Annotated in this window: 53 protein-coding genes and 4 pseudogenes (2 of these 57 cut by a window edge); 9 read left to right on the top strand and 48 right to left on the bottom strand. The window is 38.3% G+C overall.

Going from position 1 to position 57,671, the window contains the following annotated elements:
- A protein-coding gene (locus J7E66_RS23540; protein WP_215004305.1) for a glycoside hydrolase family 3 protein crosses the window boundary here: on the top strand, window positions 1-1,664 show its 3' portion. It extends 550 nt beyond the left edge of the window; 1,664 of the gene's 2,214 nt are visible here — the last part of the coding sequence; its start codon lies beyond the left edge, outside the window; its stop codon occupies window positions 1,662-1,664.
- A gap of 406 nt (window positions 1,665-2,070) precedes the next feature.
- Window positions 2,071-2,565 carry a hypothetical protein gene (locus J7E66_RS23545; RefSeq protein WP_215004307.1) on the top strand — a complete coding sequence of 165 codons (495 nt, stop codon included), beginning with the start codon at window positions 2,071-2,073 and terminating at the stop codon, window positions 2,563-2,565.
- A 132-nt stretch (window positions 2,566-2,697) separates the two neighbouring features.
- On the opposite strand, the pseudogene J7E66_RS32965 reads toward J7E66_RS23545, so the two are convergent.
- The 17 genes and pseudogenes from J7E66_RS32965 to J7E66_RS23620 form a co-directional block, all read right to left on the bottom strand.
- Window positions 2,698-2,835 (bottom strand): annotated as a pseudogene (locus J7E66_RS32965) (NAD(P)-dependent alcohol dehydrogenase); the annotation flags it as partial.
- Between the two features lie 278 nt (window positions 2,836-3,113).
- Complete coding sequence (locus J7E66_RS23550) at window positions 3,114-4,583, bottom strand: sodium:solute symporter family protein (RefSeq protein ID WP_215004309.1); 1,470 nt, start codon at window positions 4,581-4,583, stop codon at window positions 3,114-3,116.
- Window positions 4,580-4,783, bottom strand: a complete 204-nt coding sequence (locus J7E66_RS23555) for a DUF3311 domain-containing protein (protein WP_215004311.1) — start codon at window positions 4,781-4,783, stop codon at window positions 4,580-4,582. Before J7E66_RS23555 ends, J7E66_RS23550 begins: the two co-directional genes overlap by 4 nt.
- Window positions 4,784-5,035: 252 nt before the next feature.
- Window positions 5,036-6,049 carry a pirin family protein gene (locus J7E66_RS23560; protein ID WP_215004313.1) on the bottom strand — a complete coding sequence of 338 codons (1,014 nt, stop codon included), beginning with the start codon at window positions 6,047-6,049 and terminating at the stop codon, window positions 5,036-5,038.
- 192 nt (window positions 6,050-6,241) lie between these two features.
- The gene (locus J7E66_RS23565; protein ID WP_215004315.1) at window positions 6,242-7,219 is read right to left on the bottom strand and encodes a ring-cleaving dioxygenase; all 978 of its coding nucleotides are present in this window, start codon (window positions 7,217-7,219) and stop codon (window positions 6,242-6,244) included.
- Between the two features lie 18 nt (window positions 7,220-7,237).
- Window positions 7,238-8,206: a ring-cleaving dioxygenase gene (locus J7E66_RS23570; protein ID WP_215004317.1), complete on the bottom strand. Its 969-nt coding sequence runs from the start codon at window positions 8,204-8,206 to the stop codon at window positions 7,238-7,240.
- 96 nt (window positions 8,207-8,302) lie between these two features.
- A complete protein-coding gene (locus J7E66_RS23575; protein WP_215004319.1) occupies window positions 8,303-8,701 on the bottom strand; it encodes a DoxX family protein in 399 nt (132 codons plus the stop codon).
- A gap of 64 nt (window positions 8,702-8,765) precedes the next feature.
- Window positions 8,766-8,888, bottom strand: a complete 123-nt coding sequence (locus J7E66_RS32405) for a hypothetical protein (RefSeq protein WP_285289252.1) — start codon at window positions 8,886-8,888, stop codon at window positions 8,766-8,768.
- Window positions 8,889-9,056: 168 nt separating this feature from the next.
- Entirely contained in the window at window positions 9,057-10,394 is a 1,338-nt protein-coding gene (locus tag J7E66_RS23580) for a glucose-6-phosphate isomerase (RefSeq protein ID WP_215004321.1), read from the bottom strand.
- Between the two features lie 98 nt (window positions 10,395-10,492).
- Window positions 10,493-11,152, bottom strand: coding sequence for a fructose-6-phosphate aldolase (gene fsa, locus J7E66_RS23585; protein ID WP_215004323.1), 660 nt, complete (start codon window positions 11,150-11,152; stop codon window positions 10,493-10,495).
- Window positions 11,153-11,185: 33 nt separating this feature from the next.
- A complete protein-coding gene (gene gnd / locus J7E66_RS23590) occupies window positions 11,186-12,079 on the bottom strand; it encodes a phosphogluconate dehydrogenase (NAD(+)-dependent, decarboxylating) (RefSeq protein ID WP_215004325.1) in 894 nt (297 codons plus the stop codon).
- Between the two features lie 109 nt (window positions 12,080-12,188).
- Window positions 12,189-12,489, bottom strand: a pseudogene (locus J7E66_RS23595) (transketolase); the annotation flags it as partial.
- Between the two features lie 22 nt (window positions 12,490-12,511).
- A pseudogene (gene zwf / locus J7E66_RS23600) lies at window positions 12,512-14,013 on the bottom strand (glucose-6-phosphate dehydrogenase).
- Between the two features lie 40 nt (window positions 14,014-14,053).
- Window positions 14,054-14,722, bottom strand: a complete 669-nt coding sequence (gene rpiA, locus J7E66_RS23605) for a ribose-5-phosphate isomerase RpiA (RefSeq protein ID WP_215004327.1) — start codon at window positions 14,720-14,722, stop codon at window positions 14,054-14,056.
- A 41-nt stretch (window positions 14,723-14,763) separates the two neighbouring features.
- A complete protein-coding gene (locus J7E66_RS23610) occupies window positions 14,764-14,898 on the bottom strand; it encodes a BA3454 family stress response protein (RefSeq protein ID WP_215004329.1) in 135 nt (44 codons plus the stop codon).
- Window positions 14,899-15,243: 345 nt separating this feature from the next.
- Window positions 15,244-16,062: a DUF4405 domain-containing protein gene (locus tag J7E66_RS23615; protein ID WP_215004331.1), complete on the bottom strand. Its 819-nt coding sequence runs from the start codon at window positions 16,060-16,062 to the stop codon at window positions 15,244-15,246.
- A 186-nt stretch (window positions 16,063-16,248) separates the two neighbouring features.
- On the bottom strand, window positions 16,249-17,682 hold the full coding sequence (locus J7E66_RS23620; protein WP_215004333.1) for an MDR family MFS transporter: 1,434 nt from the start codon (window positions 17,680-17,682) through the stop codon (window positions 16,249-16,251).
- A gap of 265 nt (window positions 17,683-17,947) precedes the next feature.
- On the opposite strand from J7E66_RS23620, the gene J7E66_RS23625 reads away from it, so the two are divergent.
- Window positions 17,948-18,199: a DUF2533 family protein gene (locus J7E66_RS23625; RefSeq protein WP_215004335.1), complete on the top strand. Its 252-nt coding sequence runs from the start codon at window positions 17,948-17,950 to the stop codon at window positions 18,197-18,199.
- Between the two features lie 58 nt (window positions 18,200-18,257).
- Here the strand turns inward: J7E66_RS23625 and J7E66_RS23630 are convergent, their stop codons facing one another.
- The 3 genes from J7E66_RS23630 to J7E66_RS23640 form a co-directional block, all read right to left on the bottom strand.
- Complete coding sequence (locus J7E66_RS23630; protein WP_215004337.1) at window positions 18,258-18,749, bottom strand: endolytic transglycosylase MltG; 492 nt, start codon at window positions 18,747-18,749, stop codon at window positions 18,258-18,260.
- Window positions 18,739-19,122 (bottom strand): hypothetical protein, encoded by a 384-nt coding sequence (locus J7E66_RS23635; protein WP_251033106.1) that lies wholly within the window; start codon window positions 19,120-19,122, stop codon window positions 18,739-18,741. The genes J7E66_RS23630 and J7E66_RS23635 overlap by 11 nt, the downstream gene beginning before the upstream one ends.
- Before the next feature lie 202 nt (window positions 19,123-19,324).
- Window positions 19,325-20,128, bottom strand: a complete 804-nt coding sequence (locus J7E66_RS23640; protein ID WP_215004339.1) for an RDD family protein — start codon at window positions 20,126-20,128, stop codon at window positions 19,325-19,327.
- A gap of 115 nt (window positions 20,129-20,243) precedes the next feature.
- On the opposite strand from J7E66_RS23640, the gene J7E66_RS23645 reads away from it, so the two are divergent.
- On the top strand, window positions 20,244-21,215 hold the full coding sequence (locus J7E66_RS23645) for a stage II sporulation protein M (RefSeq protein WP_215004341.1): 972 nt from the start codon (window positions 20,244-20,246) through the stop codon (window positions 21,213-21,215).
- Here J7E66_RS23645 and J7E66_RS23650 read toward each other — a convergent pair.
- The 5 genes from J7E66_RS23650 to J7E66_RS23670 are packed head-to-tail and all read right to left on the bottom strand — an operon-like array spanning window position 21,196 to window position 26,131.
- Entirely contained in the window at window positions 21,196-22,554 is a 1,359-nt protein-coding gene (locus J7E66_RS23650) for a DUF58 domain-containing protein (protein ID WP_215004343.1), read from the bottom strand. The two genes, J7E66_RS23645 and J7E66_RS23650, sit on opposite strands and share 20 nt — an antisense overlap.
- The gene (locus J7E66_RS23655; RefSeq protein WP_215004345.1) at window positions 22,505-23,434 is read right to left on the bottom strand and encodes an AAA family ATPase; all 930 of its coding nucleotides are present in this window, start codon (window positions 23,432-23,434) and stop codon (window positions 22,505-22,507) included. Before J7E66_RS23655 ends, J7E66_RS23650 begins: the two co-directional genes overlap by 50 nt.
- On the bottom strand, window positions 23,431-24,552 hold the full coding sequence (locus tag J7E66_RS23660) for a DUF4350 domain-containing protein (protein ID WP_215004348.1): 1,122 nt from the start codon (window positions 24,550-24,552) through the stop codon (window positions 23,431-23,433). Before J7E66_RS23660 ends, J7E66_RS23655 begins: the two co-directional genes overlap by 4 nt.
- Window positions 24,549-25,187, bottom strand: a complete 639-nt coding sequence (locus tag J7E66_RS23665) for a DUF4129 domain-containing protein (protein WP_215004350.1) — start codon at window positions 25,185-25,187, stop codon at window positions 24,549-24,551. Before J7E66_RS23665 ends, J7E66_RS23660 begins: the two co-directional genes overlap by 4 nt.
- Before the next feature lie 26 nt (window positions 25,188-25,213).
- The gene (locus tag J7E66_RS23670; RefSeq protein WP_215004352.1) at window positions 25,214-26,131 is read right to left on the bottom strand and encodes a hypothetical protein; all 918 of its coding nucleotides are present in this window, start codon (window positions 26,129-26,131) and stop codon (window positions 25,214-25,216) included.
- A 235-nt stretch (window positions 26,132-26,366) separates the two neighbouring features.
- On the opposite strand from J7E66_RS23670, the gene J7E66_RS23675 reads away from it, so the two are divergent.
- Window positions 26,367-27,911: a glycosyltransferase family 2 protein gene (locus J7E66_RS23675; RefSeq protein WP_215004354.1), complete on the top strand. Its 1,545-nt coding sequence runs from the start codon at window positions 26,367-26,369 to the stop codon at window positions 27,909-27,911.
- 104 nt (window positions 27,912-28,015) lie between these two features.
- On the opposite strand, the gene pepF is transcribed toward J7E66_RS23675, so the two are convergent.
- A complete protein-coding gene (gene pepF, locus J7E66_RS23680; protein ID WP_215004356.1) occupies window positions 28,016-29,803 on the bottom strand; it encodes an oligoendopeptidase F in 1,788 nt (595 codons plus the stop codon).
- 151 nt (window positions 29,804-29,954) lie between these two features.
- A complete protein-coding gene (trhO, locus tag J7E66_RS23685) occupies window positions 29,955-30,914 on the bottom strand; it encodes an oxygen-dependent tRNA uridine(34) hydroxylase TrhO (protein ID WP_215004358.1) in 960 nt (319 codons plus the stop codon).
- A 204-nt stretch (window positions 30,915-31,118) separates the two neighbouring features.
- Here trhO and J7E66_RS23690 point away from each other — a divergent pair, with 204 nt between their 5' ends.
- Both J7E66_RS23690 and J7E66_RS23695 read left to right on the top strand, forming a co-directional pair.
- Window positions 31,119-32,291 carry a glycoside hydrolase family 18 protein gene (locus J7E66_RS23690; RefSeq protein ID WP_215004360.1) on the top strand — a complete coding sequence of 391 codons (1,173 nt, stop codon included), beginning with the start codon at window positions 31,119-31,121 and terminating at the stop codon, window positions 32,289-32,291.
- A gap of 1,061 nt (window positions 32,292-33,352) precedes the next feature.
- Complete coding sequence (locus J7E66_RS23695) at window positions 33,353-33,715, top strand: hypothetical protein (RefSeq protein WP_215004362.1); 363 nt, start codon at window positions 33,353-33,355, stop codon at window positions 33,713-33,715.
- Window positions 33,716-33,792: 77 nt separating this feature from the next.
- Here the strand turns inward: J7E66_RS23695 and J7E66_RS23700 are convergent, their stop codons facing one another.
- The 6 genes from J7E66_RS23700 to J7E66_RS23725 all read right to left on the bottom strand — a co-directional run bounded on the left by J7E66_RS23700 (window position 33,793) and on the right by J7E66_RS23725 (window position 37,361).
- Window positions 33,793-34,575 (bottom strand): dioxygenase family protein, encoded by a 783-nt coding sequence (locus tag J7E66_RS23700; RefSeq protein WP_215004364.1) that lies wholly within the window; start codon window positions 34,573-34,575, stop codon window positions 33,793-33,795.
- A 15-nt stretch (window positions 34,576-34,590) separates the two neighbouring features.
- Window positions 34,591-35,028 carry a DoxX family protein gene (locus J7E66_RS23705; protein ID WP_215004366.1) on the bottom strand — a complete coding sequence of 146 codons (438 nt, stop codon included), beginning with the start codon at window positions 35,026-35,028 and terminating at the stop codon, window positions 34,591-34,593.
- Between the two features lie 24 nt (window positions 35,029-35,052).
- Entirely contained in the window at window positions 35,053-35,706 is a 654-nt protein-coding gene (locus J7E66_RS23710; RefSeq protein ID WP_251033107.1) for an alpha/beta hydrolase, read from the bottom strand.
- A 181-nt stretch (window positions 35,707-35,887) separates the two neighbouring features.
- Window positions 35,888-36,673 (bottom strand): alpha/beta fold hydrolase, encoded by a 786-nt coding sequence (locus J7E66_RS23715; protein ID WP_215004370.1) that lies wholly within the window; start codon window positions 36,671-36,673, stop codon window positions 35,888-35,890.
- 22 nt (window positions 36,674-36,695) lie between these two features.
- Window positions 36,696-36,944, bottom strand: a complete 249-nt coding sequence (locus tag J7E66_RS23720; protein WP_214732686.1) for a hypothetical protein — start codon at window positions 36,942-36,944, stop codon at window positions 36,696-36,698.
- Between the two features lie 135 nt (window positions 36,945-37,079).
- Window positions 37,080-37,361 carry a DUF1292 domain-containing protein gene (locus J7E66_RS23725; RefSeq protein WP_215004372.1) on the bottom strand — a complete coding sequence of 94 codons (282 nt, stop codon included), beginning with the start codon at window positions 37,359-37,361 and terminating at the stop codon, window positions 37,080-37,082.
- Between the two features lie 148 nt (window positions 37,362-37,509).
- On the opposite strand from J7E66_RS23725, the gene J7E66_RS23730 reads away from it, so the two are divergent.
- Window positions 37,510-37,809 (top strand): hypothetical protein, encoded by a 300-nt coding sequence (locus J7E66_RS23730; protein ID WP_215004374.1) that lies wholly within the window; start codon window positions 37,510-37,512, stop codon window positions 37,807-37,809.
- A gap of 118 nt (window positions 37,810-37,927) precedes the next feature.
- Here J7E66_RS23730 and J7E66_RS23735 read toward each other — a convergent pair whose 3' ends face one another.
- From J7E66_RS23735 to J7E66_RS23785, 11 genes are all read right to left on the bottom strand, one after another.
- Window positions 37,928-38,839, bottom strand: coding sequence for an LCP family protein (locus J7E66_RS23735; RefSeq protein ID WP_215004376.1), 912 nt, complete (start codon window positions 38,837-38,839; stop codon window positions 37,928-37,930).
- Between the two features lie 364 nt (window positions 38,840-39,203).
- Entirely contained in the window at window positions 39,204-40,577 is a 1,374-nt protein-coding gene (locus J7E66_RS23740) for a nucleoside recognition domain-containing protein (protein WP_215004379.1), read from the bottom strand.
- The gene (locus tag J7E66_RS23745; RefSeq protein ID WP_215004381.1) at window positions 40,552-41,271 is read right to left on the bottom strand and encodes a FeoB small GTPase domain-containing protein; all 720 of its coding nucleotides are present in this window, start codon (window positions 41,269-41,271) and stop codon (window positions 40,552-40,554) included. The genes J7E66_RS23740 and J7E66_RS23745 overlap by 26 nt, the downstream gene beginning before the upstream one ends.
- Window positions 41,264-41,515 carry a FeoA family protein gene (locus J7E66_RS23750; protein ID WP_215004383.1) on the bottom strand — a complete coding sequence of 84 codons (252 nt, stop codon included), beginning with the start codon at window positions 41,513-41,515 and terminating at the stop codon, window positions 41,264-41,266. The genes J7E66_RS23745 and J7E66_RS23750 overlap by 8 nt, the downstream gene beginning before the upstream one ends.
- A gap of 173 nt (window positions 41,516-41,688) precedes the next feature.
- Window positions 41,689-43,995: an ATP-dependent DNA helicase gene (locus J7E66_RS23755; protein ID WP_215004385.1), complete on the bottom strand. Its 2,307-nt coding sequence runs from the start codon at window positions 43,993-43,995 to the stop codon at window positions 41,689-41,691.
- A 161-nt stretch (window positions 43,996-44,156) separates the two neighbouring features.
- Window positions 44,157-45,398 carry a glutamate-5-semialdehyde dehydrogenase gene (locus J7E66_RS23760; protein WP_215004387.1) on the bottom strand — a complete coding sequence of 414 codons (1,242 nt, stop codon included), beginning with the start codon at window positions 45,396-45,398 and terminating at the stop codon, window positions 44,157-44,159.
- 6 nt (window positions 45,399-45,404) lie between these two features.
- Entirely contained in the window at window positions 45,405-46,517 is a 1,113-nt protein-coding gene (gene proB / locus J7E66_RS23765; protein WP_215004390.1) for a glutamate 5-kinase, read from the bottom strand.
- A gap of 347 nt (window positions 46,518-46,864) precedes the next feature.
- Window positions 46,865-47,470: an alpha/beta hydrolase gene (locus J7E66_RS23770; protein ID WP_215004392.1), complete on the bottom strand. Its 606-nt coding sequence runs from the start codon at window positions 47,468-47,470 to the stop codon at window positions 46,865-46,867.
- 191 nt (window positions 47,471-47,661) lie between these two features.
- Window positions 47,662-48,510: a DUF3307 domain-containing protein gene (locus J7E66_RS23775; RefSeq protein WP_215004394.1), complete on the bottom strand. Its 849-nt coding sequence runs from the start codon at window positions 48,508-48,510 to the stop codon at window positions 47,662-47,664.
- A gap of 26 nt (window positions 48,511-48,536) precedes the next feature.
- Window positions 48,537-49,334, bottom strand: coding sequence for a hypothetical protein (locus J7E66_RS23780; protein WP_215004396.1), 798 nt, complete (start codon window positions 49,332-49,334; stop codon window positions 48,537-48,539).
- 160 nt (window positions 49,335-49,494) lie between these two features.
- The gene (locus J7E66_RS23785) at window positions 49,495-51,738 is read right to left on the bottom strand and encodes an AAA domain-containing protein (protein WP_215004398.1); all 2,244 of its coding nucleotides are present in this window, start codon (window positions 51,736-51,738) and stop codon (window positions 49,495-49,497) included.
- Window positions 51,739-51,846: 108 nt separating this feature from the next.
- Between J7E66_RS23785 and J7E66_RS23790 the strand changes: the two genes are divergently transcribed.
- Complete coding sequence (locus J7E66_RS23790) at window positions 51,847-52,734, top strand: hypothetical protein (RefSeq protein WP_215004399.1); 888 nt, start codon at window positions 51,847-51,849, stop codon at window positions 52,732-52,734.
- Window positions 52,735-52,806: 72 nt separating this feature from the next.
- Here the strand turns inward: J7E66_RS23790 and J7E66_RS23795 are convergent.
- The 4 genes and pseudogenes from J7E66_RS23795 to J7E66_RS23810 all read right to left on the bottom strand — a co-directional run.
- Window positions 52,807-54,047 (bottom strand): annotated as a pseudogene (locus J7E66_RS23795) (IS3 family transposase).
- A 106-nt stretch (window positions 54,048-54,153) separates the two neighbouring features.
- Window positions 54,154-55,509 (bottom strand): aspartate aminotransferase family protein, encoded by a 1,356-nt coding sequence (locus J7E66_RS23800; protein WP_215004401.1) that lies wholly within the window; start codon window positions 55,507-55,509, stop codon window positions 54,154-54,156.
- Between the two features lie 60 nt (window positions 55,510-55,569).
- On the bottom strand, window positions 55,570-57,036 hold the full coding sequence (locus J7E66_RS23805; protein ID WP_215004403.1) for a CoA-acylating methylmalonate-semialdehyde dehydrogenase: 1,467 nt from the start codon (window positions 57,034-57,036) through the stop codon (window positions 55,570-55,572).
- Between the two features lie 157 nt (window positions 57,037-57,193).
- Window positions 57,194-57,671: the 3' portion of a PucR family transcriptional regulator gene (locus J7E66_RS23810; protein WP_215004451.1), read on the bottom strand. 1,151 nt of this gene lie beyond the right edge of the window; only the last 478 of its 1,629 coding nucleotides appear in the window; its start codon lies off the right edge, out of view; its stop codon occupies window positions 57,194-57,196.

A 57,671-nucleotide genomic window follows, 5' to 3' on the forward strand; every position in this document is an offset into this window, starting at 1 on the left:
AACTTGGTGAGGCATCAAGATTAGGGATCCCGGTTGTTGTTACTTCGAACCCACGGAACCATGCCTCCACAGATTACACTAATATTGCTGCGAGTGAGGGACAACATTCTTTTTGGCCGGGACCATTAGGTTTTGCAGCAGCTGGTGACACGGAAGCTGTAAATGAATTCTCTGAAATCGCTGCGAAGGAATGGAGAGCTGCCGGAATTCGCAAAGTCTATGGGTATACGGCAGATATCGCTACAGACCCACTATGGGCAAGAATTGAAGATACATTCGGTGAGGATCCTAAAGTTGCTTCAGAGATGATATATAACGTTATCAAAGGATTCCAAGGTGAGAAACTTGGTAAAGACAGTGTTGCAATAACCGTAAAGCATTTCCCTGGTGGCGGAGCACGTGATAATGGTTTGGACCCTCATTTTGTGGAAGGTAAATTCAATCCATATCCGACTGAAGGAAGTCTGCTTAAGTATCACATTCCTCCTTTCGAGTCAGCTATCGCAGCGGATGTATCGTCTATTATGCCTTATTACGCCTATCCAAGCAATGATAGTGCAGATCAAGGATTACCATGGTACAGTGAAGATCAGCAATTTGAAGAAGTTGGCTTTGCATTAAACAAAGCAATCTTAACAGATTTCTTACGTGACAGACTTGGTTTCAAAGGATATGTTAACTCCGATACGGGTGCTGTTGGAAATAATGCTTGGGGTGCCGAAGCTTTAACAGCTGTAGAAAAAGTGGCGAAAGCAATAAATGCAGGGACAGATATTATTTCTGGATCATCTGATCCGACTCTTATAACCAAAGCCGTTGAACAAGGCATTCTTACTGAGGATGAAGTTAACAAATCCGTTACTCTATTGCTAACAGAAATGATGAATTTAGGCTTATTTGAAGACCCATATGTAGATCCACAAAATGCTATTGATGTGGTAGATAATCCAGAAGTACAGCAACTAGCAGATAAAGCACATCGTAAGTCAATTGTTCTTTTACGTAATGATAAAAATCTATTGCCTTTAAAAGATGCAAAGCTTAAAGACGTAAAACTTTACGTCGAGATGTTCCCTGGTGGAACCGATGGAGCAAGCACTAAGGGATTAATCGAGACGATTAAAAAGCACGATCCTTCTATTACAATTACGAATAATCTTGAAGAGGCTACACATGCTTATGTTTATGTTAAACCAGTTCAGTCAAACTGGGATAATAATCCAAGAATCACTGTAGGCCCTGAAACAGGAATCAATAATGTCGATAGAATTATCGATATTCAAAAAACGATTCCGACTATCACTGCTGTAAATATGACCAATCCATGGGTACTTGATGAAATTGAACCAAATGCAGCCGCATTAATCGGCACTTTTGGTACAAAAGTTGAGGCTATTGTTGATGTTATTCGCGGTGAATTTAATCCTATTGGAAAACTTCCATTCGCGCTTCCTGCTAGTATGACAGCAGTTGACAACGAAGTCGGAGATGTTCCTAGTTTTGCACCAGAAGAAGATCCTGCATATGCTTATGTGAATAAATCTGGTAACGCATATAAGTATGGGTTTGGTCTTTCCTACAATCAAGGTAAAGCGATAGGAAAACCTGATCATGGTGGCGAAACAGGAAAACCTGCTCATGCCGAAAAATCCTCAAAAGAATAAAAAAGCCGAAAAATATATTACAATTAATTGCAAAAGCTAAATAGTTTGACCCATATAAAAAAGTCTGATGGAATGATTATCCCATCAGACTTTTTATATTCATTCAACTTAATAGATTCATCATTGAGTCGGATTTTGCTTCAAGGGTGAAAAATCACAATTACTCTCCATGCAGAAATTCCTCCAAATATTTTTTGGCTAATGACTTATTCCTATATTTTTATTTACTATTACAAATTAGAAATAGTAATATTTGTTGTTTAATAATTATAGTTGGACATTTACTGAAAATTTTCATGCAACTTTGATTGATTTATTCGCCTAAATTTACTATAATATATTTAAGTTACTTAAAGTATACATGTTACTTTTTATATACATTAATATTAGAAGCGAGGTAAGGAAAATGAATATGTTAGAATCAAAAGTAATTCAAACTAGATTTGAAAAAGAAATCTTTATAGAAGAAAAATCAAACATTGAAATTAACGAGTTTCGTACTCTTGATAAGAACACTCCTTTTTATGAATTTATGGTAGGACTTGATTTAATTCGAATTAGGGATAATGAGTATTATGGAAATAAAAAAAGTTACGTTAATATAAAAATTTCAGAAGATTTACAATCTCTTTTTGTAATAGAGGCTGATGTTCAAAGCCTTTTTGCCATCAAAAACAAACAAGAAAAGGAAGCAGTAATAGAATTAATTCATTATTTATTGGTTGATTCACAAACTTTTAAACAAGTTCTCTCAGAAATGATAGGTACCCTAAAGAGAGAGAATGTTGTTAATGTATTTGAAGTCAAGGAAGCAAACGCTAAGCTGGCTGTGCTAGAAAGATTATTAAACGTTAGTAATGAGGATATAAAATTCATGATTAGAATGGAAAATATAGCTTAGTTTTATAAAAAGGAGAAAAGTCCGGTTTACCTGGCTTTTCTCCTTTTTTAATTGAAATAAACTAAAAAAACGGACATATTAGATGTACCTATTATGTCCATTTTTTATATATCGATATTTAGATTTTGTTTATTATTTAGCAATTCTTACGATAGGTTTAAGTGTTACACCAGTTTTTGATTCTTCAAAAGCTTTGTTGATATCTTCAAAGTCGTAAAATTTTACTAATTTGTCAAATGGAAATTTGCCTTCTTTATAATATTGAATTAATTAATTTTGGAATGTGTAATTCTAGCACTGCCGGTGATAAGAATCGTTATAGTTCGTGTGTGAAAAGCGTTAGTTCACTAGTGATGATAGGATTCATTCACAAACACCATCCTTTCTCGTAAACTTCTTACGATAAGCATAGCGTTTTTTCATTTTGAGGATATGATTTTAACTTCGCTTGATGGGCATGTGACGCTAATCCCATCTAGAGATTTAAAATGTCATCATTTTATACTTTTTAAGGTATTTTTAAATGAACGATTTAGTGGAATATCCAGCTACGAGCCTTTGTTAAACAGGGTATCGATGACCCCGTTTGTCCGTTGCTGTGCCTTCTTGGCAAAGAAGAGATTGAGCACAAGGACTACAATGATGTTTACAATTAAGCCCAAGAAGCCTTCATAAAAACCAAAAGAATATCCGGTTGTGTAAATAATAATAATCGTTACCAGCCCCGCAAGGAATCCAGTTAATGCGGCTTCTTTAGAAAGATTCCTCCAAAAAACGCTAAAAACAATGGCCGGGAAGGATTGGACAATGCCAGATACCCCCATCAACTGCAAGGATACTAACGCACTCGGAATAAGGAGTCCCAATATTAATGCCAAGCCCATGACTACAAATACCATATAACGGGTGACCATCGTTAGTCTGCCTGAAGATGAATTCGGATTTATCAGGTCCCGATAAATATTGTTGGCAAATAGATTGGAAGCACCAATCGCCATAAGTGAGCAAGGAACTAAGGAGGCTAAAGCAATCGTTGCATAGGCAAGTCCTTGGACAACCCCTCCATAGGATTCTTGAATCAACGAAAGAAAGGCGATCCTTGGATCGGTACCCTTAGGAATCACAAGAAAGGCAGTAATTCCAAGGAAAGTAACCAACATTAAAACGATATTGTAAAAAGGAAGAACAATGGCATTTATTCGAAGGGAATTCCCATCTTTGGAACTAAAGATTCCCGTTGCGGTATGCGGCCACATAAACAAAGCTAAAGCAGAAATAAGGGCAGCTGATGAAAACCATGGAATCCCTTGTTTCCCAGTAACTGGTATCGTTAACATTTCTGGTGCTTGTTGAATAGCCGTTCTGACCATACCGCCCCAGCTGCCAAAATGTATAATAGGAAGAGATACAACTAGAAACAGCATAATGACCCAAACAAGAATATCTTTAATAATCGCCGTATAGGTAGGTGCCTTAATTCCACTAAAAAATGTATAAAGTGCTACCAACAGAAAGGAGACAATGACCAAGAAAGTGACATTAATATATCCTGTTCCTGCAAACGTTAACGTATCAATTATGCCGCTTAACTGCAAATCAATGTACGGGATGAGCATGAGAACCCCGTTAATAGCAACTAAAGTTGAAAATAACTTACTATCAAATCGTCCTTTAACATAATCTGCAAGGGTCATTAAGTTATGGACCTTTGCAACCTTCCAAATTTTCGGAAGAAAATAGTAAGCAAGTGGATAGGCTAAAACAACATAAGGAGTAGCGAAGAAAGCAATACTTCCGCCTTTATAAGCTTGGCTTGTAAGTCCAAGGAATGTATAAGCTGTATAAATATCTGCTCCAACTAAAAACCAGACAAATAATCCCCCTAAGCGACGTCCGCCAACCGACCATTCTTCTACAGAACTACGGGATGTTTTATTGCGTCCTGCCATAAATCCAATCAATACGACGATCAAAACGATTACGGAAGTAATCAAAAGTGCTGTTAAATTCCCCTTCATTCTTCAAAGCCTCCTTTTGACTTTTGAATCAAATAGACCCCATATGTACACACAGGGGTTAGTATCATCCAAATTAATAACCAAAAATGGAGAAAAGGAAATCCAATTATGATCGGATAAATATGGTTAACCCATGGTATAACTAATAATTGAGCAACAAACGGGATCACTGTTAACAAAACAACTAGTATTTTTTCCAATCCACTCACTCCTAAAAATTTCTCAATAAACAATGAACAAATCTAGCATCTGTCAAACAGAAATATTTATTCAAAAATACTGTATTAGGGTAGCGTCAGGAAAATGGGGATTTACAACGTTAAGGAAATTTCAATATTAAAAAGCCTAATTTCTCAAACATTAAATTGAGAAATTAGGCTTTTTCATTGCTCCATTAAAGCGCCCGATTATGGAAGGGTCTTAATACTAACCTTACATTTAATGAATAGTGGTTACCTTTTTTCAACTCTTCCATCCGCATGGCGTGCGAATCTTCCTGACTCACGCTTATTTACAGGATCTGGACGGTCCCACGGCCAGCCTCCAAATTGTGTAGTTTGATAATCCTTGAATGCATCGCGAATTTCCTGCTCAGTATTCATTACAAACGGTCCATAGGAAACGACAGGTTCTTGTATCGGCTCACCCTCTAGGAGCAGCATATAACTCTCAGATAATCCATTTGTAATCGTGATTTCCTGATCACCAGCAAGCTTTACACGATGGTAAGTTTCAATCGCTGTTTCGTCTATATTTAGTTTATCTCCCTGATAATAGTATATATTTCTCGTCATTGTCGCTGAAAATGACGGCAGGGTGAAGACTGCTTCCGGCTCCATATGAATAAGGTAGATTCCCACATGATGATTTTTATCGTTTGCCCAAGAAGCAGAGTTTGATTCTAAACTAGACTTGCCCATCACACTCCCGGCAATCAGTCTTACGGTCGTATTATGTCCACTAGCAGCCGCCGATTGTACTTCCGGTATATCCTCAGCCCATAACATTTTATATTCAGGATCAGCGAATTTATCTTTTGCAGGTAGATTCAGCCATATCTGAAAGAATTCAAGTGGATTGCCTTTGTCCTGATGGACGAGAGGAAACATTTCAGTATGCTGGCAGCCCTTTCCTGCTGTCATCCATTGGACATCCCCATTCCCAAATCGTCCTACGGACCCATATGAATCAAAATGATCAACAAAACCTTCAAGAACGACTGTTACCGTTTCAAAACCTCTGTGGGGATGTACAGGAAATCCCGGAACCGTTGTGCCATGATACATTCTAAAACCATCACGCAACGTAAAATCCTCTCCAAGATTTCTGCCTTCCAATGAAACGTTAGGACCCTGCTGGTCATTTCCTGATGGATACGCATCTTTATGATGTACTGTCATAAGGAACGGGTCTTCTGTCTCCCATGGAAATCCTAATTTTGGTATTTTCATGATTTTGCTATTCACTTCTATTTATCTCCTTTAAAAGTCACCCTGTTGTGGATAATCTGAAGTAACGTGATAATCAAACAACAGCCTATTTAGTCGGGCCTAATTAAAAAAATCTAAGAAAACATCGTCTTTCTTCATGTCGAAGTTACTTAGCATATTTTTTCCACTTTTCTTCGTAAATAGCTGTTTGGTTTATTAATTTTCCTTTTATTCTTTTATGAATTCCTTTGTACTTCTCACTGTATCAATTGGGCGAACTAATTTTTCTATTTCTGCTCGTTTAGATTCTAAGAATGGAGGTAAAGATAATTTTTCCCCAAGCGTTTCGTAAGGTTCATCTCCCATAAAACCAGGACCATCTGTAGCGAACTCAAATAAAATTTGCGGTGCCACTCTTGCGTATAATGACTCAAAAAAGTGACGATTTACATAACCGGATGTATGGAATCCAAAGCTACTCATCCGTTCAATCCATTCTTCTAAAACAGCGCGATCCTCTACACGGAATGCCGCATGATGAACCGTCCCAAAACCTTGCTGGGCTTCAGGAAGAATGGCATTATATTCTACAATGACCGAGGCACCATTCCCGCCTTCCCCCACTTCAAATAAATGGAATGACCCTTCTTTATCTGTCTCTTTAAATAATAGGATTTTTTCCATCATTTCTTTAAAGTAATCAAATTTCGCAGTACGGATAAAAACAGGTCCTAAACCAGTAATGGCATATTCCAGTGGAACGGGACCTTTTTCCCATGGTGTTCCAGATTCTACCCCTTTATTGAATTCATCTGAAATCAATTGATATTGCTGATCGTCAAAATCAATGAAAGAGAGGGTTTTCATGCCAAATTGCTCTTTGATTCCAGTATGTTTCACGTCTAAACGATCATAACGTTTTACCCAATAGTCTAATGCTACATCACTCGGTACACGGAACGATGTCTTTGAAATCTCGTTTGTACCATGTACGCCTTTAGGAATGCCGGGGAAATCAAAGAAAGTCATGTCTGTGCCTGCGCTGCCTTTATCATCTGCAAAGAATAAGTGATAGGTTTGAATATCATCTTGATTTACCGTTTTCTTAACTAAACGCATCCCTAAAACATATGTGAAAAATTCATAGTTCTTTTCTGCACTGCTTGTAATAGCTGTTACATGGTGTATTCCTTTTAGATGGTTCATTATATATTCCTCCAAGATTTAATTTAAAATCAATGGTCGTAATTTTTCTTCGATCTCTTTTCGATTTGGTTCCAAAAATGGTGGAAGTGATAGTTTTTCCCCCATTGTTTCCATTGGTTCATCTGTCGCAAATCCTGGTGTATCTGTTGATAATTCAAATAATATACCATTGGGTTCCCTAAAATATAATGCCTTGAAATAATACCGTTCCACTTTCCCTGAATTCGGTAACCTGTATTCTTTCAATCGCACGGCCCATTGATCATATTCTTCCTCATTCGGAACACGGAAGGCAACATGGTGAACACCTCCACGACCTAAGCGGACTCTCGGCAAATCGGGTCTTGTTTCAATATGAACCTCCGCACCACTGCCGCCTTCGCCAGTTGCATAAACCGATATATCAGGATAATCCCCTTCAAGTGAAGGATAAGCACCGGCAAATCGAAAACCCATAACTTCTGTTAAAACACCGATAGTTGGTTCTGCTATTGCGACTGTGAGGGTTACAGGTCCTAAACCAATAATGGCATGTTCTAGTGGAATGTCATCCTTTTGCCAAGGAATCCCAGCTCTCACACCTTTTTCACCGTTATCGGCTACGAGGATAAAACGAGTCCCCTCGAAATCTCTGAAAGCCAATGTATCACGACTTGCTCTTTTTTGAATATCATCATGTTCAATCCCAAATTGATTAAAACGTTCTTTCCAAAATAACAATGAATCTGAACTTCTAACCCTTAGTGATACAGTAGAAATATCTGAAGTTCCCCTATATGTTTGCCCAAGATGAGGAATGTCAAAGAACGTTACTTCCGTTCCTGGAGTTCCTTCCGCGTCAGCATAGAAAAGATGATAGGATTCTGTATTATCTTGGTTAACAGTTTTCTTTACCAATCTCATTCCTAAAATTTTTGTATAAAATTCATAATTTTTTTCCGCTTTCCCTGTTAAAATTGATACATGATGTAGTCCTAAGAGTTCCATCTCCTAATCACTCCTGTCACAATATTAATTTAATTCTTTTGTTCGAAATTGAAGATCGCCTGTAATAGTAAAAAGTGTCATAAAAGACCAGATATTTTAGAATAATAATGAATCTAAAGCATATTGACCGGGACCAATCAGAGCTATACCAATAGCAACTGAAAGCAAAGTTAAGTTGTATTCATAACCATTAGCTGTTGCCCATAATCCATTTGGAGCATGCACTTTTACGATAGCCATTAACATAGTTCCTGCAATTATTATTCCTGCAAGTGGTGTTAATAGTCCTAAAGCAAACAAAAGTCCCCCAATAAGTTCTGCTAAACCTGCGAAAATAGCCATGGTCACTCCTGGTTTCATGCCAATGGATTCAAACCAGCCACCGGTTCCTTTCAATCCATAGCCACCGAACCAGCCAAACAATTTTTGAGCACCGTGACCCACAAATAGTAAACCAATTACCAAACGAATGATTAATAAACCAATGTTTATCATCTTAAAATCCTCCTAAATGTTATTTGTCTCGAATTCGAGATAATTTATTAAAAAAAATGAAAGTCTAAAATGATAATTCCATAATACCAAGCTTGTTCATTGCCATTTCTTCCTTTATTCGATCATGAATTGCTTTAGATGTTTGCATTAATATTAGAAAGGGCAGATTATTGCATTTCCTCTCCATTATTTTCACCTCCCTAAAAAAGTCTCGAATTATATTATCTCGCATTAAATTATCTTGAATATGAGATAATAATAATACTTGTAAACTTTTTTGTCAATAACCTTTTATTTTATTTTTGTAATCGATAACAGAACCCGTTATTCTAAACAATAGTGCTTCCATTTACTACTATTTTGATATGCGTTTTTGTAATTCTTCTCTTTCTGCTTCATATCCTGGTTTTCCTAGGAGTGCAAACATGTTTTTCTTATATGCCTCTACACCTGGCTGGTCAAAAGGATTTACTCCCATGAGCAAGCCACTGATTCCACATGCTTTCTCAAAGAAATACACCATTTCACCGAAGGTATATTCATTTAATTGATCCAACTCCACGGATAAGTTTGGAACTCCTCCATCCACATGAGCTAGAACCGTACCCTGTGCAGCATTCTTATTCACATAATCCATTGTCTTCCCAGCTAAATAATTTAATCCATCAAGATCTGCCTCTTCTACCCCTAGGGTAATGTCTACTTTAGGTTCTTTTACAGATACCACGGTTTCAATAAGGTCCCGGTGTCCTTCTTGCACATATTGTCCCATGGAGTGAAGATCGGTAGTGAAATCGACAGAAGCAGGATAAAGACCCTTTTGGTCCTTTCCTTCACTCTCACCAAATAATTGTTTCCACCATTCAGATACATAATGAAAAGATGGTTCAAAGTTTACCAATAGTTCAATTGATTTTCCTTTTCTGTAAAGGGCATTTCTGACTGCAGCGTACTGATAACTTTGGTTTTCTGCCAAGTTCGGATTATTATACTTATCCGCAGCAGCTGCGGCACCTGCCATCATTTTATCAATATCTAACCCGGCTGTTGCAATAGGTAATAAACCTACTGCGGTCAACACGGAATATCTGCCGCCCACGTCATCAGGAATGACAAAGGTTTCATATCCTTCTTCATCAGCAAGTGTTTTTAAGGCACCTTTAGCACGATCTGTTGTCGCATAAATACGTTTTTTCGCCTCTTCTTTACCATACTTTTTCTCCAAATAATCCCGGAAAATACGGAACGCAATAGCAGGCTCTGTTGTTGTACCTGATTTTGAGATGACATTGACCGAAATATCTTTGTCCTTAATCACATCAAATAAATGGGTTAGATATGTAGCACTGATATTTTGTCCAGCAAAATAAATCTCTGTTTTGCCGTCAATTTGGTTATGAAACGTATGAGACAGCGCTTCAATGGCAGCTTTTGCACCAAGATAAGAGCCCCCGATTCCAATTACGATTAAAGCATCCGAATTACTCCGAATTCTTTCAGAAGCAGCTTTGATTCTTGCAAATTCTTCTTTATCGTAGTTATGTGGTAAATCGACCCATCCAAGATAATCAGATCCCGGTCCTTTTTTACCGAGAAGCATCTCATGTGCTGTTTTCACAAATTCACTTAAATAATCCACTTCATGCTGCTGCATGAAAGATAATGCATTAGAATAATCAAAAGTTATAGCCATTATTGTTCTCCTCTTTCTTTCATTAAATTATGTTTAAGGGCGTTATTTCCTTACCCAGCCAGGATAAGAGAAAACGCCCTTTTAGTTTTTAGCAATTTTTAAACAGTTTTCCAGTCAGCCGCAAATTTTTCAAGTCCTTGGTCTGTTAAAGGATGTTTAGATAATTGCTCAATGACCTTGAATGGAATGGTAGCTATATGAGCTCCAGCCAACGCTACGCGGGTTACATGATCAGGATGACGAACGGATGCTGCAATGATTTGTGAATCTAGATTTTGAACACGGAACATCTGAGCAATTTTTGCAACCAGTTCTACACCATCTTCATTAATATCATCTAAACGTCCTAAGAATGGTGAAACATAAGTAGCTCCTGCACGTGCCGCCAACAATGCCTGGTTCACACTAAAAATTAAGGTAACATTGGTTTTAACACCTTTTTTAGTTAAATAGCGGCAAGTCTCTAGACCATCAAGTGTCATTGGAACTTTGATGGTAATATTCTTATCTCCGCCGTTAATTTTAATAAGCTCATCTGCTTCTGCAATCATTTGGTCAGCAGTTAAAGCATTAGGTGTTACTTCGGCAGAAACTGACTCCACTTCTGGAACAGCATTTAAGATTTCTGCGATACGATCTTCGAATTTCACGCCTTCTTTAGCCACTAAGGATGGGTTGGTCGTGACACCAGATAACACCCCAATTTTATAGGCCTTTTTGATTTCATCTAGGTTTGCCGTATCGATAAAAAATTTCATAATGTATTCCTCCAATTTTTATTAAATAATATTTTAGTTTTTTTCGACAGTATGTCCGCCAAATTCATTTCTTAGTGCTGCTACAACTTTTCCTGTAAAGGTATCATCTTCTAGAGAGCGATAACGCATTAATAATGACATGGCAATGACTGGTGTTGCTGTTTTGAGGTCTAAGGCTGCCTCTACAGTCCATTTTCCTTCACCTGAAGAATGCATAATTCCTTTAATTTCTTCCAAATTTGGATATTTTGAAAATGCATTTTCTGTTAATTCCATCAGCCATGAACGAATAACGGATCCATTATTCCAAACACGTGCGACCTTTTCGTAATCAAAATCAAATTCGCTTTTCTCAAGCACTTCAAAACCTTCGCCAATGGCTGCCATCATGGCATACTCGATTCCATTATGAACCATTTTTAAGAAGTGCCCGCTTCCAGCCTTGCCAGCATATAAGAAGCCATTTTCCACTGCTGTATCCTTGAAAAGGGGTTCAACCACTTCCCAGGCCTCTGGATCACCGCCAATCATATAACAAGCGCCATTTCGAGCACCTTCCATACCGCCTGAAGTACCCGCATCCATAAATCTCACGCCTATTTCCTTTAATTCGTTGTAGCGTTGAATCGATTCTTTATAGTGAGAATTACCTGCTTCAACGACAATATCACCTTTTTCCAAATAGGGTAAGATCTCACCAATAACTGAATCAACCACTGCATGAGGGACCATAATCCAGACAATTCTTGGATGTTCCAACGACTGAATGAGTTCTTTATAACTGGATACACCAGTTGCTCCATATTCCTTCATACTTTCTACTGCACTTGGATTAACATCAAATGCAACAACTTCATGCTGGTGATCCAATAAATTTTGCCCTAAGTTTAATCCCATTTTTCCTAAACCAATAAGTCCTACCTTCATTATGTTATCCTCCAATGTTGTATAATAATTTTGATCTGTTTCTTTACTGATCTACCTAAGAATGTTGTAAGACACTTTTCGCCATACGTACTACATTATCAGCGGTATCCGGAGTTCTGCTATTTAATTTTAGAAAGTTTTTCAAATCATCAATCGTGACATCATAGCCAGCTAAATGAATCATGCTATACAGCAAACTGGATCCATGTCTCTGCAGATAAAACGAATCGGTCGCGGTTAAACCATTTTGGGTTTTCAGGGTTGTGATTAAGATGTTTTGCCCATAATGCATACGTCATTGGTGCTGCCCCCATTGGGAGACCTGGATGACCTGAATTAGCTGCATTAATCGCATCAATAGAAAGCGTTCGAATCGTAATTACTGATACATTATCAATGTTTTGAGACATCATTTTTTCCCTCCAGATTATCTTAGATGTGTAGTACAGTGTCCTTGTTTTCTTGAAGCTTTTCATCAAGCCACCATTTAAAACCATTTTCCAATAGCAAGGAATCAGAAGCTGCAGGACCATATGAACCTGACTGATATTTATGGAGCGGAACTATATTTCCCTCAAATGCATTAAGAATTGGCTGTACCCATTCCCATGACAATTCAACTTCTTTCCAATGAGCAAAGAAGGTAGAATCCCCGTTAACAGCATCATAGATAAGTCTTTCATACGCTTCAGGTACTCCCAATCCTATTTGATCATTTGAAAAATTAATTCTAATAGGAGTAACCTTTCCATTTTTTAATGGGTTTTTGCTGTTTAATTGGAAGGAGATATTTTCATTAGGATTAATTTCAATAATTAATAAATTAGGATCGATTTGATTATTTTTATATGGTTGGTTTTCCTTATTTTTAAATTCGATGACAATCCGCGTTGATTTTTCCTTCATTCTTTTTCCTGTACGAATGTAAAAGGGAACTCCAGTCCATGATGGATGATCAATCCACAAACGGGCAGCGACAAATGTATCAGTCGTGGAAAAAGGATTTACTCCAGGCTCTTCTATATAACTTGGAACTTTTTGATCATTCACCTCTCCTGAAATGTATTGGCCGCGGACAATATCGTATGGGACATCTTCTTCTTTTACGGGCCGAAGTGACTCCATGACCTTCCGCTTCTCATGTCTAATTTCCGCTGCGTTAATTTTTCAGGCTTATCCATGGCTGTCATCATCAAAATTTGCAGCATATGGTTTTGAACCATATCACGGATTGCTCCAGCTTGGTCGTAATAACCCGCTCTCTTCTCAACCCCAACGGTTTCACTCGCAGTTATTTGGACATTTGCAATATGGTCTTTATTCCATACCGACTGTAATATGGGGTTTGCGAAAGCCAAGGCTTCCAGGTTCTGAACCATTGGTTTGCCTAAGTAATGGTCGATTCGGTAAATTTCCTCTTCCTCAAAAGCACGGCTGAGTTTTTTATTGAGTTCACGTGCAGATTTGAGGTCATGACCAAAAGGCTTTTCTATGATTAAACGTTTCCAGCCGGCTGCCTGACCAAGGCCGCTATTTTTTATGTTAAGGGCAATCGTGTCAAAAAATTCTGGTGCCACTGAAAGATAAAACATACGATTTTCTTCTAAATCAAGATCTTCTTCACGCTGCTTCACTAATTGAAGTAGTTGTTGATAATCTTCTTTACGGGTTACATCCAATCTACTGTAGCGGAAGTATTCTAAAAATCCCCCCATATTTGCTGCCTCATGTTCTAGGCGGCGTGAAAAGTCTAATATAGAGTCTTTCACTTTTTCTTGGAAATCTGAATGAGAAAGGTCCCCTCTACCGAGCCCAATAATAGATATGGACTGTGGTAACTTTTGATCAACATACAAGTTGTATATAGCTGGGAAAATCTTTCTCTTTGCTAAATCCCCAGTTGCTCCAAATAAGACAAAGGTCATTGATTCCATTATTAATCCCCCAAGTTCGTATTCTGATTTCTCCCATTTTCTAGCTTCGGACTTTCGTTGCAAGCTTTTTATCTTTAATAGTAATAACAATATCTGCCATTCCTACAAATAATCCGTTATCAACTACACCTGGTATGAGGTTCAGGTTTTTCTCTAACTCTCTTGGATGTGTAATTTCTTGAAAACTGCTGTCTATAATAAAATTACCGTTATCTGTTAGATAAGGGGTTCCATCCTTTTGTCTCAGTTTCGGACTGCCTCCAAGTTCCCTGATATGTTTTACTGTCATTTCGTATCCAAATGGGACCACTTCTATTGGCAATGGAAAAGTTCCTAATGTATCTACATTTTTATCAGAGTCGGCAACGACAATGAAAGTTTCAGCTGCTGTAGCGATGATTTTCTCTCTTAAAAGAGCACCGCCGCCGCCTTTAATGAGATTTAACTCAGGATCTACCTGATCTGCTCCATCAATTGCGACATCAATTTGCTCAATCTCATCTAACGAAGCAAGTGGAATACCAAGTTCTAACGCTAATTGTTTCGTATGTTCCGAAGTCGGAACTCCTTTAATGGAAAGTCCCTGCTGGACTAACTGACCGAGCTTAGTGATGGTATAAAATACAGTAGAACCTGTACCGAGTCCAACCACCATGCCGTCTTTCACATATTCTACAGCTTTTTCTCCTACTTCTTTCTTTTCATTCAAGGCTTTATCTCCCTTCATCTAAAGTTGGGATTTCTCCACTATTAATTTGTCCATTGTTTTACAACTTGTTCCCATGGCATCTGCAAGATTTGTTTTTCAGGAGTGTCCTTTCTTGCAATGATATTCGTTTGGTAATTCCTTCCCTTAAAATTAAGTTTTACAGTTACTTCAATCATAGTCTTCACTTCCTAATCATTTTATTATTTGTGAATTATTAAGGTTATTTTTATTAACCTAGGTAACTTTATGTAACCATAATATATCTTAATGTCGAATGTCGTCAAGTAAAGTATTTCAAATTAAAATAGCAAATCTCGATAAAATTCTTTAACACAGCAGAGTAAATCGGAGTGTATTAGAGATGGTTAAAGGCTGGAAGGAAAGATTTAAAAAACTACAACCTAAATAAAACGACTCCGGTACAATACCGGAGTCGTCTACTGGCTTTTAATACAGTCCTTTTTCACACATTTTCTCTCTATCTTTTATGAATGTTTTTATGCGTTCCAGTCAGACGCAAATTATACTTGTGGTTTAAAATCTCTTGATCTCCGCTTATTCCTTAAGATTCTCTTTTCCAGATAATAAGTAGGAATTATGATTGCTGCCCAAATCGCAAAATAATTAAGAAGAACGAGAAACGGGTTGCTGCTCTCTCCATGTCCATCCTTACCATGAAATTTTCCTTCACGAAAATCTCCGCCAGGCGATCCTTGAGGTGTTTTCGTTGTATCACCTATGTTCGTATTAGTTGACTGCCCACTTTGTTGCATTTGTTCCTGCTTAAATTCACCAGCATTTGAAGAAGCTGTTGAGGAAAACCATTGAATTCCACCGGCCAAAATGGCCATTGATAGTATCACTGATACAAGAACACCCTTCCTAAATTTTCCTTCTTTCGACTTAAACGCCTTTTTGCAAATACCCAATACCCATTGCCAATGTACCCCAATGTGAAGACCAACGAAAGCAAGTGTTGCATCAGCAGAGAAACCGTGGATTCCTCGAATCGAGTGATTCTCTTGAACTGCGAAACTTGGAAGAACTACTTTTGAAATTAATATACCAGTTATAATGACAGTAGCCATAGAAATTAATAGAAGTATATTGATCAGATAACTAAATCGAGTTTTTTTAGGGAGTTTGGGGTCCAATATCTTTTTGGTTGTATTTACGACCCAGCGATAGTTCAATCCAATGTGTATAAGAATAGCTACTCCTATTATCAGACCAGCGATTTCATGAAACGGTAAACCGTTTAATACTCTTGGATTCATTAGCAGCACTAACGTAATAGCCATCATCAAATCCAGTATAATTTTTGTATAATTCTTTTTCATATAATAAATACCTCCAAATTCAACATTAACCTTAACTGGTTCCCATTTTATTTGGATAACCTTAAGAAAACCTTAAGGTCTTAAGGTAGAAAACAAAGAAACAACAACGGACCCTTCTAATATAACTGTAATTAGTGAAAGTCCCCGTTAATTGAAAAGGGAGCCCCTAGGCTCCCTTTTCGAACATTAATGGATCGAATTCATCGACGCATGTTTGACGACAACGCGGCGGATGAAGAACGCCATAGCAAGACCGATTAGCGTAACGGTCAACGTGAACAAGAACACGTTCTGTGAGCCGAACGTCATCGCGTTAGCCATCTCAGACTGTTTCGTTGGCGTTGGGGAGTTGTGCAAATACTTATCCATACCGCTTGTAAGGATGATAATGGCAATCGCTGTTCCAATTGCTCCTGCGACCTGCTGAAGCGTGTTCATGACTGCCGTACCATGTGGGTAAAGCTCCGGTGGCAGCTCGTTCAGCCCGTTAGTCTGCGCCGGCATCCAAACCATTGAGATACCGACCATTAATCCGATATGCAACGAGACGATAAAAGCAATCGAAGATGCAGACGATATGTCGGAAAGAAACCATATCGATATCGCGACGACGATGAGACCTGGAATAACCAGCCACTTCGGCCCATATTTATCGAACAAACTCCCCATGCGCGGCGACAGGATACCGTTCAACGCGCTGCCCGGCAACAGCATAAGTCCAGCGGCAAACGGTGACAGGCTCATACCATTCTGAAGAAACATTGGCAGAATAATCATGCTAGACAAGATAATCATCATCGATGACAGTACCAAAAGCAGCCCCACGTTGTACATCGGGTACTTGAAGACGCGCAAGTCCATCATAGGTTCGCGCATAACTGTCTGCCGCCGCGTGAACAACACGAGTGCGACTAGCCCGATGATAATTGAAGTGACCACGACCGGGCTGGTCCAACCTTCGGTGCCTTCTCCTGCCTTGCTGAAGCCGAAGACGACGCCACCGAAGCCGAGCGTTGATAATGCAACTGATAATAGATCAATGCGAGGTTTCGTCACCTCTGTGACGTTTTCCAAATACTTCAACCCTACCAAAAGCCCTATCACCAAAAATGGCAGTGATACCCAAAATATATAATGCCATGATAAGTATTCAATTAGGAGACCAGCTACAGTCGGGCCGGTCGCCGGAGCGAACATGATGACAAGTCCGACAAACCCCATCGCCGCCCCACGTTTCTCAGGTGGATACACGACGAGGATCGTATTGAACATGAGCGGAATCAACAGGCCCATTCCCACCGCCTGTAAAACACGAGCAACCATAAGGATTTCGAAATTGAATGCGAGCGCCGCAATTAAAGTGCCGACAATCAAGCTCGTAAGAGAACCAATAAACAATTGCCTTGTCGTAAACCATTGTAGCAGTAACCCAGTCATCGGCATCAGAATGCCGAGTGTAAGTAAGAACCCTGTTGTCAACCACTGTGCGGTTGCAGCTGAAATTTGGAACACATCCATTAAATTACTAATCGCTATGTTGAGCGCCGTCTCGCTGAACATGCCAACGAAACCGCAGATAAGCAGCGACGCCATAATAGCTCGCGTATTGTATTGTTTCATTATCGACTCCACTTCCCTCTACTAAAAATGTACACCTAATTCTTTATAAAGATTATTTTCGATTTTAACATATCCTTAATAAAACTGATTTATCTCCCTCCGTCTTCGGGTTTGTTCACTCCCACGTATCGATGCTGACTTTCGATGTGAGTCTAATATTTTACCATACTTCTCTCCTGGAGCTTCAACATAAAATCTTATTGAACAGATAAAAATTATCAATTATGGTATGATTGTATAAGTTAATTATTTAAGGAGTGAAATCATGAGTGTACATAAAGATTTAATTAAACACGCGGCAAATCAACATGAAACCTATCAAAAATTCTTAGAGCTCGATCAACAACGCGAACAATATATCGAAGAAGCGATTGAGTTATGTAAGCAAGGTAAACCTTTTTCAACCGATAAAATCAATGCAGTCACCAATATTATTAATAAAATCAACCTGCGCTTTATTCCAACGAGGCAAACCGTTACGGGTGAAATGGTCCAGGAATTCGTGAAAAAAAACTAATAATAAATAAAGAACGGACAGAATCGTTAGATCCTGTCCGTCTTTGTTATATAGATGGTTACTTTTTAAAAATAGTCGCGATGACTTGATCATAGGTCATTTCTGTATCGACTGTGAATGTACCCGGACGCAAATTTTTCTCGACACCTTTTTTCTCTACATCTCTTGAGAATTTAAAATCATCAGGTACGATTTTTGCTTTTTCAAGCATTCTACCGACATCGATGCTGGTCATCCCTTGTGTTACTGAAATAACTGCTCGATAGACGATCTTTTTAGAATTATTATTGGCTGAAGCCGCTGAAGCCGCTTTTTTAGTTGCTTCTATTGTCTTATCATAGTCTGCCTTCGGTTGAACAATATACCCAGCTGTTAAAAGCTTATCTTTCATCTCTGCTTCAGTTGGTTGAACGACTGTTTTCTGCACGCTTTTGGTCGGTTTGGGAGCTGCTTTTGTGACTGCAGGATCTTCAGTGAAGTAAACAGCACCACAAATGGTCGAAGCTAGAAGAATTCCGGCCGCAAAGCTGCTCACTACATTAAATTTCATTTGCTAATTTGCTCCTTTCATCCTTTGCTGCTAGATAAGGTGCAAGGAATTGGTTAATTTCACTCTCTGAAACTTGTTTTTTCTGAGCAATGGATTCAATCGAATATTTGCGTTTATATAAATCTAGTATTTCACGCTTAAATATCATTTCTTCTGGAGTCAGTTGAACGCCTGCTTCCTTTGTGACCACTTCTAAATCAAGTTCCAAATTGCGAATTTGATCGTGCACGTTATTGATATCCTTCATTACAGCCACATGAACCATATCAATTTCCTTATGTTTTTGTTTTTCTAAGTTGCGATTCGATATAATTGAAACGATTAGCAACACAGCTGATATCGCAATCAACAGAATTATAGTCCATTCCATCATATTAGTTTCCTCCTTTTTTACATAGCAATCCACAATTCCCTATTATACATCCTAAATATAAATATTTCGATTAAAAGCGACTAAATAAGACACAAGTCGGATGGATTTGACAAATCGAACCACCTTTTCTATAAAATTACTACACGAAAAAAAGCAATGCAGGTACGAATGCATTACTTTTTCCGTGGTTTTATATTGATTCTCACAGTTCAAACTCCCATTCATCCTTTAGAATTAAATAAAGGACAAGAAGGGTGTTTTCGAGATCAGAAGTTTTTTCCCCTGCCGGATCCAGTCCGATTTTCGGAAATAACAGTAAGGCGATTTGTTCCGTTAGTTGTTTTCTTTCAACTAATGGGATTTGCTGAAAACGGCTGGCATATGTACTGACGAGCTTCCAATCCTTTATTCCCAATGATTTTAGCGTCCATTCATCAATAGTGAGATCTTCCTTGGTAAGCCCTCTGTTGTTGATTTCTTCTTCGAGAGGTGATTGTTTCTTATTCCGTTTTACCTTGCGCTCATGAACGACAATCGTCCCAGCGACAAGATCGCCGAGCCGTTTATGTTTAGAATGGAAAAAGATCATAATAATACCTAGAAAATAAGCTGTCGGCAAGGAATCAATGATTCGGATCAGATTCCGGATAAAGCTGGAAAGCAACGTGATGCTATGACCGTTTTCCTGAATGACCCGGATTCCCATTAACTTCTTCCCAAGCGTTCTCCCCCCCGAGAAAAACTCAAACGCAAAAAAGTAGCCCCAATTAACGAGAAACAACATGATAATCGTTATTGCAATAGGCAGTGAATTCCCGATCAAAACAAATTCCATTTTTGACATCCCGTCCAGGATGAAAAAAAGGACAATCAAGGACAAAATGTTAAAAGCCATTAATAATAACTGGTCAATGATAAAGGCTGCAGACCTGCTTCCTAAACCAGCGATTTGAAACTGAATCGACACGAATTCGGGTGTTTTTATATCTACATGATCTTCATTCATAAGCTTCCCCCTGTCACATGGTTGATTATTTCTATTTCTATTTTTCTACAATATTCCTATAATAAGGAGAATAAAGACAAAATTAATACATAGGCCCATTAAAGTAGGTGTCAGGATGAATGTAAAACAATTTGTAAAAATACATCGTGAAGAATGGAAACAGCTCGAACAGTTAATCACAACGATAAGCAAGCACAGAAATAATATAACTGGTGACCGAATCACTCAATACCATCGTCTCTATCAAAAGGCGGCCCAACATCTTTCCTACAGTCAAACTTATTTTCCTAATGATGAAGTCACCCAATATTTGAACGGACTTGTAGCTAAATCACATAATCTATTGTATAAAGACCAGGTATCAAGCTTCAAACAAATCCGTCATTTTTTTAGTGAAAAATTTATTGGGCTCTTATTAGAGCAATGGAAATTTGTCATGTTTGCAATGATCTTATTTATGATTGGTGCTTTGGGGAGCTTTCTTTCAGTCATGAATGACCCTCTGCATATCTATTCCATACTCCCAGCGGAAATCGCTAAAGGTGTGGACCCGGAACAACTTGGGAAGGGCCATGATGCGGTGGACTCATCCCTCATGTCGGCAAGCATTATGACAAATAATATCAAGGTCGCGATCTTTGCTTTTGCCGGTGGTATTACATTTGGGCTTGTGACCGTTTATTTGATGGTCTACAATGGCATCATCATTGGTGCGCTCGCTGCCCTATTCTGGCATCACAGTAAATCGTATGACTTTTGGGCATTTATTGTTCCCCATGGGATGATTGAGCTTACAGCCATATTTATTGCTGGAGGAGCTGGTCTTTTAATGGGCTATAAGCTGTTTGTCCCAGGGCAATATTCAAGGAGTTTTCAATTAAAGCAGCAGGCGATGCGCTCTGTTCAACTTCTGCTTGGAACGATTCCTTTGTTTGTTATTGCTGGCATCATTGAAGGGTTTATCACACCAGCAGATATTTCATTAGAAGCAAAGTATATTATTGCTTTCTTAACGGTAATCGGGTTGCTTCTTTATATTGTGATTGGAAAGCTAAAACTTACAAAGGTTATAAAAGATTCTGATTGATAATGTCAATATAATGCGAAACAGCTGTAATCGCCAACTTTTCCTCACGGGCCTCAATCATTTGGAGGCCTTGTTTTTCCCATTTGATTTTTTCTCTTTTCTTAACAAGAATTTGCTGCTGTGCAATACTTTTTCGCATCGCTGCTTGGACCGTATTCGGCTCCTCTTTGACTCTTCTTAAAAGTGTCTGATCCTCAATTCCAATCATTAAAAATAAATGCCGTTGTCTTAGACGTCTTAATAGCATAAGTTCACTTTCCTCATGAAGAAAGGTGCGGACATCACTAAATAATAGGAGCAGACCTCGTTTCTTTTGAACCATTTCTAAATATTGCAGGATGGCAGCATAATTAGACTCAGCTGCATCCACTTTTAATGAATAGATTGCTTGAAGGATGGTCTGTAGATGGGCTATCCCTTTGGCAGGGGGCACAAAGACTTTTATGTCCTTTGAAAAGGCAAGTACCGACACATAATCTCCCTTTTGGAGTGCTGCTGCTGTAACGGTTAATGCAGCTTCTAATGCTTTTTCTAAGCGATTCCCCTTCGATAATTCTGCCCCCATCATTCTTCCGCAATCCATTAAGATCGTAATATACTTTCCATGCTCCGGTTCATATTCATTCGTCATCACTTCACGAAGCTTCGCTGTTTGGCGCCAGTTGATTTTACGCGGATCATCCCCGACGACATAATTTCTAATCTTGGAAAATTCGCCAACTCCACTTCGCTGTCTCCGAATCTTTAACCCTTCGTAAACCAAATACTTCTGTGCATTTTCTAAATACTGTTTGGTCTCGGTTAAATCAGGAATGACTTTCACAGAATCCGCTAATTCAACGGTCACTTGCTTTTCCCACAAACCCAGCAAACTCGCATATCGAAAATAAAGCTTCTTGATTTCATATTTTCCCCGCATCAACGCACTCGTACTATATGAAATCTCGACCGTTGATTCCTTAGATATTGATCCAATGATAGGAAACGGTCTTTCAAAGGTCTGCGGCAAACCATCGACCATGCGGTATGAAAACGGATAAGGAGAGTCATTCTGAACCTCAATCTTTACTGTATATGAAATTCCTCTTTCAAACTCTTCCGCCATCAATCGTTGAAAGAAGAGTTGCTTCTTTTTTGGAGAAAAAAACAAATCCACTAGACTGATGAAAAGTACAATGATATTTGCAGAAATAACGAAACCCCAAGGAATTTCCCAGATCGTACCGAGACCTAAACCTAATGATAGGATTAGGAAAACTAGCAGTAATCGTTTAGTTGGTAAAATCCCTCTATCTTGGAACAGGAACCGAGCCCACCAGCTCTTCAATGATTTGGTCAACGGTTGCTCCCTCCAATTCTACATGCGGGGATAACTGAATGCGATGGCGCAGGGCCGGTTTGGCGACTATTTTGATATCGTCTGGCGTCACATAATCCCGTCCTGAAAGGTAGGCCCATGCTTGCGCTGCTTTTCCTATCGATATTCCGGCTCGGGTACTGGCACCAAATCGGATGGCATCTGCATCACGCGTTTTTCTGACAACTTTCATTATGTAATCTAATACATTCTCACTAACAGTAACTTTTTCGATTTCTTTTCTAATCCTTAAAAAATCTTCCATTTCTAAGATGGTTGAAACAACCTTTTCGTCAAAGCTGTTTTCAATTACTTGTTTTAAGACATTTTTCTCGTCCTCATAGCTTGGAAATTCAATTCTCAGTTTAAAAAGGAATCGATCCTGCTGTGCTTCTGGGAGCGGGTAGGTGCCTTCAAATTCAATCGGATTTTGAGTGGCGACCACAAAAAACACCTCGGGTAACGCATACGTTTCACCTTGGATCGTCACCTGTTTTTCTTCCATTGCTTCTAAAAGGGCAGCCTGGGTCTTTGCGGGTGTCCGATTTATTTCATCAGCTAAAAGGATATTTGTAAAAATTGGTCCCTTTAACGTTTGAAAAGTGTTTTCCTTCATATTGTAAATCGTGCTTCCGGTAATATCACTTGGCAATAAGTCAGGTGTAAACTGGATCCGGTTAAAGGTACCTCCTAAAAGATTCGCTAGAGTACGTACCATTTGAGTTTTTCCGGTGCCAGGCACTCCTTCTAGAAGGACATGCCCTCCTGCTAAAATAGCGGATAAAAGGAGTCTTAAATTTAGACTCTGACCTAAAATCCTCTCCTCATATTTTTCCAAAAAGGATGTTAATTCTGTTTTCATTCTTCAACCTCTCTCCTTAATAGCTCAAGCTTTTTCGACCATAATAAGTATTCCTGTTTTGTGATTTTTTCTTTTTCGAGGATGTTTACTAACCCTAAAAGAAAAGGTCTAATCTCATTTGCAGGCACTTTAGTCCATTTTCTTTCAAAATAACTCGATAAATCCTTCCATTCCCGATTATATGGAATTTGCCATCGTTCCTGGAGAAGCAGTTTGACATAGTCTGCTTGGATGATTATTGAATCACGATAGCGTTTGCCGCGGAGAAACCAGGCAGCAACTGCTTGAATTCCCTCATCACTATAACGAACCGACTCTTCCCTTGGGACGAAAATAGGTCCGAAACGCTTCCCCTTTGACCATAACCAGAGAATCATCAATAGTCCCCCTTGCAAAACAAGGAGTAAAAACCACATCGGGTACACATTCAAAAAAGTAGACGCATTTTCTCCACCATGAATGTATTCATCAAACAGAATCGTGTCCGTGGACCCTTCATTGATCAGATAGAGAAGAAGTCGTAAATGGTCTTTTTTTAATAGATCCCCATTTGTCATCCACCTAGGGGTTATCGCCACAATTAAATGACCATTTCCATATGATTGTTTAACCGCAATGGGACCAGCCTCATCATATAGTAATACTTCATCTTCCTTCTTGGTCTGCAAACGGATGACTGAATCGATTTGAGCACGATAAGAAGTATGACCTTGAGTGTAAACCTTCATTGTTTCTTGTGTGTCAACTGATACTGCTTTTACGTCAAACATCCCTTGTGGATCGTTTTGTAATAACAAGATGGTGTTTCCAGCCTTCATAAAATTGATATAAGCGTTCATTTCTTCCTTTTCAGGAATAAAAGCTGGTTCAGCCATAACTAGTAATTGGTGGTCAGCAGTTGCTTTTAGTAAATCTGGTGAATGACTCCAGATTTCCCCTGCATTATCTTTTTTTACATATGTATAAAATGCCTTCACACCAGTCGGCGAAGGTGAATCAGTAACATATGCTGGGAAAACTTGCGGTTTAGGCGAATAACTAAAATAGCTGAAGACTAGAAATAAACTGAGCAGGAGCACCAGCCCGATCCATGTGCGTATTTTGGAAAGAGATTTCATAAAATATTCTCCTCCCCTGTATCGCCCAGTACTTTTCTTGCTTCATAATGAAACTGGGAGTATTCTTCTTTCTGTACGTTGCGTTCCCCATAGGTCACTTCCTCAAAGAAGTGTGCAAGCTTAAAAAAGAGTTCTGCCTTTTCTGAATCTACTTTCCTTAGTTCATCGTAATATTCCCAATTCGTTTTCCAAATTCTAGCCTCCAGCAATGACTTTTCATGAAAGTAAAGAAGCAGTGCTAAAAACAAATGGCGGGTGGAAAGTGTATATGCTCCTAACGCCTCTTGTATTTCTGCCTCTTCCAGATGTTTTTGATACGTCCAATTCATTTCCTTCATCGATTGAAGCGGCTTTTGTTTGCGAAGGAGCCGAGTTCGGCGAGTATGACGGATGAGAAAAAAAGTAGATAAAGCTAACAGGATGATGATAACCACAATGATTGAAATAAGAATCGGACCGGAAGCTCCGCTTGCTAAATCGATGGCAGGAAACAATTTTTCTAGCTGTGCTGCGATCCATTCTTTGACTTGATCCCACCATGTTGCAATGAAACCCTTTGATTCGTAATAAACTGTATATTCTTTTGTTTTTAATATTTCTTCAAGGTCATCGCGTGCCTTGTTTGCATCTAACATAATCATCACCTAACATAATAGGTTTTTTATTGAACAGTCTTATAGTCTTCTAGCATCTCTTTGATATCATCCGCATCGTGTCTTGTTTTTAAATCAAGATACATAACCCCATAGCCCACGGAGAAAATCATTGTCGTAACTAAAGTGACAAGGTTTGAAATTAAGGTTAACAACACGCTATTACCTAAAACCATTCCAAACGTTACTTGGACACCAAAGCTGATACTTGAAATAATAAAATAAAACACGATATAGAGACCCATCAACACCCATGTACGCTTCCTTGACAATCTCCAGCTTCTTCCAAAACCAGGTGAATCCTTATCCAGTACGACAGAGCCAAAATAAAAGCTCCAGCGGGTTAATAATAGTCCAATTCCAAGAGCAAACCCCAGAAATAGGACAACTCCTAGAAGGATCCCTAAAACCGGATTCACTGTCGTCGCAACCACACCACCGGTGACTCCGACGATCGCGAGTGGAATAATGATAATCCCCATAGTAATAAGAAAGAATAAGATACTGCTGCCAATCATGGGCCAAAATCTTGAAAAGGCTTTTTTAATTACGGAACCAACGGTATATGCTTCATTTTTTCGAACATGATTGATAGTAAATAGGATCGCTGCCTCCGCAACAGGTGCCAAAATGGCACTAATCAAGCCAACTACGATTAATCCGATGTCTGCGCTCAAACTGCTGGAATCGAAGGTCCCTGATTCTTCAAAGCTCGTAAATATTTGCTCAAACCAAGCACCATCGCTGCCAACCTCTCGAAAAAAACTGGTTCCAGCCATGAGTTGGAGTATCGCTTGAAGCAAGTAAACCGGTCCCATGAAAATCAATAAAATCATAAACAAGTCCTTAAAGCGATTTTTAGTTAAATGAAAAGTATGATCGAGTATTTCTCCAAAACCTTTTGGGCTAGAAAACTTTTTATCCACTGGTAATATCCTCCTAGAATAATTATCAATAAGAATTATTTTAACATTATTCAGATATATTTAGTGTGAAAAGTTGTCAAAGAACGTAAATTATGGACTGCTTCCAAAGTAATTTACGTGGGCGATCTGTTTTTCGAATAATATTGTAATTTTTGTCAAAGAATAAATAATGGTTTTGCATTTTACATATTAGTAAATGTAAGAAAAAGAGGGACAGAAAGCTGAGGTATAAAACATGCTATGGAAATGGAAACAAAAGCAGCAAGTAATGAATTATAACGCTGAAGGATATTATATCGTTGATCAAAAATTAAACACCCAGCGGAATCCTACATTAGTTTCTGTCATTACCCCCGTTTATAATGCTGAAAAATATCTGAGAAAAACGATTAACTCTGTCCTAAATCAAACCCTTCGCATGGAAAATTTCGAATATATATTAATCGATGATGGTTCTACCGATTCCTCAAGAGATATTTTATTAGAATACTCTTCAAAATTTGATAACATCATTGTCGTTTTTCTTAAAAGAAATACTGGTACACCTGGCCGTCCGCGTAATATCGGTATTCAATTGGCTAGCTCCAAATATATGACTTTTTTGGATGCCGATGATTGGCTTGAACCCAATGGACTCGAAGTATTATCGACCATTTTAGAGGAAACAAGTGATGATTATGCAGTTGGGAAAACCATTCAGATTCAAGCAAAAGGTAAGACAGTTATTATCGGAGAGCATGAATCATGTAAAGAAAGAAGAAGTGAATCACCATTTTCGATTCCACATATCTTTCATCATTTAGGACCCAGGGCACGAATGATAAAAACGAGTGTAATAAAAGACAATCAGATTTTTTTTCCTGAAATGAAATTTGCTGAAGATAAACAATTTTTCATTGACGTTTTAACGCATTGTCAGTCAATTTCCACGACGCAACATCCAATTTATTATTTGAATCGAATCGATAATCAAAACACTCGTTTGTCAAATCAGACCAACATTATCCAAAAGACAAATTGTAATCTTAAAGTGATTAACCATATTATCAACAAGAATTTAGAAATAGAAAAAAAGAAGATGGTTTTAAATCGATTATATGAATTTGATTCAATTACGAGATTTTTCACTACACCTCATTTTCAAAAAACAAGGCTTAAGCGCGTCTATTACTATAAGTTTAATCAAGTGTTAAAAACAACGAAAAAGTTAAATTATGAGTTTTCAGGGGAATTCTTTCAACCAATGAACAAAGTCGTATATAACTTGTACACTGATCGAAAATATAAGCAACTTGAGAACCTTTTTGCATGGGATAAGAATGAAAAAATAAAGGATGTTATCATTAAAGATAATCTTCCCTATGTTGTTGTCCCCTTTCTAGAAGAACCATACAAATATATAAGAATTCCAATGCATTCGACTTTTGAAGAAGAATATGTTGATAAGAATAAATATTATCTCAAATTTAAGATATTTGGTGATCATCTGGATTCACTCACACATGGACTAATTCGTGATACAAACAATGGTCTGCTTGAATCTTCCCTGCCTGTGAACATTGATAAGAGTGGGAATGGGATATTAGAATTGGATTTAGAGCTACTAAACCATTATCCGTCATCAAATTATGCTATCTTTCTACGTTTCAATGATTATTTAAAAATTAACATCAGAAAACAGATCCAAAGTAAGAACCAATATCAATATAAGAATCGTGATTTTACTTTTTACAATACCACCTACTCGAACGTTGGCTTAAAAATATCTTCCATAAAATAAAGTGACAGTGGTTACTGTCCCTTTAAACTTTATTATTAAGCACTAGAAAAAGACCCATGTTGTCTCCATTAGGAAGAACATGGGTTTTTTTGGAGTAGTTATTTTTACAATCGCGAGAATTCTTCTACTAATTCTCCGAACCGTTTCATTGAATTTTCAATTGGATATGGAGTAGTTAGGTCGACGCCGGTCTTTTTTAACAGTTCAAGCGGGTAATCCGAACTACCGCTCTTTAAGAATTCCAAATAGGAAGTTAGCGTTTCTTGGTCGCCTTCAAGAATCTTAGTCGCCAAATGAATCGCAGATGCAAATCCTGTGGCATACTTGTAAACATAAAATGGGCGGTAGAAATGAGGGATTCTTGACCATCCAAATTTTACTTCCTCATCAAAGACAACCTCATCCCCGTTGTATTCGCGGAATAGTGTCTCATAGGTTTGATTAAATACTTCCACATTTAAAGGCAGCCCCTTTTCAGCCATTTCATGGGTCTTCATCTCAAACTCGGCAAACATGACTTGTGTGAAAAATGTCCCCTTAAATTGATCGATAAAATGATTAACTAAATGTTTTCGAACATCAGGATCTTTCTCATTGTTAAGTAAATAGTTAATTAGCAGAACTTCATTGACGGTTGATGCCACTTCGGCCACAAAGATGCTGTAACGAGCTGTAATCTGTGGCTGGTACTGCGAACTCAGCCGGCTGTGGACACCATGCCCGCATTCATGTACCAATGTGAATAAACTGTCCAAATCATCCTGATGATTTAAAAGGATATAGGGATGGACCCCATAGACACCAAGATTGTAGGCACCTGACCGCTTCCCGGGTGTTTCTCTGACATCTAGATAACAAGCGTTTTTAAACTCCTTCAGGATATTGATGTAATCCTCTCCGAGTGGAGCTAAAGCCTTACACATCGTGTCATAGGCTTCATCATATGAAATCACCTGTTTGACTCCACTGATAAGCGGGACACTCATATCATATTGACGTAGTTCATCTAGCTCCAACTTTTCCTTGCGGATGCGTGAATATTGATGGAGCGGACCGATATTTTGTTTGGTTGTTTTGATTAGATTCTTATAGACCTCTTTGGGTACCTTATCCCCAAATAATGCCTTTTCTAATGCAGAAGGATATTGACGGATTTTAGCAGTTGTCACATTATTTTTAATGGCGGCGGATAGGGTGGCGGCAATCGAATTTTTCAATTGCAAGTATGGTTGATAATACGCCTTATAGGCCTCTCTTCGCTTTTCACGATCTTTTTCTTCGATTAATTTTGAATACATGCCCCTTGTTAATTCCACCCGTTCCCCGTTATCACTGGTTACTTCCCCAAACTTAATATCAGCGTTATTCATCATTCCAAAGATATTTCCTGGGGCCGAGAGTGCTTCACCTAGTTGTGAGAGAACTGCTTCCTGTTCCTTGGTTAATACATGCTGCTTGTATCGAAACGACTCCCATAAATCCTCTGCAAAGTATTCTAGCTCCTTTTCTGCTGATATGTATGCTTTTAATGTTTCTTCATCTAGGCTTAATAAATAAGGCATAAAGAAAGAGGTAGCAGCACTAACCTTAACACTCAGTTGTTTTGCTCTGTCCAAGTGGGACTGTGCCTGGGTATCCCTTGTATTTTCATCTACACTCAACATGGCATAGGCATAAACTTTGTTGAATAGAAAAGATAACTCTTCTCTTTGCTTAAGATATTGGTAAAGTGAGTGTCCGTCTTGAATCGTTCCATCATAATGTTTTAGGTTAGCTGCCATCTTTTCAATTAGCAGATAATCTTCCTCCCATTTCTTGATATCCGAATAGATATCAGTTAAGTTCCACTTTTCATGTGCTGGGACTTCTTTTCGATTGGTATAGGTTACCATTTGTCCAATCCGCTCCTCTCAATGTAAAAAATTACAATCAGCTTATACTCTCTATCATAATAAATCTATTCTTAAATTCCTATTCGCAAACCTTAAAAAAGAAGAACAAAAAAAGCAGGCCATTATTTTTGACCTACTTCTTAAATAATACTTATAGGGTTAATTCTTTCTCAATCACCGCTAATCTTTCTTTTACCTCATCTTCGCTTAAACCGTGCTGTGCAACATAACGGTTGCGTGGATGAACCCGGCACTCATGCGAACAGCTTCGTAAGTGTTTGTGCTCGTTTTCTTCAGAGCAAAGGATTTTTCGATTACATGCTGGGTTGGCACAATTTACATAGCGCTCGCAAGGCTCACCAGTGTAATAATCCTTCCCAACAATTACATGCTCTTTTTGGTTAACAGGAACACTTATTCGCTCATCAAAGACATAGAGCTGACCATCCCATAAATCCCCTTTAACTTCTGGGTCTTTTCCGTAGGTAACAATTCCGCCCTCCAGTTGCGATACATCCTCAAAGCCTTCTTTCAATAACCAGCCTGAGAATTTTTCACAACGAATGCCACCCGTACAATAGGTAAGAATCTTTTTGCCTTCAAACTCCTGCTTATTTTCTCTTATCCATTGTGGGAGGTCACGGAAGTTAAGTATATCCGGTCTTACAGCCCCTCTAAAATGACCTAAATCATATTCATAATCATTTCGGGCATCAATGACAACGGTATCTTCCTTTTGCATTTCCGCAAAGAATTCTTTTGGTTTCAAATGCTTACCGGTTTGCAAATTGGGGTTCACGTCATCTTCCAAACGGAAAGTAACAAGCTCTGGTCTAAACCGTACCTTCATTTTTTTGAAAGCATGCTCGGACACTTCATCAATTTTAAAAATAGTTCCTGCAAAAAGTGGATGCTCATCCATATATTTCATGTAAGCGTCAGTTTGATCAATAGTGCCTGACACCGTTCCATTAATCCCTTCCGCCGCAATGATAATTCGACCTTTGAGACCTAGTTCATTACAGTAGTTAAGATGTTCCTGGGTCACTTCTTCAGGATTCTCTATTGAGACATATTTATAATACAATAACACTCTATAGTCTTGATTCATGGTTACCACCTTATAATTTTATATATATAAAATACTTAGTTTTCAACATTAACCTTATAATTATAGCAAAAACCAACAAATAAATTCAAATTATTTCACTTTCCGAAGGCTACTGCACCTACATAGGTTGATATTACCAACCTTTCTTCCTCGCTTTTCTGTTACAATTTTTTATGTAAGAAATAATAAGGAGGAACACCATCTATGAATAAACGTCATCTCCTCCTTGGTCTGGTAATTGCGGTGACCTTCATTGGAGGAATACTAACTGGAGTCATTTACACTAAAAATAGTGAAAAGCAAGATCGTCCCAATACGCTAATATTAGAAGATGCACCTAAATCGGCCATTAAGCCAAATTCAAAAGAACTCCCTAAATTGAAAAAGGCATCATCAAAGGTGCTGATCGGCTATGTTCAGGATTTTCGTGATCCAAACATGGTTGATTATTCCAAATTCACACATGTCATTTTCTCCTTTTTTCATCCTACTAAGGATGGAGGAATTTTATATAATGGTGATTCAGCTTTAAAAAACCTTAGAGCTGTTGTTAAAAATGCAAAAAAGCATGACACGAAAGTGATGCTGGCGATTGGTGGATGGTACCACATCAAGGGCGGAGAATCCTATAATTATTTTAAACCGGCGATCTCTGATCCTAAATCTAGAGCAAAGCTAGTTAAAGAGCTTACTAATATCGCAGTCCGTGAAAAGCTGGATGGGATTGATATCGATTTTGAACATCCTCGTTCAACAGAGGATGCACAAAATCTCTCTGCATTTGCGAAAGAGTTAAGTGCCCAGCTTCATCCAAAAAAGAAAGAGCTATCTATTGCTGTTTATTCAAAGATTAATGCGGAGACGTTAACGGAAGTAGCTGCTATTCAGTATGATCCATCTATGTTCAAAACGGTAGACCATGTTAATATTATGGCGTATGATGGTCAGTATGACGGCAGTTACAATGCCGCAAATTTATCGCCCTATCCATATACAGAGAAAATCGTAAACTATTGGACAAAGCTATTTGAAACTCAGAAACTTTCAAAGGAAAAATTAGTATTGGGCGTCCCGTCTTACGCCCAACCGGAAGATCCTAAAATCAAACAAGTATCCTTTGCAGCAATAATTAATAATAATCCTGCCAATGCTGGAAGGGACACTGTTCAAATGAATGGTACGACCTATCATTATAATGGCGGTGTTACGATGATAAAAAAAACACGTCTGGCCCTCGATCACGGCTTTGGCGGCATGATGATGTGGGAAATTGGTCATGATGCACAAGGGTCACATAGTCTGACAGGGACAATTTTTACAGAATTAAAGAATTCAAGTAAAGAACCAGTAAAATACTATACAGCAAAAGGTTACTAATATAATTATAAAAGGCTGTTCTCTCGATTTTTGGAGGGAACAGCCTTTTAACATGAAAGGTGAGCTTCATTTGCAATCGTTTATAGAAGTGGAGCCTGTCGACATTAACCAATAACTTCAATTGGCTACTTTTTCTTCATTTTTTTCACAGTTTCGGTCGCCAATAAGCCCTATTGGCTACTTTTTCTTCACTTTTTTTCACAGTTTCGGTCGCCAATAAGCCCTATTGGCTACTTTTTCTTCACTTTTTTCACAGTTTCGGTCGCCAATAAGCCCTATTGGCTACTTTTTCTTCACTTTTTTCACAGTTTCGGTCGCCAATAAGCCCTATTGGCTACTATTCCTTCACTTTTTTCACAGTTTCGGTCTCCAATAAGCCCTATTGGCTACTTTTTCTTCACTTTTTTTCACAGTTTCGGTCGCCAATAAGCCCTATTGGCTACTTTTTCTTCACTTTTTTCACAGTTTCGGTCGCCAATAAGCCCTATTGGCTACTTTTTCTTCACTTTTTTCACAGTTTCGGTCGCCAATAAGCCCTATTGGCTACTACCTTCACTTTTTTCATAGTTTTGGTCTCCAATAACCCCTATACCCTCGATTGTTACCTCCCCCTTCTTCATCTATTGCATTCACAACCAAATGATGAGTTTTTTACTATTCTAATTCCAACTCTTCTCTATACGTATAAATGCTTTCTAATTCCTGTTTGATCTGAACTGTGATCTTTTCGGATTTCTGGGTCTGTAAATTAAAATTCACATAGTTTGCAGTTCCCTTTGCACATAACCGAATTTCCTGGGAATCTATTCGTACAGTTCTAAACTCGAATTTACTATTCTTTTCATACATGTTTTAATTTCTACATTTTTTCCAAAATAAATCTGGTCCACATAATCTACATTCATGTTAAGGATAATCAACAACTAGGTGCCTGACACCCATTTTGACACGAAATTGTAATAAATATTGGTATTTGTCGGAGATTTTTCCAAACTTTTTGAAGGAGATTGTCGAAAAAGAGAGAATCAAGTTAGGGAGGATAAATAAAGGAGGAAATAGATATGAAGAAATTGCTAACCGTTTTATGTGGAGTCATTATTGCATTATCGTTGTTTGTGACTACTGGGAATACGGCAAAAGCTGCAGGTCCAGATGATGATTGCACCTGTCATAATCTTTTACCACTTCAGGGTGCAGAAAGAAATAAGATTGTTGCAAATTTAATTAGCAGTGACGTGTTCAAGGAAGCGAAAAAAGATCTTCAAAAGGACGGATATAAATGGAATGGTGCAAATTCTATCGAAGTATATCAATTTGAGGGCGTTACCGCGGTTGGAGTACTTTTTACAAATAAAGAAGGAATTATAGAAAGACATGCTTTTGTAAATGGTTATTACGTTGGACCTGCACCCGATATGGAATAATAAAAAAAATTCCTAACCAATTAGGTTGGGAATTTATTAGTTTTACATTCGATCAATTTAGGGAGGAGCTATTTCCCCTATTTATCCCCAAACTGCCAAACACTATGACTGAGGTTTCCATATCGAAAACTGCGATGCAGCAAAGTAGCTTTTTGACTATCGTCGGCCGCTCCCATCGCATAGAAAATCGGAATGAAGTGTTCATTGCCAAAGCGAGGTACTGCATATTCAGCATTTGGAGCAAGTGAATCAAACTTAAATAAGGAATCCAAATCCCAATTATTCAGATGAGTTGCCAACCAATCATCAAATTCAAGTGCCCATTGATCGACTTCGTTTTCTGCCCATTTCACTGCTCTGAGATTATGCACGGTTCCTCCACTCGCAATAATTAAAATATCATTGGCTCTTAATGCAGACAAACTCTTCCCGATTTTATATTGTTCTTCTGGTTTAAGATTCGGATTAACAGACATTGAGATGACCGGAATATCGGCATTTGGATAAAGTAGACGAAGAACCACCCATGCTCCATGGTCAAGTCCGCGTTTCGTTTCAACTTCGAATGGTACACCGTTTTCTGTAAACAAATCTTTAATTTCTTGAGAAATCTGCTGATTACCCTGAGCTGGATATTTGATCCGGTATAATTCCGGGTCGAATCCACCGAAATCATAAATGGTGTCATACGTATCTACTTGACTTACTTTTTGCATAGATGATTCCCAATGGGCCGAAAACAAGATTATCGCCTTTGGGTTGGGCAGTGTTTGCCCAAGATGACTTAAAAACTGCGTATATTCATTATTCTCAATCGCTAATAGCGGTGCTCCATGAGCAATAAAAAAAGATGGCAACATATTGCTTCCCCCTATTTAGTTATTATAACTTTTCGAAATAGATGTAGTTTCCTTTTGACTTTTGAAAATAAGTTGATCCAACGCAAACATTTTACTTCCATTAATCGCAATAAACACAGCCATTGCCAATAAAGCTAAATCTAATTCATAACCAGCCATTTGTCCATTCCCTAAAAAGCCTATAGCTAGTTTCACTTTGATTGTTGCACCAATCATTAACAATGCCAATAAAGCTGAAACGATTCTACTGCCTAAACCTAAAATTAATGCAGCCCCACCGATCATTTCTACTGAAGCAACAACATATGCTAAGGCTCCTGGTAACCCGATACTGTCAAACCAGCCAACGATATTTTCAATTCCACCTTGGAATTTAACTAACCCATGAACAAAGAACGTAATTCCTAACATAACTCTTAAAATTAATGTACTAGCTTCAAATTTATTTAACATTTTTCATTTCCCCTTAGTTGTTTTTTATGATTCTACTTTTTCCAATAACCAGTTCATAAAATCCTTATGATTTTCCAATGAAACTGAATGTCCTTCTTGATAAGTTTTAAAGGTGACATCTGCCCCCAACTCATGAAAATACTCATTATTTGCCAAACCCCATTCGAATGGAAGGACCTGATCCATTTCGCCATGGGAAATAAATAACGATAGTTTATCGACTGGCTTTATGTTGTATTCTTCTTTTACAAAAGCAGGAATGTAGCCACTTAAAGCAACAATGCCCTTAATTCGATTTCCTAGTGTTAATCCAAGGGTCATCGATAGGATCGCTCCCTGACTGAAACCAAGTAAGAACAATTTACTCTCTTCGATAGGGTATTCGCTGCATGCATAATCAATAAAGGTAGTAAGTTTACTGATTCCGTCATCGAACACTTCTCGATGTGGTTTTCCATATCCTTGAATCGTAAAATACGCAAATCCTGGTGGTTGTGGAAGATGCCCGCGAACACTGAAAATGTAAAAGCGATCTTCTAGTCCATTAATTAAAGACAGCATATTCTGCTCATTACTGCCGATTCCGTGCATTAGAAATAATGCAGGATATGTTTTACCTGGTTCCGTTTGTGTTGGTCGACGAAGTTCATAAATCATCGGTGAATTCAATTTCCTCATCCCTTCTTATCACGAGTATGTTTATTAAAACATTTATTGTTTTTAAATATGAACTTTTGTTATTTATAGGATAACAAGTAATTAACCAGATTGTCAATTATTTTTTCTCCAATATAGAATTATGTTTTTTATTGGTAAACATAAATAAAATAAGGAACCGGATTGGTTCCTCTAATACGACTTAGATAGTCGATAAATATCCCTGAATCTCTGAAATAAGATCCAAAGGATTTTCATACATACTCATATGTCCCGAATCTTTTATTAATGAATGTTTAATATTGGCTTTGCTAACCGAAAATGTCTTTTCTGAAGGGATAATTTGATCTTGTTCTCCCGCGATTAGAAGGACCGGCACTTTAGAAGTTTCTAAAACACGATTGCGGTCTGGCCGGTCCTTCATCGCATGTAGTGCATCTATAGCGCCTTCTGCTGAAGTAGAATAGCCTATCTCCATTGCTGTTCCGACATAATTCTCATCTTTATTTTCCGGCGAGAATAGTTTTGGTACCAAACCGTCGATTAGCGAATAGATTCCCGACTGGTTGACTTTTTCAATATTGGTTTGCCTGCCTTTTTTCGCATCTTCCGAATCTGGAAAGGCCGTTGAATGTATAAGCGAATACCCGTTTAATTGACCGCCATACTTTTCTGCGAAGGCAAGGGTGATATAGCCGCCTAATGAGTGACCAAACATCGTTACTTCCGATAGGTTTAATTGATCCAAAAGGTTTTTCATGTGATCCGCAATATTTTCAATCGTGCTCTTACCTTTTAGAGGACTAGACTGTCCATGTCCAGGGAGATCAGGGGCAATCACCCGATAGTCTATTGACAGCTCAGGGATGACATGTTCCCAATATCCGGAGCCTCCACAAAAACCATGCAAAAGAACAATTGGTTTCCCTTCACCTTTATCTATGTATGCGATCGATGAATCATTAAAAGTAAGTTTCTTAAGTTCCATATTGTTTCCACTCCAGAGTTTTTTAGCTAATTTGCTCTTCAGAATTATCCGAATGTAATAAGATTCTTTTATTTGGAATTTGCGTTAAGTTTGATTTTTTCAATAAATAACTTAAGTGTTCTATTGGCATGGAGCCATGACCTTTGCTATCAGCCAGAGTGAATTGGACGGTGACTCCGTTATAACTTTTGACCGTCAATGATTCAGCGGAATTGAAAAAACCTTTAATACCTTGAGAAATTTGATATTTCATGCCTTCTTCTATTAACATTACATTGCTCCTTTATAGGTATTCATCATAAGTAGTATGCCATGGAAGTTCCTATACATACATAATTTTCCTAATTTCAAGTCATTGAAAATAAAAAGAGAGATTCATTAATCCCTCCACTTGACCCCAAGTATATTACTCTTCGATTCCTTCTTCCTCGTCCATCATTTCATCAAACGCAGTTGAAACTTTGTCGAACTCTTCATCACTTTCAATGGCGGAAAAATCACCATCTGCATCTACCTTTAGAAAAAAAATATCAATATCTTCATCAGATTCTTGTCTAACATCTTCGGCAAATCCAACTGCAACATAGTCATTTCCTTCTATATTCATTACCCCTAGCACTTCAACTTCTTGTTCCTCATCATTCTCATCACTGATAGTAAAAATTTCGCCTACTTCAACTTTACTCATCTATACGTTCCCCTTTCATATAAAAAGTATATTCCTATCATAGTATCCCCTATAAAGAAGAGGTTTAATTCGAAAAAATGTATTACCACTGTTTATTCGACAAAAATCTTATATAATTAGTTCATAATGCATTTTAAGGAGTTTTTATATGAATCAAAAACAGTTAGAAGAAAAGATTATCGAAAACTATCGCGGTGAAGAGAAAATGATGATTCTTGTATTTGCTCAATGGTGCGTGAATCATGATCTGGATCCGGAAGAGTTATATTTGAAAGCCTATCCGAATCAGTCCTCCAATCCTGCCTTAAAAGAAGCCATTGAGCTAACCGTTTCGAAAGAAGAAGCGGGAGAAGTAGGTGACCAGACGTTGCTCGGTGTATTAGCGTTGTTTGGCAACGATGATCTGGCTTTTATTGTTACGGAGGAGATAAACAAACTTAGAAAATAAGATTTGTGTGAGTTTTGGGTGGTTTTGTGTAGATTGCAAAGGTTTTTGTGCAGATTTTCACGGCTGATATAGAAAAAAAAGCAGACATACTCTCGGGGCTTATGTCTGCTTTTTGTCATTAATAATGATACTCTCTGTTAACTGGTGAAGGCTTCAGTAAGAAATCTTTTAAAGCCTCTCTATTTGCCTCCATGTTTATTTCAAGAACAGCTCCAGAATGAGGATAGGTTTTATTTACATAGCTATTTTGGATTGGGATCCGTAACCTATCGATATTTTTGATTGGATAAAAGACCAGTTTAGATAAAACTGATAATATCTCTCCTTTGTCCATATCTGACTCTACATGATTTAAACTCTCCTCCACAAAATCTGGAAGAGCTGCTAACGACTCAATATGACTAAACTTATTTTTTAATTGTTCCTTTACCTTGACAATGACTTCCTGTTGTCGTTTCACTCGGCCAAAATCACTCTCGTCATCATGTCTAAACCGGACATATTTTAACAATTCTCTTCCTTTCAGCGCATTTTCTCCAGGCTTTACGTCCATTTTGAAATCGTCAATCATCTTCTGACTAACATTCACAGTTATACCTTCTGGAGCAATCAGGTCAATGAAGTTCGCAAACCCTTCAAAATCAATGGAAACGGAGTGGTCCACTTTAATTCCGAAATTTTGATAAATAGTCTTTTTTAATAATTCATTTCCGCCGATAAAATAGGCCATGTTGAGCTTGTCGTAACCTTTTCGATGCCCGGGAATTTTAACGTAGCTGTCTCTCATCAAACTAATTAACTTAATATTACCTTCTTTAGGAACATATTGGGCTATTATGATGGCATCAGAGAAAGATTGAGGTTCGCCTCTCGAATCACTCCCTATTAAAAGAAAATTCATCATTCCTTTTTTATCTTTATGATTAGTACTGTCTTCATTTTGGGATGGTGAAGAGGGTTGAACTTGATTTTGATCACTTAAATTTCCAGCTGAACAGCCTCCTAAAAATATAGAAAGTAAAATTATCATGAATATTCTCAAGCTTTTCACCAACTTTCAATAATATTCGCTCAAAGATAATCATTGCATATACTTAATTTCTCAATTTTTACTTTTGTTATTCCTCCTTTTGTTTATCTTTCCTTGCATTACCTTATTGTTCATGGATAATTTGCATAAAATTTCCCATGCTAAACATAATTTTTATTAGAGGACTTAAAAAGCATCATATCTGTACTTATCGAGGATTTAATGAAATACAATGGAATACCTTCTATCCCACTGCAAAAGTGCATGTAAAGGTAAAGGTGGATTTCAAACAAACTGGAATTGTACAATAAAACGCCAAATTAAAGACCCATCAATAGATGGGTCTGGTGGTTCTCATTCAATTTTAAATCCAGCCAAAATATCTAACCGTTTGTGTAATTATGAGTGGAACAAGGATGGCAATAACGGTCGGAATAAGGAAGGCAAGAAAAGTCCATTTTTTACTCTTCGTTTCTTTATAAATATTAAGCAAAGTCGTGCCGCAAGGATAATGAAGGAGAGAAAATAACATCATATTCAATGCTGTGAGCCACGTCCAGCCATGATCAAGAAAGATTTTCTTTAAATCTACCATGCTATCAACTTCGGTTAAAGATCCTGTTGATAAATAACCCATCAATAGGATTGGAAGAACAATTTCGTTTGCTGGTAACCCTAAAATAAACGCCATCATGATGTATCCGTCAAGGCCAAGCATTTTTCCAAATGGGTCCAAAAACTCAACAGCATACATCAAAATACTGGTATCACCAATGTAAATATTCGCAAACACCCAAGTTAAAATCGCTGCTGGAGCAGCAACTTTAACGGCGCGAACTAACACAGACCAGGACTTTGTTAAAGATGAGCGAATCACGGTATCAAATATCTTCGGTTTACGATAAGGCGGTAGTTCTAACGTGTAGTGAGTTGGTACTCCTTTAAGGGCCGTTTTAGACAGTACCCAAGAAACAAAAAAGGTAACCACTATACCAAATAAAACAATACCGACAACGACCCCTGTGGTAACAAGTGATGCTGCCCCACCTGTAAAATTGGCAGCCATGAATAACGAAGCTAAAACAATTAAAGTTCCCCACCTGCCGTTACATGGAACAAAGTTGTTTGTAAGGATGGCCAGCATCCGCTCTCTTGGAGATTCAATAATCCTGGTTGAAATAACCGCTGCCGCATTACAGCCAAATCCCATCGCCATTGTTAATGATTGCTTCCCATGGGCACCTACCCTTTTAAACAGCCGATCCATGTTAAATGCTACCCTAGGAAGATAACCATAATTTTCCAATAATGAAAATGTTGGAAAAAAGATCGCCATCGGCGGAAGCATAACGCTAATCACCCATGTTGTTCCTCGGTATAAACCGAGAACAAGGACACCGTGCAACCAATCTGGTGCATGGAGGAAGGTAAAAAATGATGTAATATACCCTTCTAAGAAACCAAAAAACTCAGCTAACATGGAGGATGGGATATTTGCTCCTGCAATTGTTAAATAAAATAGTACTCCTAACATAGTAATCATGATGGGAAAACCAAAAATAGGTGAAGTAAAAATCGCGTCCAGCTTTTCGGTTCGAGTATCCCTTTTTGATTGTGTATAGGTAATTCCTTCATGACATAATTTATGACTGCGATCGTAGAGGTTTTGAACAATGTCATCTCTTAGCTTTGGTGTCGACAGCTCCTGAGCTTCAGCATAAAGCTTTTGAATACTCATTCTCTAAACCACCTCCTGCGACCAATCGATTGCTAATTTCATTCAGTAATGTTTCGTCTCCATCTAGCAATCTCAAAGAAACCCAACGAGCGGATAATTGATCGCCAATAAATTCACGTACTTTAGGTTCAATTTTTTTAATCTTGGCTTCGATCTCAGCAGGATAAGACACTTGAACTGGGTTGCATTCAATCGCCCCTGTCACAATTCGATCAATGGTATCTAAGAGCATAGGAAATCCCTTTTTGTTCCTGGCAGAAATCTTGATAACAGGAACTCCCAACCGATTGGTCAGCAATCGTTCATTAATTTGAATTCCTTGTTCTTCCGCAACATCAATTAAATTGATACAAATGACAACATTTGTAGTCATCTCTAATACCTGCAAAGCAAGATTAAAATTCCGCTCTAATGAAGTCGCATCTAATACCACAACCGTCACATCTGGTTTTTCAAAAACGATATAATTTCGAGCTACTTCTTCATCCGTTGAATTCGAGAAAAGTGAGTAGGTGCCAGGAAGGTCAATAAGATTAAACGTTTTATCTTTATGCTGAACAGTCCCGTGTGCAAGTGAAACGGTTTTTCCTGCCCAATTCCCTGTATGTTGTCTGAGGCCGGTTAAGGCATTGAACAAGGTACTTTTCCCCGTATTCGGATTTCCAGCTAAGGCAATTCGATATTCTTTACCCATTAGATACCAACTCCCCCTCTATTTTTGAGCTTTCCTCTCTTCGTAGTGCGATGGTTGTTTGACTGACACGAAAAGCAATTGGATCTCCCAACGGACTTTTCCGGATAACCTCTACGATCGCTCCATTCACAAATCCTAAATCTAATAATCTTCTTCTCATGACACCCTCTAGATGTATATCAGTTATTTTTATTAAATTTCCTTTTTGACCATTTACAAGTTTGATGATTTTAGGGTTATCCATCTCTCTTTCCCCGCCTTCAAAGTTTTTACCTTGTGCAACTTTTTATTAATTATATGTATAATTTCCAAAATTGTCACCTATTTTGCAAAAATAAATATTATCTGCGTGTTGGAAACTAGGATATTATCAAAAATTTAACTAAAAAAGCCCTTATGGATATTTTCCATAAGGGTTTATTTGCCTTTTAATAGAGGTGTTTGTGGAGAACCAATTGTATACTGCTGCCATTCCAGCGGCATGAGCATTTGATACTGCCGCTCCAGGAATCGGTCATCAATCAATACGATGGTTCCGTGGTCCTCCTCCGAGCGAATCAACCTTCCCCCTGCTTGTAGCACTTTATTCATCCCAGGATAAACATAGGCATAGTCATAACCGTTTTTGTTTTTCTTAATAAAATGATCCTTAATGAGGTTCCGCTCAAAACAAAGTTGCGGCAATCCTACACCTACAACGACAACTCCATTTAAACGATCACCAATTAAATCGACACCCTCAGAAAAAATACCGCCGAGGACAGCGAAGCCCAGTAATGTTTCTATTTGATTGGGTTTAAATGCCGCCAAGAAAGCTTCCCTTTCAGTTTCGGTCATCCCTGATGCTTGGATGATCGTATTGGTTACTTGGTCTTGTTGCTTGAACTGGTCATAAACAGTAAGTAAATACTGATAGGATGGGAAAAAGATAAAGTAATTCCCTGGCCGGTTTTTAATCAAGGCTTGGATTGCAGATACAATTGAACGCTTTGTCTGTTCCCGGTCTCGGTAACGAGTAGATAATGGATTGATAAAGACGTCGACTTGATTGCTTGAAAATGGTGAAGGGATGGATATTGCATAATCATCTTCCTTCCCACCAAGGATATCTTGATAATAGGATAAAGGAGACAATGTGGCCGAAAAGAATAGTTTTGACCGATAGCCCTTCCCCATTTGTTTAAGAAGCTTTGAAGGATCAATGCAAAAAAGCTTCACGAGTAAATCGTTTTTAATTTTTTCGGCATAAACGACATAATGTTCATCGAGCAACTCGGTAATTTTTAAAAAATTATTTACCACAAAGTATGCTTCCAAAAGAGTTTCGGACGTTTCTGTTTGAAGAACCTGTTCTGCGCTTTCTACAAAATGAATCAGTTGTTCAATTAATTCTTCATCCAAATGATCAATGGTGAATTCAAATTTATCTAGATTTTCTTTTTTGAGGGAAATAAACCAAGCATTTAGCTTGGTTGCAGACTCATATATTGCTTTATTGACACCCTTAAAATCCTTTTTCAATTGGAGAAATAATTCTTTGTTTAAGGTTGCTGAAAACATCTCACGCCCCCGGTCCACTAGATTATGTGCCTCATCGACTAGGAGTACGGTATGTTTTTTTTGCTCTTCAAACAGACGTTTTAGCGATACCCGCGGGTCGAAAATATAATTGTAGTCACAGATGATACAGTCCACTGTATAGGCAAGGTCAATCGAAAATTCAAATGGACAGACCGTATGTTTCCTTGCATATATTTCAATTACTTCACGGGTCATGCCGGTTTCATTTGTTAGAATATCATGAAACGCGTCATTAATCCGATCATAATAGCCATTTGCAAATTCACAATAATCCTTTTGGCAAACAGTTTCCTCTTTAAAACAAACCTTGTCTTTAGCCGTAATGGTCAGCGTGTTCATACAAAGACCTGAAGAGCTCATTTTTTTAAACGCATCTTCGGCAGTTGTACGGGTAATCGTTTTAGCCGTAAGGTAGAAAACTCGATTCAGAAGCCCCTCCCCGATTGCCTTTACTGAAGGAAAGAGTGTCGATATCGTCTTGCCGATTCCTGTTGGGGCTTTAGCGAACAGATTTTTTTCATCTAAAATCGTCTTATAAACCACTCCAGCTAATTTCCGCTGTCCCTCGCGATAGGAATCAAATGGAAAGGCTAGCTCTTTACAGCTTCCATTTCGTTTTTCCCGATGCTCATGCAGCAGCTTAGCGTATGGTGCATAGTCTTCTATTACCTGACCAACAAATGCTTCTAGTTCTGAAATCTGACACTTCTTTTTAAAATATGTTTTCACTTCTGTTTCAACGTGGACATAGGTAAGTTGGACAAAGATTTCCTGTAAATCATTATCCTTGGCATGCATATAGGCATAGAGCTTTGCTTGTGCCCAGTGAACAGGGTATCCTCCTTGTTGTATCTGCTCTGACATCTGTGAGAATGATTTGATTTCGTCGATGATCACTCCATCCTCACGAAACAATAACCCATCACACCTGCCATCAATAATGAAGGAAAGCGCTTCAAATGGGACTTCTGCACGGAGATACACTTCGTTTTGGTCATCTTCTTGATACGTTTTTTGAATCTTTTGATGAATCCTTGTCCCATCCAGAAGCGTCGATTGAGTGCGGAAACGTGAATCAATACTGCCGCTCTTGAAAACATGTTCAACGAGCGTTCTTACCGATATATGAATAGCCTCTGACATTGGCCCACCAACTCACTAGAAAATCAATCATGAGAATATATGTTTGCTACTCAAAGTATACCATATTTTCATAACCATCTGACAGCATCGAACGAAAGACAAGTCAAATAAAAAACAAGTAAGGACTAACCAGCCTTCTTACTTGTTTTTTCTTGAAAAGATTATGACCGAATTTGTCCAGTACCACGGACAATCGCTTTTGTCGTTGTGAGTGCACGTAGCCCCATTGGTCCACGAGCATGAAGTTTTTGTGTGCTGATTCCTATTTCTGCCCCATAGCCAAACTGCTCACCATCGGTGAACCGAGTCGATGCATTATGGTATAACACCGCTGCATCCACTGCCTGAAAAAACAAACCAACATTTTCAGAATTTTCACTAATAATTGCCTCAGAATGTTTTGTTCCATATTGATCAATATGGTCAATTGCTTCCTTCACATCACTTACCAGTTTTACCGCCAAAATTGGTGCTGAAAATTCTGAGTACCAATCTTCTTCTGTTGCTTGTTTTACAAATGAATAGGCAGAAGCTAATTCTTCATCTCCACGCAAGTCCACCCCATGGTCATGAAGCGAACTTAATAATTCAGATCCAAAAGGCCAATTTTTGTGAATGATTACAGTTTCGGCTGCATTACAAACCGATGGACGGTGCAATTTTGCATTAATTGCGATATCTATTGCCATCGTTTCATTTGCTGTTTCATCAATGAAAACATGACAGTTGCCTACACCCGTCTCCAAAACTGGAACCGTAGCATTTTGGATCACTGATTGAATTAACCCAGCTCCGCCGCGTGGTATGAGAACATCTAGGTATTGATTCAGTTTAAACATTTCTGAAGCTGTTTCACGGCTCGTGTCCTCCAATAGTTGAACGGCATCGACAGGTATAGCCGTTTCTGCAAGTGCCTTGCGCATTAGATGGACAAGTGCCTTATTGGAATGAATGGCGGAAGAGCTCCCTCTTAAAAGAACTGCATTTCCAGCTTTTAAGCAAAGACTTCCCGCATCAACGGTAACATTGGGTCGTGCTTCATACACCATTCCAACCACCCCGAGCGGGACACGGATCATCTCTATTTGTAAACCATTCGGACGGTCCCATGCTTCGATTATTTCACCAATTGGATCCTTCAAATCAATTAACTGGCGAACTCCATCCACGATCTGCTCGATTCTTTCTTCTGTTAACATCAGTCGATCCAACAGCGAAGCGGAAAATCCATTTTCTTTTCCCGCTTCAATATCCTTGGAATTTTCAGTAATTAACCATTCTTTTTCAGTTAATAAATGGTCAGCCATCTTCAATAACGCATTGTTTTTTTCTTCCGCTGACAGCATTCCCAATTGTTTAGCAGCTTTCTTTAATTTACTGGCTTTTTCTAACAACTCACTCATTCCGTTTCACTCCTTTGGTATTGTGACCCAATTGTCACGATGAATGACTTCTGCTTTTTTATTAATGGAATAATCCTTCGATTGTTCACTGGGCAAGCCTTTTACTTTTAGTAAATTCTTAGAAGAATAATAAATTTGGCCTTTCCCGACAATTTTGCCTTTTTGATTCTGGACAACGACCACATCTAAGGCGTTAAACTCACCAATGACATTCGTGACACCCACAGGAAGTAAACTTTTGCCCTGGAACACAACGGCCTTTTCCGCGCCATCATCAATTTCGATCACACCACCGACCTGAGAGTGGTAAGCAATCCATTGCTTTCTCATTTGCATTTGCGTTTGGAATGGTCCGCCTATATACGTTCCATCTCCCTTACCAGTTAAAATATCAGCCAGTTTTTCCTTTCCAGCACCAGTGCCGACGAAAACACTGACACCAAGGGAAAGAGCTTTTTTTGAAGCTAGTAATTTTGATTTCATTCCACCAGTTCCAACAGAAGAACCGCTTTCTCCGGCAACACCGAGGAGTTTTTCAGATATTTCAGGGATAAAATGATATTTTTTTGCCTCTTTCGATGATTTTGGATTGCCATCATATAAACCATTCACATCTGTTAAAATAATCAATGCATTCGCATGTAAAAACCCACTAACGAGCGCTGAGAGCATATCATTGTCACCGAAAGTCAATTCCTCAATCGCAACCGAATCATTTTCATTAATGATCGGTAATACACCTTTTTGAAGTAACTCATGAATGGTATTAAAGAGGTTATGAAACCGAACCTGGCTGTAAAAATCTTCACGAGTTAATAGGATCTGGGCTGGCACTATCGCAAACTCTTTAAATAATTGTATATAATTCTGCATCAACAACCCTTGTCCCACAGCTGCGGCCGCTTGTTTCCCAGCAACTGTCTTTGGACGAGATGGATATCCAAGTGAGCCAAATCCTGCTGCAACTGCTCCGGATGAAATAAGGAGAACTTCATGGCCTTGCTCTTTCAAAAAGGCAAGTGCCTCTACATGGTCTCGTATTTTCTCTTCAGAAATTGTTCCTGAGGCATTTGTGAGTGAGCTGCTCCCAATCTTTACAACCACCAGCTGTTTTTTCATAGCATTCCGAACCTTTCTTTTTATAAAATAAAAAAACGACTCTTCTGTCCTAAAAAAAAGGACGGAAAGTCGTTTCCGCGGTACCACCTTTATTGATGCCATGCACCCACTTAATCCCGTAACGAGGGTGACGGCTTATGTTTGCATAAGCAGCGTGTGAGGGCAGGTTCAGACTTTTTTCCGCGAGAAACCTTTCAGCCAACGGGTTTCACTCTCTATCACGTTCCAAAGATTTACTAATCCCAAACTGTTTTCGATTTATATTTCTTTGATTATCCTTAGAAATTGGATAAAAGTCAATAGAATATTTTAAATTATTGAAAAAAAAGCTAAATAGATTAGCTCTTTTATATGAGTTTTTTATACCATTGCGCTGCTGCCTCAACTTCATCAAAGGTTAATTGATGTCCATTATGCTCCCAATGAAGGTGGACCTTTGCCTGAGCCTGCTCCAACATCTTTTCGAGTTCACCTGATTCCAATGGTGAACAAATAGGATCATTTGTTCCAGCACCAATAAATACGGATGTTCCTGATAAATCAGGCAAAGAAATCCCTCTTAAAGGAACCATTGGATGATGGAGAATTGCTCCTTTTAAGGCATCTTGATACTGGAACAACAAACTGGCAGCAATATTTGCACCATTTGAATACCCAATCGCAATGACATTGTTTCGATCAAAATCATATTTTTTAGCTGCATCTTCTAGAAATTCATATAATTCTTTTGTGCGAAAAATAAGGTCCTCTTCATCAAAAATACCCTCCGCTAATCTTCGGAAAAAACGCGGCATCCCATTTTCAAGGACATTTCCACGCACACTTAGAAAAGATGCCTCCTCATCGATTTTCCCTGCTAAAGGAATCAAATCTAATTCTGTTCCGCCTGTCCCATGCAGCAATAAAAAAGTTGGTTTGCTTGCGTCTTTCCCTTTTTGAAAAATATGTTTCATCGTCGTCCGTCCCCTTCCTCAATTAAAAAGTTTCCTTACAGTTATTGTGAGAAACTTGGTCATTTCCTAATCGTCCTAAAATGTTCGTCCTTTTTAAAATATCTCGAATACGAGATAATAGTAATGCTAAATGATTTTTCCGTCAATTTTTTTGAATCCGGATAAATAATAAAAAAGCACCCACTCGATGCTTACGTAAGTACTTCTTTTAACAAAATGCCAAGTGTGATTCCTAGAAACATCGAGGAAAGTGTTCCCAGCAGAAAATATTCTGCCCAGTCCCTGTCATCCATTTGTTTAAACCGGGCAATCGATTTGGCAGTGACAATAAATCCTATTGCTGGATAGGCACTATAAAACGTTAGCAATAACACTAGTAATCTCTCAATATAGCCGATTAATTTGCCTCGCGAAAGTTCATGCTTACTAAAAATAGTATAATTGTATACCTCAGTTAATCCGTTTTTACCCTTATGTACAATCTCTGCTTCATTTCGTTCATTTTTAAATGTATATTTCCCCTCAAAGGTTAAAAGCTGGCTGGGTAAGTTTCCTAGGAGAATTTTGATCATATGCCCGCTTACACTTGTTGCTAAGATAACAATGATGACTATAAATAGCACAGAATCAATAAAATTCAGGTTAGATTGCTTCTGAAAAAAACGTTCAATTTTAAAATCAAAACACAACTCACATGCTAAAATAATTACTCCTAGATGCAGTAACTGATCTAGAACGAAGAAACCTAACCGCTTCATGTTTTCTTCGTTATTCATTTTTATATTTTCAAGCAGTTTAATCTTTAATAAATCCACCAAAAGATGCGTCAGCACGATAACAATCAAGGGGATTAATAGGTTTTTAAGGACATTCTCAACATTGAACTGGAAAATCCAGAAACTGATAAGGACAAGTGCAGTCATGAAAAAATGGTGAACGATATGCTTTCGTAAATTCTTTCGTTTTTCAATGACCATGTCATCTGTTTGTAAATAAAAATCAGCAATTAAGTGTGCAATAACTAGACAGAAAAATAACATGTTTTCTCCTCTCTCTATGCTGGAATCTAAGAATCAATGAGTGTATTTATTCTTCCCTTCAAATCATTCCGGATGCTTTTGGTTAATTTTTCATTTATCTGTTGTGGATTGTTTGTACATTCAGGGTAGGCCTTTTCCTGTAATGAATGCAGTATACTAATAATTTTTGAAAAAGTATCTAGGATTTCTTCACTATTTCCCTTTTTAAAATGGCTCGATATTGTAGGAGCCGTTCTCCCTAGAAGCTTACCAATCGCCTTTTGCTGATTTAAAATAAGGTAGAGCGAACATACGAGCTCCTGAATTTCCGTTTGACTCCTAATAAATTTGAGCTGCAAATTTAATAACGTATTCATCAGTTTCTCAAATTCATTTCTGAACTGGTGATAGGGTAACGAGTAATTCATATCACTTGGGTAAAACTGGTCCAGTTCAAACTTAAATAGCGTTCTGTGCTTTTCTTGTTTTATTAAATCATTTGCATATCTTGCCTGTTTGACTAATGGATGGATCCATTTTTCAAGATCCACTTCCTTTAACTCTTTTTCAATATCACCAAAAGCCAAGCCAAAATAAGGCATATGATCCTTGTATCTCCATACCCTGCTTACAAAAAATGCAATCGTATAAGCGGTTGAATAACCAGGTCCAACAAAAATAATTTCATCTCCAGCACGATGCTTTATTTTGGTAGGACCAATATTCTTTGTCCAACAAGTGATCCTGTCGACTAACTCATCCAAATATACAGTGAGTTCCTCCCCCATTTTTTCTGATGAGGAATTACTAACATCCAGAATAAAAATAGATATAGGATAATTCATTTTTTATCCCCTTTAACCAAATTAATTAGATTATATAATCTAATTTTAATTAAATTAGGTTATTATGTCAAACTATAGACAAATTAGTTCATTTAGTGAAATTATCATTCTGGTTATTTAACAGTGGAGGGACACCCCTCCACTCAAACTTATAATACAACTACTCCCGAGCCTGAAACTGTCCCATAAAATACTCACATACCTTCTCTGAATTGAGTCTGGCTGCAATATAAGGCGGTTGTACTCCTTTTGCCGCCTCCACCGGTAAACCTAACCACAAAAGCTGCTCATCAATCATGATAAATGGAAACGACTGGCTTTCGTTCAGCAATTGATTTGGTTGCAACTCCGTCCAAGGCTCTCCTGAATAGACAGTTAATTTTACAGAATCGCTCCTATTTTTCAGCTTATCCTTCCATTGTGCGGAAAGAAATGTTTGTTCTGGTAAAGAAATAATGATCGATGATCTAGCAGAATCAATGTCTCTGAATACTTTCTCTAACTTAAGTGCATGGATCCATTGCAATCTGGGGTGCTGATCCTTTATCCATTTTCCAATATCTTTTGTCCCGATAGTTTGCTGATTTCTTTCTTGATGTTCTACAAGCTGACGTATTGTTTTACGATTATAGACATGCTTCCGGATAAAGGATTGATTGCTGACATGAATGAACTTTCCCTTCGTTCTTGTGATCGCAACATTGATCAACCTTTCACTATCCTTGCCAGTTAGAAGCATCCCAGCCCGTGTTTGTGGCTCACTGTCAACGGTGTCAAAAACCATGACATCACGCTCACTGCCTTGGAATCTGTGTACGGTCGCAGCAATAATATCGGCCGCTAAGAGTTCTTGTTCATATAAATCTGTTAGAATCAGCTCCATTAAATTGGCTTGAGCGCGGTATGGTGTGACATATCCAATCGATCTTGACCCAGCCTGGTAGGATTCATGGATTAATTGAAAAGACAATAATACCTGCCACAAATTCAACCGTGAATTTGACCCCTTTTCTGTCATGCAATGTGCCCCAAGATGACTTGTATCAAGAAGTACCGCTGCCATTCCTGGAAAAGGCGCAAGGTCGACGATTCTTGTTCTACTTTTTAGAACACTTTCATGATCCCCCACAAGCGAATGATAAATGGTCTGATTCGTAAACGCAGAAATATCCGGGTGCATTCTCCGTTGCTCTTTTAATAAAAATAAGTGCGAATGAAGCATCCCATCCTTTACCCAATCGACAACGCCTGCCCGATGGAAGATGTCCTCTTTTAGCCACATCGTGACTAACGGATCTCGAGAGGAGGCAATTGGGGGTAATTGTTTAAAATCGCCACAAATAATGACACGCTTTCCGAGTGAAGCAGCGAATGCCGCCTGAGGAACATAAGCCATGCTTGCCTCATCAAGGATTACAATCTCAAATTCTTTTTCATAGATGGCTGCATCACCCGCTGCCTTAGCCAATGTTGTCCCGACAATAAACGCATCCTTGATAAATTCAAGTTCCTTATGGCGAATCTTTTCGAGGACCCTGGCAATCTTGGTCTCAAGCTCTAGCAATTGATTTGTGTCTCTTTTGCTAAAAGAACGGGCGATATCCTGTTTTAATTTCCGTCTTTCCTCTATTAAAGTTTCTTTATCTTCCGCAAGCTGAGGATCCTCTTTCAAAAGGAGTTGACTTGTTGTAACCGCTTCATGATTGGCGAGTTGCTCTCCTGTATTGAAACCATAGCGGAGCACATCCCCTTCTTGGAAACGTCCCTTTTTATTAATAAAGTTCGAAATCTCACTAATTAGAACATCAACTGCTTGGTTACTGTGTGATAAAATCAACACTTTTTTTTCCTGAAAATACTTATTAGCAGCTACACGAGCCAAGGTGTAGGTTTTACCTGTTCCAGGTGGGCCCCAAACGAAGGTAACGGGGTTGTATTTGGAACGTAAAACTAACTCATGAACATTGCTTTTACTTTTTTCCATCGGATGCTTAGCAGGCATCGAAGGGTCCATCAACCGTTTCACTCTGATTCGTTTTTGCTTATTTTTTTTCATCTCATCGAGACGTTCAATGAGCTGTTCTAGGAGCTCCCAAGGATCGTGAAAAAGCTGCGCTTCATGGATTAAATCTCCGAAAGATTGCTCCAGGGAGAGCATCACGCCTTTACCTTCTGAAGAAAGGACTCGTCCACTCAGTTTCATACTTCCCCATTCAAGTCGAACCTGAGACCCAATCGGTATACGGATAGAAATAGCGGTATCAAAGTAGTATGTATAGGAACCTTCCGTTGAAAGCAACCTGCCATTTGAAACTTGAAATTTATTACTGCCAAATTTTTTTAAATGGAATATTTCATTTTGAAGTGCCTGCTGCCACTCTTTAATAAAATTTATCACTTTCATAAAAATAATCCCTTCTATATGCATATTCCCTACATATCTTTAATAAAAAAGAGCATTGTGCTGATAACCGAATATTATACATCAAATATATATGGAGGGATATTTCTAATGAATAATTTTGATTTCCTAGAAATAAGCCGGAATTTTAAGAGTTATTATCAAACCCTACGGGATGTCCATTATTATCTAACTAATGATTCTGATTTAAGCGAAGAGGAATTGCAAGCTGTTTCTAAGGTAGTGAGTAAATTAATTTATGGATTTATTCGTATTAAAGGGACATCTTTTAGAGAAATGGACAGCGAACAGTTCGAACAAGAATTTAATCTATTTCATCAGGATTTTCTAAAAGTCATCCAAACTAGCGGTGAAAATAATGTGGACTTTGATCAATTCACTGCTCTAATTGATGAAATAATTGGAATTGCTGTTATGAGGACAAATGCACTTGGAAAAATTATAAAAGTAAAACAACAATCTTTAGTCGAAGATGACGAAATGGATGAAGTAACTGAGGATGAAGCGGAATTAAGTAATGATAATGAGGACAATGTTGCTGATGAAGAAGTGGTGGTTGAGGTGATCGAAGTAATTGATGAAATTAAAGAGGAAATACCTGAAGTTAGAACTATTAGTTCTGAATTAAAAACTTTTAATACTGAATTAAAAAGTTTTAGTACTGATGATGAAACTCTAAGTCCTGAGGTTGAAACACTAAGTACGGAGGTTAAAACTTTTAGTACTGCTCTAGAAAATTTGAGTACTAACGTTGAAGGTGTCCAAGATAAAACTGGAAATGCTAAGAACAAAAAGCCGCAACAGGATATTGAAGTGGTAGTAGCTGATGTAGTTAAGGAGGTTAAAGTGGCGCCTGTTGTGATGCCTAAAAAAGTGAAAAATAATTTTGTGGATGCTGCCCCAGTTGTTAATACCTTTACCGATTATGAAAGTAGTGACGATTTCCGGTTTCGACCTAGAAGGAGAAAAAATAGATAAACTCTGAAAAAAAGAACCCATGAAATTTGAACTGCCCCCCGTCAAGTAGACAGTGGAAATAATAAAAATGCACTAAGCGGCTTTAGCTCTATATTCCATTGGGCTAAGGCCGTTTAGTCGTTTTTGATATCTTTCATAATTATAAAATTTAATGTAATCGTCTATCGCAATAGAAAGTTCTTCGAATGTCTCATACTTATGTAAATAATACTTTTCACATTTAAGTGTTCCCCAAAAAGATTCCATTGGCCCGTTATCAATACATCTACCCACCCGCGACATACTATGCGTCATCTCTTCGGCATCTAACTTCCGTTTAAATCCATGAGAGGTGTATTGATACCCTCGATCACTATGAATAAGTGGTTTGTCTCCATCTAAATGGGTTATTGCTTGGTCTAGCGTCTTAAAGACAAGGTTATTATTATTTGAATGTCCTAAAACATAGCTAACAATCGACCCATCATATAGATCACGAATCGCACTTAAATAAGCCTTTTTTGATTGGCTATACTTAAATTCGGTGACATCCGTAACCCATTTTTCATTCGGTTTTTCCGCTGTGAACTCACGATTGAGCACATTTTCTGAAACGTGTTGGGGAGTTGAGGGCTTATAACGTTTCTTCTTTTTCCGAATGACGCTTTCAAGGCCAGATATCTTCATTAGTCTATAAATTCGCTTATGATTGAGGTCTTCCTCGAATTTTCGATTCATATTTAAAGTCATTTGACGGTATCCATAGATTCCATCAACTTTCTCATGAAGAGCCTTCATTTCCTTTATAATTTCTTCATTTCGAAGCTCACGAATAGAAGGTGTGCGATTTAGCCACTTATAATAAGCAGATCGTGCAATGTCTCGGCTGCTTTTTGATAATCTTTACCGTTCTCCAAGCAATAATAAACAATTTGTTTCCGTTCATCTAAAGTGGTTTTTCTTCCTTTAGTCATAGAGCTCGTCCTTCCGTGTGACGTATCCTTTAATTCACTATGACTATTATACTTGTTAATCCATTTCCTGAGGACCGATAAATCCGATATTTCATACCTTCTTGTAATCTCTCGTAAAGAATATTTACCAGAAAGGTAATCCCTTATGGCGGATAGTTTTAGTTCCTTAGAATATCTTTTCCAAGTGGAAGACTCCTTTAGACCGTCCGTCCCATACTTATCAAATTTATGTTTCCATTCCAAAATAGAGGAGTGGTGTACTTTATAAATTGATGCGACTTCGTTTATCGAATATTGATTATCCTCCAACGCTTTCAATATCTCGAATTTTTCTTCTACAGAATAGGACCTTTTAGACATAATAAATACTCCCCAATAAGTAGCCAGATTTTTTATTTTTTAATCTGTCTACCTATTGGGGAGCATATCAATTTACATTTGTAAATACATGGGTTCTTTTTTATTTTTATCTAATTTTCTGAAGTGACTCCGTAAGTGTTTTGATCAGGAAGGTTAAATCTACCTGCTTAATCGTTAATGGCGGTGCCAATGTTAATACATTGTTATATCCCGCTACTGTTGCTCCATTTTTTCCGATGATAATTCCTTCCTGCTTACAACTGGCGATAACCTGATTGACAAGGTCATTCTCCAATGGTTCCTTGGTCCGCTTATCCTTTACTAATTCAATTCCGATCAATAACCCTTTTCCACGGACATCGCCAACATGGGGATGATCTTGTAAAAGATTCTTCAAATCATTTAAGAGTTGCTCCCCTAAATCACGGGAACGATCAAATAATTTTTCATTTTCCATAATTTCAAGGTTTTTTAAGGCGAGTGCACAAGCAGCTGGATTTCCTCCAAACGTATTGACATGGCGGAAGTAATCATACTCCTCAGTGCCTTTAAATGCTTCATAAATATCTCTACGGACAGCTGTAGCGGAAAGGGGCAGGTACGCACTGGTAATCCCTTTTGCCATCGTTATGATGTCTGGCTTCACGCCATAGTTCATATACCCGAATGGCTTTCCAGTACGGCCGAAGCCACAAATAACCTCATCGACGATGAGCAGTGCCCCGTGTTTTTCACATACCTCTTTTGCCGCTTTCATATAGCCATCGGGCGGAATGAGGACACCACCTCCGGTAATAATCGGTTCCATAATCATTGCTGCGATTGTTTCACTCAACTCCCATGTCATGGTCCGGTCTACTTCTTTGACGGAAGACAATTCCTTCGGATCTCCTACATTCGTATCATCCCTGTAGGAATCCGGTGGTGAAACATGAATAAAACCTGGTGCAAGCGGTTCGTACTTGTATTTTCTTTGCGCTTGCCCGGTGGCAGCCAAGGCCCCCATAGAATTCCCGTGATACGCTCGATAGCGGGAGACAATTTTGTAACGATTATGTTCACCCTTTTGCTGATGGTACTGTCTTACTATTTTAAAGGCGGTTTCGTTTGCCTCAGAGCCGCTGTTTGAGAAAAAGATGACATATTCATCACCTAACATCTGATTCAGCTTTTTTGCTAGTTTAATTGCTGGAACATGGCTTTGTGAAAGTGGAAAATAGGCCATTTCCTTCAGTTGTTCATAGGCCGCTTCGGCAAGCTCGGTCCTGCCATAACCGACGTTCACACACCAAAGGCCTGCCATCGCATCTAAGTAACGTTTCCCGTCTGAATCAGTCACCCATGACCCTTCCGCCTTGGCTGCAACGATTGTGGCTTTAGGGTTATAAGGCTTCATTGAGTGCCATACATATTTATCATCCTGTTCCAATAAAGTTTCCTGAGGACGACTTGTTTGAACCATCGCGCTTCCCTCCATTTCAAAATATTGGTGCCTGACACCAAAAGTAATCTTGCCACTAACTTAACCGTCAAAACGAGAGGTAATCATTTTTTTGCGCGTATAGAAATTTAAACCGTCTTTCCCGTTTACATGCATGTCACCATAGAAGGAATCCTTCCAGCCCGAAAATGGGAAGAATGCCATTGTTGCCGGTACGCCAACATTAATGCCAAGCATACCTGCTTCTGCTTCTTCACGGAATTGACGGATCGCTTTCGCATTGTTCGTATAGATGGTTGCGCCGTTGCCATACCTGGACTTTCGAATATATTCCAACCCTTCGTCTAAATCATTGGCACGTAGGAGACTTAATACCGGGGCAAAGAGTTCCTCCTTGGCAATTGTCATTTCAGGTGTGACGTGATCAAAAATAGTAGGTCCCAAGAAATTTCCTTCTGGGAGCTCATCCATTTCTCTACGTCCATCCCTAATTAAATCAGCGCCTTCCGCAAGCCCTTTTTCAATATAGCCAAGTACTTTTTCACGGTGTTCCCTTCGGATAATCGGTGTTAATAACACTTCTTCATCCATTCCGTTTCCAATGATTAGTTCATCTGCCTTTTTCTTTAATGCGGCTACAAACGGCTCATTATCACCGACAACAACAACTGCACTGCAGGCCATACAACGTTGTCCCGCACTTCCAAACGTAGAAGTTATCACATGTTGGACAGCCTTATCCATATCTGCATCAGGCATGACAATATGATGATTTTTAGCTCCAGATAGGGCTTGAACTCTCTTTCCTTCTGCAGCAGCTCGTTGATAAACATACTTTGCAACAGGTTGTGAGCCAACAAATGAAATGGCCGCGATGTCCTTATGCTCGAGTATACCATTGACAACATCATGAGCACCGTGGACCACATTTAACACGCCTTTTGGTGCACCAGCTTCCATGAACAACTCTGCTAATCTATTAGCTAATATTGGTGTGCGTTCTGATGGCTTTAGCACAAACGTATTACCACAAGCGATCGCTAGCGGGAACATCCATAGCGGGACCATCATCGGGAAGTTAAAGGGTGTAATCCCGCCGATAATCCCTACAGGGTATCGGAACATTTCGGAATCAATATCTTCTGCAATACCTGATAACGTTTCTCCCATCATTAACGTTGGAGCACCTGATGCAAATTCAACACACTCAATCCCGCGCTGGACCTCACCGTAAGCTTCTTTGTATGCCTTTCCATTTTCTAGCACAATTAATCTTGCTAATTCTTTATGGTTTTCAGTTAACAGATGGTGGTATTTAAAAAGAATTCTGGCTCTTTTTGGAACCGGGACATTTTTCCACTCCTTAAAAGCAGCCTTAGCCGCTGCCACCGCTAGATTTACATCCTCTTTCGTTGACACAGGTACCTTTGTTAACAGCTCATTCGTAGCAGGATTGGGTACATCTAGTGTTTGGACGCTGTTCGAGTTCACCCATTCACCGTTAATGAAATTCTTTAAAATGGCCGTATCTTTTTTTGTTACACTCATATATATAACCTCCTAATTTTTTTATAAATAGTGTTTTGAATTTTCTACCTTGATAGCCTTATAATCTCATTATCTCGTATCTAAACCATGCTTTCATTAGACAAAATGTTAATTGAGGCGAACCAATTCTTTGACGATTTGAATAGTAATTGGACATTTATTCTGTTTTTCTGAAACTGGTATTGCTTGTATTTTGTTGGGAAGCTGATAAGTAATCTTGGACAAGAAGCATGAATTCGATAGCTACTCGTTTTTCATGATCCATAAAGTCTTCTCCCAGAATGTTTTCAAGCTTTTGCAGGCGATGGTACAGTGTTTGCCTGACAATAAATAGCTTACTTGCGGCTTCTTGTTTTGATCCATTACATTCTAAATAGACCTTTAATGTCTCTAGCAGCTTGCCATTATATTTTTGATCATATTGAATAACAGGCTGTAAATACTCTGCTGCAATCTCTTTTAGGTTAACGTGTTTACTCATTTGTGAAATAAGACGATATAAATGCAGATCCTCATAAAAATAATAAGTCGCTTTATTGGTCATCTTTTGCTGTATTCGCTGAGTTTCCTTCGCTGTGAGATAACTTCTATGTACTTCATTTAAATTTCCAATAAAATTTCCTACCGCAATCAAG

The sequence above is a fragment of the Bacillus sp. ISL-7 genome (genome assembly GCF_018613065.1).

Bases quoted from the DNA above. Each gene is read 5' to 3' on its own strand.
- J7E66_RS23545 (WP_215004307.1), top strand. From the start codon at position 2,071: ATGAATATGTTAGAATCAAAAGTAATTCAAACTAGATTTGAAAAAGAA.
- J7E66_RS23550 (WP_215004309.1), bottom strand. From the start codon at position 4,583: ATGAAGGGGAATTTAACAGCACTTTTGATTACTTCCGTAATCGTTTTG.
- J7E66_RS23565 (WP_215004315.1), bottom strand. From the start codon at position 7,219: ATGAACCATCTAAAAGGAATACACCATGTAACAGCTATTACAAGCAGT.
- J7E66_RS23570 (WP_215004317.1), bottom strand. From the start codon at position 8,206: ATGGAACTCTTAGGACTACATCATGTATCAATTTTAACAGGGAAAGCG.
- J7E66_RS23575 (WP_215004319.1), bottom strand. From the start codon at position 8,701: ATGATAAACATTGGTTTATTAATCATTCGTTTGGTAATTGGTTTACTA.
- J7E66_RS32405 (WP_285289252.1), bottom strand. From the start codon at position 8,888: ATGGAGAGGAAATGCAATAATCTGCCCTTTCTAATATTAATGCAAACA.
- J7E66_RS23580 (WP_215004321.1), bottom strand. From the start codon at position 10,394: ATGGCTATAACTTTTGATTATTCTAATGCATTATCTTTCATGCAGCAG.
- fsa (WP_215004323.1), bottom strand. From the start codon at position 11,152: ATGAAATTTTTTATCGATACGGCAAACCTAGATGAAATCAAAAAGGCC.
- gnd (WP_215004325.1), bottom strand. From the start codon at position 12,079: ATGAAGGTAGGACTTATTGGTTTAGGAAAAATGGGATTAAACTTAGGG.
- J7E66_RS23610 (WP_215004329.1), bottom strand. From the start codon at position 14,898: ATGATTGAAGTAACTGTAAAACTTAATTTTAAGGGAAGGAATTACCAA.
- J7E66_RS23615 (WP_215004331.1), bottom strand. From the start codon at position 16,062: ATGAAAAAGAATTATACAAAAATTATACTGGATTTGATGATGGCTATT.
- J7E66_RS23620 (WP_215004333.1), bottom strand. From the start codon at position 17,682: ATGAAACAATACAATACGCGAGCTATTATGGCGTCGCTGCTTATCTGC.
- J7E66_RS23625 (WP_215004335.1), top strand. From the start codon at position 17,948: ATGAGTGTACATAAAGATTTAATTAAACACGCGGCAAATCAACATGAA.
- J7E66_RS23630 (WP_215004337.1), bottom strand. From the start codon at position 18,749: ATGAAATTTAATGTAGTGAGCAGCTTTGCGGCCGGAATTCTTCTAGCT.
- J7E66_RS23635 (WP_251033106.1), bottom strand. From the start codon at position 19,122: ATGATGGAATGGACTATAATTCTGTTGATTGCGATATCAGCTGTGTTG.
- J7E66_RS23640 (WP_215004339.1), bottom strand. From the start codon at position 20,128: ATGAATGAAGATCATGTAGATATAAAAACACCCGAATTCGTGTCGATT.
- J7E66_RS23645 (WP_215004341.1), top strand. From the start codon at position 20,244: ATGAATGTAAAACAATTTGTAAAAATACATCGTGAAGAATGGAAACAG.
- J7E66_RS23655 (WP_215004345.1), bottom strand. From the start codon at position 23,434: ATGAAAACAGAATTAACATCCTTTTTGGAAAAATATGAGGAGAGGATT.
- J7E66_RS23660 (WP_215004348.1), bottom strand. From the start codon at position 24,552: ATGAAATCTCTTTCCAAAATACGCACATGGATCGGGCTGGTGCTCCTG.
- J7E66_RS23665 (WP_215004350.1), bottom strand. From the start codon at position 25,187: ATGTTAGATGCAAACAAGGCACGCGATGACCTTGAAGAAATATTAAAA.
- J7E66_RS23675 (WP_215004354.1), top strand. From the start codon at position 26,367: ATGCTATGGAAATGGAAACAAAAGCAGCAAGTAATGAATTATAACGCT.
- pepF (WP_215004356.1), bottom strand. From the start codon at position 29,803: ATGGTAACCTATACCAATCGAAAAGAAGTCCCAGCACATGAAAAGTGG.
- trhO (WP_215004358.1), bottom strand. From the start codon at position 30,914: ATGAATCAAGACTATAGAGTGTTATTGTATTATAAATATGTCTCAATA.
- J7E66_RS23690 (WP_215004360.1), top strand. From the start codon at position 31,119: ATGAATAAACGTCATCTCCTCCTTGGTCTGGTAATTGCGGTGACCTTC.
- J7E66_RS23695 (WP_215004362.1), top strand. From the start codon at position 33,353: ATGAAGAAATTGCTAACCGTTTTATGTGGAGTCATTATTGCATTATCG.
- J7E66_RS23700 (WP_215004364.1), bottom strand. From the start codon at position 34,575: ATGTTGCCATCTTTTTTTATTGCTCATGGAGCACCGCTATTAGCGATT.
- J7E66_RS23705 (WP_215004366.1), bottom strand. From the start codon at position 35,028: ATGTTAAATAAATTTGAAGCTAGTACATTAATTTTAAGAGTTATGTTA.
- J7E66_RS23710 (WP_251033107.1), bottom strand. From the start codon at position 35,706: ATGAGGAAATTGAATTCACCGATGATTTATGAACTTCGTCGACCAACA.
- J7E66_RS23715 (WP_215004370.1), bottom strand. From the start codon at position 36,673: ATGGAACTTAAGAAACTTACTTTTAATGATTCATCGATCGCATACATA.
- J7E66_RS23720 (WP_214732686.1), bottom strand. From the start codon at position 36,944: ATGTTAATAGAAGAAGGCATGAAATATCAAATTTCTCAAGGTATTAAA.
- J7E66_RS23725 (WP_215004372.1), bottom strand. From the start codon at position 37,361: ATGAGTAAAGTTGAAGTAGGCGAAATTTTTACTATCAGTGATGAGAAT.
- J7E66_RS23730 (WP_215004374.1), top strand. From the start codon at position 37,510: ATGAATCAAAAACAGTTAGAAGAAAAGATTATCGAAAACTATCGCGGT.
- J7E66_RS23735 (WP_215004376.1), bottom strand. From the start codon at position 38,839: ATGATAATTTTACTTTCTATATTTTTAGGAGGCTGTTCAGCTGGAAAT.
- J7E66_RS23740 (WP_215004379.1), bottom strand. From the start codon at position 40,577: ATGAGTATTCAAAAGCTTTATGCTGAAGCTCAGGAGCTGTCGACACCA.
- J7E66_RS23745 (WP_215004381.1), bottom strand. From the start codon at position 41,271: ATGGGTAAAGAATATCGAATTGCCTTAGCTGGAAATCCGAATACGGGG.
- J7E66_RS23750 (WP_215004383.1), bottom strand. From the start codon at position 41,515: ATGGATAACCCTAAAATCATCAAACTTGTAAATGGTCAAAAAGGAAAT.
- J7E66_RS23755 (WP_215004385.1), bottom strand. From the start codon at position 43,995: ATGTCAGAGGCTATTCATATATCGGTAAGAACGCTCGTTGAACATGTT.
- J7E66_RS23760 (WP_215004387.1), bottom strand. From the start codon at position 45,398: ATGAGTGAGTTGTTAGAAAAAGCCAGTAAATTAAAGAAAGCTGCTAAA.
- proB (WP_215004390.1), bottom strand. From the start codon at position 46,517: ATGAAAAAACAGCTGGTGGTTGTAAAGATTGGGAGCAGCTCACTCACA.
- J7E66_RS23770 (WP_215004392.1), bottom strand. From the start codon at position 47,470: ATGAAACATATTTTTCAAAAAGGGAAAGACGCAAGCAAACCAACTTTT.
- J7E66_RS23775 (WP_215004394.1), bottom strand. From the start codon at position 48,510: ATGTTATTTTTCTGTCTAGTTATTGCACACTTAATTGCTGATTTTTAT.
- J7E66_RS23780 (WP_215004396.1), bottom strand. From the start codon at position 49,334: ATGAATTATCCTATATCTATTTTTATTCTGGATGTTAGTAATTCCTCA.
- J7E66_RS23785 (WP_215004398.1), bottom strand. From the start codon at position 51,738: ATGAAAGTGATAAATTTTATTAAAGAGTGGCAGCAGGCACTTCAAAAT.
- J7E66_RS23790 (WP_215004399.1), top strand. From the start codon at position 51,847: ATGAATAATTTTGATTTCCTAGAAATAAGCCGGAATTTTAAGAGTTAT.
- J7E66_RS23800 (WP_215004401.1), bottom strand. From the start codon at position 55,509: ATGGTTCAAACAAGTCGTCCTCAGGAAACTTTATTGGAACAGGATGAT.
- J7E66_RS23805 (WP_215004403.1), bottom strand. From the start codon at position 57,036: ATGAGTGTAACAAAAAAAGATACGGCCATTTTAAAGAATTTCATTAAC.